The 52864-nt window shown below is 62.9% G+C and carries 55 protein-coding genes; 34 read left to right on the top strand and 21 right to left on the bottom strand.

Translation table 11 applies throughout. The features are described 5' to 3' along the window. Positions 1-180 precede the first annotated feature (180 nt). From HMPREF3145_RS04605 to HMPREF3145_RS04595, 3 genes are all read left to right on the top strand, one after another. Positions 181-1815: an ATP-binding protein gene (locus HMPREF3145_RS04605; RefSeq protein ID WP_246817502.1), complete on the top strand. Its 1635-nt coding sequence runs from the start codon at positions 181-183 to the stop codon at positions 1813-1815. A 213-nt stretch (positions 1816-2028) separates the two neighbouring features. Further along, positions 2029-4863: a leucine--tRNA ligase gene (leuS, locus tag HMPREF3145_RS04600; RefSeq protein WP_070422076.1), complete on the top strand. Its 2835-nt coding sequence runs from the start codon at positions 2029-2031 to the stop codon at positions 4861-4863. A 461-nt stretch (positions 4864-5324) separates the two neighbouring features. Next, positions 5325-6377 (top strand): DUF2189 domain-containing protein, encoded by a 1053-nt coding sequence (locus tag HMPREF3145_RS04595; RefSeq protein WP_070422075.1) that lies wholly within the window; start codon positions 5325-5327, stop codon positions 6375-6377. Here the strand turns inward: HMPREF3145_RS04595 and HMPREF3145_RS04590 are convergent. Continuing rightward, the gene (locus tag HMPREF3145_RS04590; RefSeq protein ID WP_070422074.1) at positions 6367-7302 is read right to left on the bottom strand and encodes an acrylyl-CoA reductase family protein; all 936 of its coding nucleotides are present in this window, start codon (positions 7300-7302) and stop codon (positions 6367-6369) included. The genes HMPREF3145_RS04595 and HMPREF3145_RS04590 overlap by 11 nt on opposite strands. A gap of 35 nt (positions 7303-7337) precedes the next feature. Here HMPREF3145_RS04590 and HMPREF3145_RS04585 point away from each other — a divergent pair, with 35 nt between their 5' ends. The 3 genes from HMPREF3145_RS04585 to HMPREF3145_RS04575 are packed head-to-tail and all read left to right on the top strand — an operon-like array spanning position 7338 to position 8502. After that, a complete protein-coding gene (locus tag HMPREF3145_RS04585) occupies positions 7338-7829 on the top strand; it encodes a VanZ family protein (RefSeq protein WP_070422108.1) in 492 nt (163 codons plus the stop codon). Beyond that, positions 7826-8188 carry a YidH family protein gene (locus tag HMPREF3145_RS04580; RefSeq protein WP_070422073.1) on the top strand — a complete coding sequence of 121 codons (363 nt, stop codon included), beginning with the start codon at positions 7826-7828 and terminating at the stop codon, positions 8186-8188. The genes HMPREF3145_RS04585 and HMPREF3145_RS04580 overlap by 4 nt, the downstream gene beginning before the upstream one ends. Then, positions 8185-8502 (top strand): DUF202 domain-containing protein, encoded by a 318-nt coding sequence (locus tag HMPREF3145_RS04575; protein ID WP_224213344.1) that lies wholly within the window; start codon positions 8185-8187, stop codon positions 8500-8502. The genes HMPREF3145_RS04580 and HMPREF3145_RS04575 overlap by 4 nt, the downstream gene beginning before the upstream one ends. Before the next feature lie 22 nt (positions 8503-8524). Here HMPREF3145_RS04575 and HMPREF3145_RS04570 read toward each other — a convergent pair whose 3' ends face one another. From HMPREF3145_RS04570 to HMPREF3145_RS04550, 5 genes are all read right to left on the bottom strand, one after another. Continuing rightward, positions 8525-9847: an IS1096 element passenger TnpR family protein gene (locus tag HMPREF3145_RS04570; RefSeq protein ID WP_070422072.1), complete on the bottom strand. Its 1323-nt coding sequence runs from the start codon at positions 9845-9847 to the stop codon at positions 8525-8527. A 23-nt stretch (positions 9848-9870) separates the two neighbouring features. Then, the gene (gene dcuC, locus HMPREF3145_RS04565) at positions 9871-11295 is read right to left on the bottom strand and encodes a C4-dicarboxylate transporter DcuC (RefSeq protein WP_070422071.1); all 1425 of its coding nucleotides are present in this window, start codon (positions 11293-11295) and stop codon (positions 9871-9873) included. A 76-nt stretch (positions 11296-11371) separates the two neighbouring features. Further along, positions 11372-11914, bottom strand: coding sequence for a pirin-like C-terminal cupin domain-containing protein (locus HMPREF3145_RS04560; protein WP_070484586.1), 543 nt, complete (start codon positions 11912-11914; stop codon positions 11372-11374). 10 nt (positions 11915-11924) lie between these two features. Then, entirely contained in the window at positions 11925-12527 is a 603-nt protein-coding gene (locus HMPREF3145_RS04555) for a response regulator (protein ID WP_070422069.1), read from the bottom strand. Continuing rightward, complete coding sequence (locus HMPREF3145_RS04550) at positions 12524-13705, bottom strand: sensor histidine kinase (RefSeq protein WP_070422068.1); 1182 nt, start codon at positions 13703-13705, stop codon at positions 12524-12526. Before HMPREF3145_RS04550 ends, HMPREF3145_RS04555 begins: the two co-directional genes overlap by 4 nt. Before the next feature lie 112 nt (positions 13706-13817). Between HMPREF3145_RS04550 and HMPREF3145_RS04545 the strand changes: the two genes are divergently transcribed. Then, the gene (locus tag HMPREF3145_RS04545) at positions 13818-14774 is read left to right on the top strand and encodes an ABC transporter permease (protein ID WP_371325695.1); all 957 of its coding nucleotides are present in this window, start codon (positions 13818-13820) and stop codon (positions 14772-14774) included. Continuing rightward, positions 14774-15421: an ABC transporter ATP-binding protein gene (locus tag HMPREF3145_RS04540; RefSeq protein ID WP_070422067.1), complete on the top strand. Its 648-nt coding sequence runs from the start codon at positions 14774-14776 to the stop codon at positions 15419-15421. The genes HMPREF3145_RS04545 and HMPREF3145_RS04540 overlap by 1 nt, the downstream gene beginning before the upstream one ends. Positions 15422-15473: 52 nt before the next feature. On the opposite strand, the gene HMPREF3145_RS04535 is transcribed toward HMPREF3145_RS04540, so the two are convergent. The 4 genes from HMPREF3145_RS04535 to HMPREF3145_RS04520 form a co-directional block, all read right to left on the bottom strand. After that, positions 15474-16586, bottom strand: coding sequence for an MFS transporter (locus tag HMPREF3145_RS04535; RefSeq protein WP_070422105.1), 1113 nt, complete (start codon positions 16584-16586; stop codon positions 15474-15476). An 81-nt stretch (positions 16587-16667) separates the two neighbouring features. Beyond that, positions 16668-17522, bottom strand: a complete 855-nt coding sequence (locus HMPREF3145_RS04530; RefSeq protein ID WP_070422066.1) for a hypothetical protein — start codon at positions 17520-17522, stop codon at positions 16668-16670. A gap of 357 nt (positions 17523-17879) precedes the next feature. Next, positions 17880-18851: an NAD(P)-binding domain-containing protein gene (locus tag HMPREF3145_RS04525; protein WP_070422104.1), complete on the bottom strand. Its 972-nt coding sequence runs from the start codon at positions 18849-18851 to the stop codon at positions 17880-17882. After that, positions 18844-20424, bottom strand: a complete 1581-nt coding sequence (locus HMPREF3145_RS04520) for an NAD(P)H-hydrate epimerase (RefSeq protein ID WP_070422065.1) — start codon at positions 20422-20424, stop codon at positions 18844-18846. Before HMPREF3145_RS04520 ends, HMPREF3145_RS04525 begins: the two co-directional genes overlap by 8 nt. A gap of 77 nt (positions 20425-20501) precedes the next feature. Here HMPREF3145_RS04520 and HMPREF3145_RS04515 point away from each other — a divergent pair, with 77 nt between their 5' ends. The 3 genes from HMPREF3145_RS04515 (at position 20502) to HMPREF3145_RS04505 (ending at position 23312) form a co-directional block, all read left to right on the top strand. Further along, positions 20502-21995: a DUF1846 domain-containing protein gene (locus tag HMPREF3145_RS04515; RefSeq protein WP_070422064.1), complete on the top strand. Its 1494-nt coding sequence runs from the start codon at positions 20502-20504 to the stop codon at positions 21993-21995. A 65-nt stretch (positions 21996-22060) separates the two neighbouring features. Next, the gene (locus HMPREF3145_RS04510; protein ID WP_210384146.1) at positions 22061-22402 is read left to right on the top strand and encodes a helix-turn-helix domain-containing protein; all 342 of its coding nucleotides are present in this window, start codon (positions 22061-22063) and stop codon (positions 22400-22402) included. Positions 22403-22412: 10 nt separating this feature from the next. Then, positions 22413-23312, top strand: coding sequence for an oxygen-dependent tRNA uridine(34) hydroxylase TrhO (locus HMPREF3145_RS04505; RefSeq protein WP_070422062.1), 900 nt, complete (start codon positions 22413-22415; stop codon positions 23310-23312). Here HMPREF3145_RS04505 and HMPREF3145_RS04500 read toward each other — a convergent pair. Together HMPREF3145_RS04500 and HMPREF3145_RS04495 are read right to left on the bottom strand one after the other, a co-directional pair. Then, positions 23287-23751: a hypothetical protein gene (locus HMPREF3145_RS04500; RefSeq protein ID WP_070422061.1), complete on the bottom strand. Its 465-nt coding sequence runs from the start codon at positions 23749-23751 to the stop codon at positions 23287-23289. The two genes, HMPREF3145_RS04505 and HMPREF3145_RS04500, sit on opposite strands and share 26 nt — an antisense overlap. 10 nt (positions 23752-23761) lie before the next feature. Next, on the bottom strand, positions 23762-24724 hold the full coding sequence (locus HMPREF3145_RS04495; RefSeq protein ID WP_070422060.1) for a universal stress protein: 963 nt from the start codon (positions 24722-24724) through the stop codon (positions 23762-23764). A gap of 101 nt (positions 24725-24825) precedes the next feature. On the opposite strand from HMPREF3145_RS04495, the gene HMPREF3145_RS04490 reads away from it, so the two are divergent. The 14 genes from HMPREF3145_RS04490 to HMPREF3145_RS04425 all read left to right on the top strand — a co-directional run bounded on the left by HMPREF3145_RS04490 (position 24826) and on the right by HMPREF3145_RS04425 (position 35417). Then, complete coding sequence (locus HMPREF3145_RS04490) at positions 24826-25188, top strand: DUF5318 family protein (protein WP_070422103.1); 363 nt, start codon at positions 24826-24828, stop codon at positions 25186-25188. 102 nt (positions 25189-25290) lie between these two features. Then, positions 25291-27516: a transglycosylase domain-containing protein gene (locus tag HMPREF3145_RS04485; protein WP_070422059.1), complete on the top strand. Its 2226-nt coding sequence runs from the start codon at positions 25291-25293 to the stop codon at positions 27514-27516. A 4-nt stretch (positions 27517-27520) separates the two neighbouring features. Continuing rightward, entirely contained in the window at positions 27521-29035 is a 1515-nt protein-coding gene (locus tag HMPREF3145_RS04480; protein ID WP_083279383.1) for a glycosyltransferase family 87 protein, read from the top strand. Next, positions 29032-29220, top strand: a complete 189-nt coding sequence (locus HMPREF3145_RS04475; RefSeq protein WP_070422058.1) for a hypothetical protein — start codon at positions 29032-29034, stop codon at positions 29218-29220. The genes HMPREF3145_RS04480 and HMPREF3145_RS04475 overlap by 4 nt, the downstream gene beginning before the upstream one ends. Before the next feature lie 22 nt (positions 29221-29242). Further along, positions 29243-29620, top strand: coding sequence for a hypothetical protein (locus HMPREF3145_RS04470; RefSeq protein ID WP_070422057.1), 378 nt, complete (start codon positions 29243-29245; stop codon positions 29618-29620). A 101-nt stretch (positions 29621-29721) separates the two neighbouring features. Beyond that, the gene (locus tag HMPREF3145_RS04465) at positions 29722-30696 is read left to right on the top strand and encodes a hypothetical protein (RefSeq protein WP_070422056.1); all 975 of its coding nucleotides are present in this window, start codon (positions 29722-29724) and stop codon (positions 30694-30696) included. Positions 30697-30890: 194 nt separating this feature from the next. Next, complete coding sequence (rpsF, locus tag HMPREF3145_RS04460; protein WP_070422055.1) at positions 30891-31187, top strand: 30S ribosomal protein S6; 297 nt, start codon at positions 30891-30893, stop codon at positions 31185-31187. Between the two features lie 52 nt (positions 31188-31239). Continuing rightward, positions 31240-31866, top strand: coding sequence for a single-stranded DNA-binding protein (locus HMPREF3145_RS04455; protein ID WP_070422054.1), 627 nt, complete (start codon positions 31240-31242; stop codon positions 31864-31866). A 48-nt stretch (positions 31867-31914) separates the two neighbouring features. After that, the gene (rplI, locus tag HMPREF3145_RS04450; RefSeq protein ID WP_070422053.1) at positions 31915-32367 is read left to right on the top strand and encodes a 50S ribosomal protein L9; all 453 of its coding nucleotides are present in this window, start codon (positions 31915-31917) and stop codon (positions 32365-32367) included. A 135-nt stretch (positions 32368-32502) separates the two neighbouring features. Next, positions 32503-33267 carry a chymotrypsin family serine protease gene (locus tag HMPREF3145_RS04445; RefSeq protein ID WP_070422052.1) on the top strand — a complete coding sequence of 255 codons (765 nt, stop codon included), beginning with the start codon at positions 32503-32505 and terminating at the stop codon, positions 33265-33267. A 69-nt stretch (positions 33268-33336) separates the two neighbouring features. Further along, on the top strand, positions 33337-33645 hold the full coding sequence (locus HMPREF3145_RS04440) for an antitoxin (RefSeq protein WP_141739352.1): 309 nt from the start codon (positions 33337-33339) through the stop codon (positions 33643-33645). Beyond that, entirely contained in the window at positions 33642-34052 is a 411-nt protein-coding gene (locus tag HMPREF3145_RS12135) for a type II toxin-antitoxin system VapC family toxin (protein ID WP_083279382.1), read from the top strand. The genes HMPREF3145_RS04440 and HMPREF3145_RS12135 overlap by 4 nt, the downstream gene beginning before the upstream one ends. A gap of 4 nt (positions 34053-34056) precedes the next feature. Continuing rightward, positions 34057-34743 carry an AAA family ATPase gene (locus HMPREF3145_RS04430; protein ID WP_070422050.1) on the top strand — a complete coding sequence of 229 codons (687 nt, stop codon included), beginning with the start codon at positions 34057-34059 and terminating at the stop codon, positions 34741-34743. After that, positions 34740-35417 (top strand): AAA family ATPase, encoded by a 678-nt coding sequence (locus HMPREF3145_RS04425; protein ID WP_083279381.1) that lies wholly within the window; start codon positions 34740-34742, stop codon positions 35415-35417. The genes HMPREF3145_RS04430 and HMPREF3145_RS04425 overlap by 4 nt, the downstream gene beginning before the upstream one ends. On the opposite strand, the gene HMPREF3145_RS12090 is transcribed toward HMPREF3145_RS04425, so the two are convergent. Next, complete coding sequence (locus HMPREF3145_RS12090) at positions 35414-35536, bottom strand: hypothetical protein (RefSeq protein WP_256365573.1); 123 nt, start codon at positions 35534-35536, stop codon at positions 35414-35416. The two genes, HMPREF3145_RS04425 and HMPREF3145_RS12090, sit on opposite strands and share 4 nt — an antisense overlap. 63 nt (positions 35537-35599) lie before the next feature. Here HMPREF3145_RS12090 and HMPREF3145_RS04420 point away from each other — a divergent pair, with 63 nt between their 5' ends. Further along, positions 35600-37660: a RecQ family ATP-dependent DNA helicase gene (locus HMPREF3145_RS04420; protein ID WP_070422049.1), complete on the top strand. Its 2061-nt coding sequence runs from the start codon at positions 35600-35602 to the stop codon at positions 37658-37660. Here the strand turns inward: HMPREF3145_RS04420 and HMPREF3145_RS04415 are convergent. After that, positions 37631-38047: a hypothetical protein gene (locus tag HMPREF3145_RS04415; RefSeq protein WP_070422048.1), complete on the bottom strand. Its 417-nt coding sequence runs from the start codon at positions 38045-38047 to the stop codon at positions 37631-37633. The two genes, HMPREF3145_RS04420 and HMPREF3145_RS04415, sit on opposite strands and share 30 nt — an antisense overlap. 393 nt (positions 38048-38440) lie before the next feature. Here HMPREF3145_RS04415 and dnaB point away from each other — a divergent pair, with 393 nt between their 5' ends. Further along, on the top strand, positions 38441-39967 hold the full coding sequence (dnaB, locus tag HMPREF3145_RS04410) for a replicative DNA helicase (RefSeq protein ID WP_070422047.1): 1527 nt from the start codon (positions 38441-38443) through the stop codon (positions 39965-39967). A gap of 67 nt (positions 39968-40034) precedes the next feature. Continuing rightward, on the top strand, positions 40035-40232 hold the full coding sequence (locus HMPREF3145_RS04405; protein ID WP_070422046.1) for a hypothetical protein: 198 nt from the start codon (positions 40035-40037) through the stop codon (positions 40230-40232). A 4-nt stretch (positions 40233-40236) separates the two neighbouring features. Here the strand turns inward: HMPREF3145_RS04405 and HMPREF3145_RS04400 are convergent, their stop codons facing one another. The 3 genes from HMPREF3145_RS04400 to HMPREF3145_RS04390 all read right to left on the bottom strand — a co-directional run bounded on the left by HMPREF3145_RS04400 (position 40237) and on the right by HMPREF3145_RS04390 (position 42923). Beyond that, the gene (locus HMPREF3145_RS04400) at positions 40237-40803 is read right to left on the bottom strand and encodes a hypothetical protein (protein WP_070422045.1); all 567 of its coding nucleotides are present in this window, start codon (positions 40801-40803) and stop codon (positions 40237-40239) included. After that, positions 40796-42136, bottom strand: a complete 1341-nt coding sequence (locus HMPREF3145_RS04395) for an MFS transporter (RefSeq protein ID WP_070422044.1) — start codon at positions 42134-42136, stop codon at positions 40796-40798. The genes HMPREF3145_RS04400 and HMPREF3145_RS04395 overlap by 8 nt, the downstream gene beginning before the upstream one ends. Before the next feature lie 199 nt (positions 42137-42335). After that, on the bottom strand, positions 42336-42923 hold the full coding sequence (locus tag HMPREF3145_RS04390; protein ID WP_070422043.1) for a TetR/AcrR family transcriptional regulator: 588 nt from the start codon (positions 42921-42923) through the stop codon (positions 42336-42338). A gap of 76 nt (positions 42924-42999) precedes the next feature. On the opposite strand from HMPREF3145_RS04390, the gene HMPREF3145_RS04385 reads away from it, so the two are divergent. Continuing rightward, the gene (locus HMPREF3145_RS04385) at positions 43000-43974 is read left to right on the top strand and encodes an ABC transporter permease (RefSeq protein ID WP_070422042.1); all 975 of its coding nucleotides are present in this window, start codon (positions 43000-43002) and stop codon (positions 43972-43974) included. Between the two features lie 138 nt (positions 43975-44112). On the opposite strand, the gene HMPREF3145_RS04380 is transcribed toward HMPREF3145_RS04385, so the two are convergent. From HMPREF3145_RS04380 to HMPREF3145_RS04370, 3 genes are read right to left on the bottom strand one after another with little or no spacing between them, the layout of a single operon-like run. Beyond that, positions 44113-46314, bottom strand: a complete 2202-nt coding sequence (locus HMPREF3145_RS04380; RefSeq protein WP_070422041.1) for a heavy metal translocating P-type ATPase — start codon at positions 46312-46314, stop codon at positions 44113-44115. Positions 46315-46348: 34 nt separating this feature from the next. Continuing rightward, a complete protein-coding gene (locus HMPREF3145_RS04375; RefSeq protein WP_070422040.1) occupies positions 46349-46549 on the bottom strand; it encodes a heavy-metal-associated domain-containing protein in 201 nt (66 codons plus the stop codon). 28 nt (positions 46550-46577) lie between these two features. Further along, positions 46578-46778, bottom strand: a complete 201-nt coding sequence (locus HMPREF3145_RS04370; RefSeq protein ID WP_070422039.1) for a hypothetical protein — start codon at positions 46776-46778, stop codon at positions 46578-46580. A 116-nt stretch (positions 46779-46894) separates the two neighbouring features. On the opposite strand from HMPREF3145_RS04370, the gene trxA reads away from it, so the two are divergent. After that, positions 46895-47266 carry a thioredoxin gene (gene trxA, locus HMPREF3145_RS04365; RefSeq protein WP_070422038.1) on the top strand — a complete coding sequence of 124 codons (372 nt, stop codon included), beginning with the start codon at positions 46895-46897 and terminating at the stop codon, positions 47264-47266. A 100-nt stretch (positions 47267-47366) separates the two neighbouring features. Beyond that, positions 47367-48323 carry a PspA/IM30 family protein gene (locus HMPREF3145_RS04360; RefSeq protein WP_070422037.1) on the top strand — a complete coding sequence of 319 codons (957 nt, stop codon included), beginning with the start codon at positions 47367-47369 and terminating at the stop codon, positions 48321-48323. Positions 48324-48679: 356 nt separating this feature from the next. On the opposite strand, the gene HMPREF3145_RS04355 is transcribed toward HMPREF3145_RS04360, so the two are convergent. Next, positions 48680-50125 carry an NYN domain-containing protein gene (locus HMPREF3145_RS04355; RefSeq protein WP_070422036.1) on the bottom strand — a complete coding sequence of 482 codons (1446 nt, stop codon included), beginning with the start codon at positions 50123-50125 and terminating at the stop codon, positions 48680-48682. 172 nt (positions 50126-50297) lie between these two features. Between HMPREF3145_RS04355 and HMPREF3145_RS04350 the strand changes: the two genes are divergently transcribed. The 3 genes from HMPREF3145_RS04350 to HMPREF3145_RS04340 are packed head-to-tail and all read left to right on the top strand — an operon-like array spanning position 50298 to position 52425. Beyond that, entirely contained in the window at positions 50298-50672 is a 375-nt protein-coding gene (locus tag HMPREF3145_RS04350; RefSeq protein WP_070422035.1) for a GntR family transcriptional regulator, read from the top strand. Continuing rightward, positions 50669-51427: an ATP-binding cassette domain-containing protein gene (locus HMPREF3145_RS04345; RefSeq protein ID WP_070422034.1), complete on the top strand. Its 759-nt coding sequence runs from the start codon at positions 50669-50671 to the stop codon at positions 51425-51427. Before HMPREF3145_RS04350 ends, HMPREF3145_RS04345 begins: the two co-directional genes overlap by 4 nt. Beyond that, positions 51427-52425 carry a hypothetical protein gene (locus HMPREF3145_RS04340; RefSeq protein WP_070422033.1) on the top strand — a complete coding sequence of 333 codons (999 nt, stop codon included), beginning with the start codon at positions 51427-51429 and terminating at the stop codon, positions 52423-52425. Before HMPREF3145_RS04345 ends, HMPREF3145_RS04340 begins: the two co-directional genes overlap by 1 nt. Positions 52426-52864 lie beyond the last annotated feature (439 nt).

The following is a 52864-nucleotide window of genomic DNA, read 5'->3' as shown; positions in this document are numbered from 1 at the left end:
CGCTATATCTTTTCTATATCTTTCAAATCCCAAAAACGGCCCCGAAAACAATTCCCTGGGGAAATGTACAATCGCACCATGGTTACAGAATCTGCCTGGGATGATCTTCTCCCAAACGTGCGTGATGCGCTTTAGGCGATCAATGACGGGGCAACGGCGGACTCGCAGGAGTCGCTCATCTTGGAGTTCAAGGAGGACCCCGCTGCTCGAGGGGGAGGACAGGCGGAGAGGGAACGGTTCGTCGACAAGTTGGTGGATGAGGCCGTCTGCATGGCGAACGGGGAAGCAGCCATGGGGTACATCGTGGTGGGTGTCACCGACAAGGTTCCCGGGAGGGAAGCGTTTACGGGTACCAAACTGGATGAAGAAAAGATCACTCACCGGATCTTCGTCAAGACCAATCCCAACATGAACGTCCAGGTCACGACGTTGGATGCGTGGGGCGCAAGGCTCGTTGTTATTCACGTCCCTGAAGCGCGGGCGTTGTACACGCGTAGCGACGGCGCCGCGAAGAAGCGCACCGCAGACGGCCAATTTTCCTGCAAGGAGATCACGGAAGAGGAGCGACGCGCTATCGACGCGGCACGTCGCAACCCGGACTACTCAAACGGACCAGCCGATATCTCGATAGACGACTTGCCGTTAGCGGTAGTTGACGAGGCACGCAGGATGCTCCGCCAACACCGCAGGACACGCGGCCTCGATGCTGCCGTCCCTCAGACCACAACGGGACTGTTGCGGGAACTTGGGCTTTTGCGTGACGACGGCAAACTTAAACGTGCCGGCGAAATTCTCCTGGCCAGTCCAGGGCCAACGGACGTGGTTGTGCGCCACCTTTGGCGGACGTTGCCGGGTGAGGAACCCCGGGCGACGTTGATTTCAGACCCGGTCCTGCTGGCACTGCCCCGCCTTCGCCGACTGATCACCGAAAACGGTGACACTGAGATTGAACGGGTCCAGTTTGACGACGGCGAAGAGGTTGCCATCAGCCGTTTTCCCGAGCAGGCCGTTGATGAAGTTGTTGCGAATGCATTCATTCACCGCGACTGGCGACTGCCCGGCCCGGTGGTTGTCGAGCAATCCAATCGAACGCTTAAAGTCACCTCCCCTGGCCCACTCCCGCCAGGTGTGACCCGGGACAAACTCCTATCTACGTCCTCGGTTCCGCGGAACAACCGGCTGATGGCGGCAATGCGCACGCTGGGGTTGGCGGAAGAAAGCTCTCGTGGTTTTGACCGTATGTGGGCGACCATGCTCCGAACCGGACGCAGTGAGCCGGAGGTTATCGCAACCGATGTGAACGTCCAAGTGATTCTGGCTGCACAAAAACCGGACGTGGACTTCATCAAGGGGCTGAGGCGGCTGTCGAAGCGTTACGGGGAGGTTGTCGTCGATAGTGTGGCGTCCTTGATTGTGTTGTGGCACCTCAACTCCGCAGCACTCATCACGGCAACGACCGCAGTGCAGAAAACCCAGCTCACATCGCTTGAGGTCAGGGAGCTCATGGACGACCTCGTGGACCGCGGCCTCCTCGATTCCGTAGCCGACGCAAACGAATGGACACTCAGCGGCGAGGCTCGGAAACTTCTCAACTTGGGCCAGGCTGGCGAACTGGCAACGGTAAGTATTCAGGAATGGATCGAAGCAAAGCTTCTCGACGGCGAAACCCTCCGGTCCGCCGACATCGCCGATCAAACTGGCGTCAGCGTTGCAGAGGCGGGCAGAATCCTGCGGCACCTTCGAAGCCTCGGTAGGGCAAAGATCGATCCGGAAGGTCCCCCTCGTGGCCGCGGCACCCGCTGGATTCGCGCGTAAATCCGCGCAGAAAACAATTCCGAAAGATAGTGAAAGATATCGAAACAATTCGCTGACCTGCGGCAACTGGCAAAACGGCTCGTCCAAACGCCCGCTATATCTTTTCTATATCTTTCAAATCCTAAAAACGGACCAGAAAACAATTCCCTGGGGAAATGGCGTTCGGGGCGGAGGTCGCAGATAAGCAATGCCTGTTCACTACACTGCATAACCATGACTGAGGCGACCCCGCACCGCTATACGGCCGAGCTGGCCAATGAGATCGAGAAGAAGTGGCAGGCGTACTGGCGCGACAACCAGACGTTTTACGCACCCAACCCGGTTGGAGACCTTGCTCCGCAAGACCAGGTCGAACTGCCCAAGGACAAACTCAACGTTCAGGACATGTTCCCCTACCCATCGGGTGCGGGGCTGCACGTCGGCCACCCGCTGAGTTACATTGCCACGGATGTGTACGCGCGCTACAACCGCATGCTGGGCAAGAACGTGCTGCACACACTGGGTTATGACGCGTTTGGTCTGCCGGCAGAGCAGTACGCCATCCAGACCGGTACCCACCCGCGCACGACCACTGAGGCGAACATTGCCAACATGCGCCGCCAGCTGGCCATGCTGGGCCTGGGCCACGACCCGCGCCGCTCCGTTGCCACCACGGACCCGGAGTTTTATCGCTGGACGCAGTGGATCTTCCTGCAGATCTACAACGCCTGGTTCGACGAGGAGCAGCAGAAGGCCCGCCCGATCGAGGACCTCGTGCGCGACCTCATGTCCGGCGCTCGCCAGACCAAGGACGGCCGCAACTTCCGCGACCTGACCACCGAGGAGAAGCACAAGGCTATCGACGAGTTCCGCCTCGTCTACCTCTCCGACTCCATGGTCAACTGGTGCCCGGGCCTGGGCACCGTGCTGGCGAATGAGGAAGTCACCGCCGAGGGCCGTTCCGAGCGCGGCAACTACCCGGTCTTCCGTAAGCGCCTGCGCCAGTGGATGATGCGCATCACGGACTACTCCGACCGTCTGCTCGACGACCTTGACCTGCTCGAATGGCCGGAAAAGGTCAAGAGCATGCAGCGCAACTGGATCGGCCGCTCCCGCGGCGCAGAGGTCGTGTTCGAATCGCCCGCCGGCGACATCACCGTCTTCACCACCCGCCCCGACACCCTGTTCGGCGCGTCCTACGTGGTGCTCGCGCCCGAGCATTCGTTTGTCGACGACCTCGTGGCCGACTCCTACCCCACCGACGTCGACACCCGCTGGACCAACGGCGAAGCCACCCCGCGCGAAGCCGTCGACGCGTACCTGCGCTCCATCGCCGCCAAGTCTGATGTGGAACGCCAGGAAAACAAGGAAAAGACCGGCGTGTTTCTGGGCACCTACGCGGTCAACCCGGTCAACGGCGAGCAGGTCCCGATCTTCATCGCCGACTACGTGCTCACCGGCTACGGCACCGGCGCCATCATGGCGGTCCCGGCCCACGACGAGCGCGACTACGAGTTCGCCACCGTCTTCGGCCTGCCGATTACGCCTGTTCTCGACGGCGACGTCTCCGAAGCCGCCTTCACCGGCGACGCCACCCACATCAACTCCGCCAACGAATCCGGCCTGGACCTCAACGGTATGGGTAAGGTAGAGGCCATTGATAAAGCCATCTCGTGGCTCCGCGACGAAGGAGCGGGCCAGGAGAAAATCCAGTACAAACTACGCGACTGGCTGTTTGCTCGCCAGCGCTACTGGGGCGAGCCATTCCCCATCGTGTACGACGAAAACGGCCAGGCGCACGGCCTGCCGGAAGACATGCTGCCGGTCGAATTGCCGCAGGTAGAGGACTACAACCCCGTCGCCTTCGACCCCGAAGACGCCGACTCCGAACCCGCCCCGCCGTTGGCCAAGGCCACCGACTGGGTCGAAGTCGAACTGGACCTCGGCCACGGCAAGCAGAAGTACTGGCGCGACACCAACGTCATGCCACAATGGGCCGGCTCCTCCTGGTACCAACTGCGCTACATCGACCCGACCAACACGGATGCGCTGGTGGATATCGAGAACGAGCGCTACTGGACCGGCCCGCGCCCCGACGAGCACGGCGCCAACGACCCAGGCGGCGTTGACCTGTACGTCGGCGGCGTCGAACACGCCGTGCTGCACCTGCTGTACGCGCGCTTCTGGCACAAGGTGCTTTACGACCTCGGCTTTGTCACCTCCAAGGAGCCCTACCGCCGCCTGTTCAACCAGGGCTACATCCAGGCCTACGCCTACACCGACTCCCGCGGCGTTTACGTCCCCGCGGCCGAGGTCGAGGAGAAGGACGGCAAGTTCTTCTACCAGGGCGAAGAGGTCAACCGCGAGTACGGCAAGATGGGCAAGTCCCTGAAGAACTCTGTCGCACCCGACGAGGTTGTCGAGGACTACGGCGCTGACACCCTGCGCGTTTACGAAATGTCCATGGGCCCGCTCGACACCTCCCGCCCGTGGGCAACCAAGGACGTCGTCGGCGCGCAGCGCTTCCTGCAGCGACTGTGGCGCCTGGTCGTGGATGAGGCCACCGGTGAGGTCACCGTGGTGGACGCTTCGTTGACGGAAGACGACCTCAAAGCCCTCCACCGCACCATCGCCGGCGTACGCGACGACTACGCCCACCTTCGCGACAACACCGTCGCCGCGAAACTCATCGAGTACGTCAACTACCTGACCAAGACCTACCCGTCCGGCGCCCCTCGCGACGCCGTCGAGCCGCTGGTACAGATGGTCTCGCCGCTGGCCCCGCACATCGCCGAGGAACTCTGGTCCCTGCTCGGCCACCCCGAGACCATCACGTTCGAGCCGTTCCCGGAGTTCGCCGAGCAATGGCTTACCGACGACACCGTCGAGGTCCCCGTCCAAATCAACGGCAAAGTCAAGGCCCGCATCGACGTGGCCACCGACGCCTCTAAGGACGACCTCGAAGCCGCCGCCCTTGCCGACGACCGCGTCGCCGCCTTGGTGGACGGCAAGACCGTAGTCAAGGTGATCGCGATCCCGGGCCGCATGGTCAACCTCGTGGTCAAGTAGGGGTTCTGCTCGGGTTCTGCTGCCCTACCCTTTCTCATACCCTTCCCAAAAAAGTTCCCCGGATTCGGTCGAACCGGGGAACTTTTTTGTGCCCTGCCCGATCTGTCCTGGGCGTAGTGAATTTTCTTAGCCCGCCGGACGAAGAAAGTTCCCCGCCCGGGAACTATTTTGCCGGTGATGCCCAAAATGCCCGGGCTGCCTCACCCCGGGCGCCCCGCCGCCTCACCCCGACCAGCGGGCCCGGCCCCACCGCCCCCACCGCCCCGTCCGGCTGACAGATCACGGCGGAATCTGTCAGGCGTCGGTAAACGTGCAGGTCAGAAAACGTTCCTGACAGATTTTGCAAAGTTTGTCAGGAGGCGGCCCGGGCAGCGCCAACGTTCCGGCCCGGCGTCCCACCGCGCAGGGTTGTTAAACTCGGCTGGGCAAAACTGATACCTATCCGATGAAGGAACACATCAATGTCCACTCCGAACAATGACGGCTTCGAGCCGTATCCGCAGCATCCGCAAGGAAGCCACCCGGAGAACGACGGGGGTTACCCGAGCTACGACAGTTACGCCGACCCCGCCGACGCCGGCAACTACGCCGACCAAGCCGGCAACTACCAAAACGGCTACAGCGACTACAGCGCGTTTGAGGTCAATTCGGCGGCGTCGATGGCGGGCAGCACGGCGTTGCGGTTCCATGGGCAGCAGTTGACGGACAATATTCCGGGTGATGGTGTGAGCCCGCACCCGATTAACGACCCGGCGAATAACGGCTGGTCGCATGTGAAGGGCACTGGCAAGCTGAACATTTTGGAGGCGATCGGCTGGGGCTTCAAGACCGTGTTTGGCAACCCGAAGCTGTGGTTGCCGCTTGGCGTGGTTTACCTGCTGCTGAGTGTGGCGGTGCGGTTTGTGCCGACGGTGGGCACCTGGATTCAGGTGGGCGGCACGACGGTGTTCGGCCCGTGGATGATTGGTGCGGCGTTGCAGGCGACGCTGGCGCGCAACCTGAACTTCGGGGATGTGAAGTCGCCGACGTTTGGTAAGACGCTGGGCATGTCGGTGTTGTTGTCGGTCATCGCCATGCTTGGCATGACGGTGCTGCTGACGGCGCTGGGCATTGGTGCGTTTTCGGCGATCGATCCGACGATGATCCCGGAGAACCCGGAGGCGATCATGGATGACCCGGAGACGTTCTTTGCGGTGATGGGCCCGGTGATGGCGGCATTCGGCATTGGTTTGTTGGTGATGCTGCTGATCAGCCCGCTGTTTATGCTGCAGCCGTGGTTCGCGGGTGACAACAATGGCACGTTTGGCCAGGCGTTCACCGGTGGTTTCAAGGCGGGTGCGCGTAATTATGGCCGTCTGTTGGGCTTCGCGGTGTTGGCTGGTTTGATCAACCTCATTGGTGCGATCCCGTTTGGTCTTGGTTTGATTGTGACCTTGCCGGCGACGATGCTCGCGTTGGCGTACGGCTACCGGCAGATTTCGGCTGGTCCGGTGCCGCAGGAGCCTACAGCTTAACGACGACCCTTCCACCGCCCCGGCCCTCCAACAGGGCCTGGCCGGCTTCGATGACGCCATCCAATCCGATTGTTTCGGTGCGGATGGCGTTTGTGTTGAGGGAGGTGTCGAGGAGTGCCCAGGCTTCGTCGCGAAGGTCGTTGGGGGTGTCGACGGAGTTCACGCCGATGAGTTGGGTACCGCGCAGGATGAACGGCAGGACGGAGGCGGGCAGGTCGTTGCCGGCGGCCATGCCGCATGCGGTGGCGACGCCGCCCCAGCGCAGTTGGGTCAGGGCGTTGGCCAGGATGTCGGAGCCGACGGTGTCGATCACGCCGCCGAGGCGCGCCTTCTGCAGTGGTTTGCCTTGGCTGGTGAAGTCGGCGCGGTCGAGGATTTCGGTGGCGCCGAGTTCGCGCAGCCAGGTGCTGTGTTCGTCGATACGCCCGGTGAGCGCCCAGACTTCGTGGCCGCGCTCGGCGAGCAGCGACACGGCGATGGAACCGACTCCGCCGGTCGCTCCGGTGACCAGGATGGGGCCGTCCACGGAGTAGGAGGCGCGCTCGAACGCCGCGACGGAGAGCGCTGCGGTGTAGCCGGCGGTGCCGATGGCGGCGGCGTCCTCGGCGGTGAAGCGGGATGGGACGCGGGTGATGTGGGTGTCGTCGATACGCACGCGCGGGGTGTAGCCACCGTGACGGCGCTCCCCCAGCCCACGGCCGTTCACCGTGACCAGCGTGCCGTCTTCGAGGGTGCCCACCGCGTCGATGCCGGGGACGCGCGGCAGTTCGCGCAGGACACCGCGGTTGCCGGACAGTGCCATTGCGTCTTTGTAGTTCAGCGACGAGTGCGAGACGTTGATCAGCGTGTCGCCTTCGCCGGCGTATTCATCGCGGGTTTCCACGATCTCGGGGCCATTGTCAGTAACCAGCAAGGTGCTATTCATGGTCGCCAGCCTAACGTGCGTCTACCGTGGGGCGGGTGAATACGACCAGAAGTACACCGGCAACGGTCGCCGCGGCAGTGGTGACTGTCGTTGTCGTGCTTGCGTTTACGGTGGGTAAGGCGTTCGTGTCGATCCCGGGAGTGTGGGCGGCGGAGTCGCACCAGATCAGTCAGATCCGGCTCAATCCGCTGCAGACGTTCACGTATGCGCGGGTGTGGTGGGGTCCGTGGCTGAACTTGTTTGGCAACATTGCGCTGTTCATTCCGGTGGGGTTTGTGGCGTATCGGGGCTCGATCGTGAGGGCGCTCGCGGCAGGCACGCTGTTCAGCCTGGGCATCGAGACGGCGCAGTACCTCGGCGGGTGGGGGTATAGCGATACGGACGATGTCATCTGCAACACGGCGGGTGCGTTGTTGGGGGCGGTGTGGGCGAGGGTGTCGTCGCAAAGAAACACGGTTTTGTGGGTGATCGCTGCGGTTGGGGTGGTTCTCCTGACGGTGTATGCGGCGCTAGGGTTGAGCGCATGAGTGAGCGTGGTTGGTTTACCCGGCGGGTGTTTCCGGATGGCAACGAGCCGGATCCGCGTTTTACCTTGGCCAACGAGCGCACGTTCCTCGCGTGGACGCGTACTGCGCTTGCGTTTTTGGCGGGTGGGATTGCATTGGAGGCGTTTGAGCTTCCGCGTATCGACGACACCGTGCGCTCCATCGCCGCCGCCACCATCATCGTGATCTCAATGGCTATTTCTGCAGGTGCTGCGGTGCGTTGGGTACGGATCGAACGCGCCTTGCGCCACGGCAAACCCATCCCGGCGCCGGCGATCGTGCCGGTGTTGGGCATCGGCGTATTTGTTGCCGCGGTGGTGGTCGGGGTGAGCCTGCTGTGAGCATCGTCGTTGCGGACCCCGGCCTGCAGCCGGAGCGCACCGCGATGAGCTGGACGCGCACCGGGCTGGCGATGCTGGTGTGCGCGGCGACGCTGCTGCGCTGGGCGGACGCTTACCCGGAACTGATCATGTTTGCGGTGTGCGCGTTGTCGCTTGGCGCGGTGGCGATCGGGCTGCTGAACCGCCGGCTGTACAGGCGCGACGCATTTGCTCTTGCCGACGAGCGCAGCGCCCCGAACACCGCCCCCATCGCCATTCTCACCGCGATGATGCTGGGCATTGCCGTGGTGGGGCTCTACCTGGTGCTCGCCTGAGTTAACCGGGCGGGGTCTAGACCTAGCCTTCGTAGTAGGCGCGGTGGAGGTGCATCATGGCGCGGCCTTCGTCGGAAAGCCCGGAGCGGCCCGGTTCGTACTCTTCGACGACGCAGAAGCCGTAAAGCCACGGGATGTAGTCGTCGATGTCGGGGTTGGGTTGGGGCTCGCCGATGAACCAGTCGACGGTGGCGCGCCACAGGTCTGCGCCCATGACGGATTCGAAGAAGCGGCGCAGGTTGTCGGCGTTGGCGGCGACGGCGTCGTCGCTGCTGAGGAAGGTCAGGCCCGCTTTGGTGGGGGTGAGGATTTCGTGGCGTTTCTTTAACAGGCCGGCGTCGAGAAGAAAATCGACGACGGTACCCGGGAACGGCAGCGCTGTGATGTCGCGGATCTCGCGGGATACCTCGGGGGTTAGCTCGCCCACGTTGTAGGGCACGCTGGCGATGAACAGGCTGATCAGGTCGCCGAACACCAAGGTCAGGGAGTTGGGGGCTTCGAGGTCATCGGTGTCGTCGAGAAGCCCTTCGAGCCCTTCGAGCCCTGGCAATCCAGCGAAGCCGGGCAGGCTGGCCAGTTCGGCAAGTTCGGGGAAATCGGTGCCTTCGCCGAGGACGGAGTTGAAGAAGTCGGTCACGGCCGAGATCATCGCCGGGTTGCGCTCCGGGTGGGGGTCCACGTCCAGGATTTCGCGCAGGCCGGGCTGGGAGTTGATGAAGTTGTCAAAGCGCTCCGCCAGGCCTAGACCCTCGGATTCGGCGGCGGCCATTTCGTCGAAAAACTGCTCCTCGGCGACGTTGGCCATGCGGGAGGCGACCGTGACCGGGTCGGCGAAGGTCAGCCGGTCCAGCATGCGCTCCGGCGGCATGACCGGCAGGAAGCTAAACAGCAAGGTGACGGTGTCCACGTCGGGTTCGATACCGGCGGCGAGCAGGCGGGCCTGGCGGCGGAACTCGGTCATCATGGCGGGGCCGTTGCAGGCTTCGATGACGTCGGGGCCGGCGGCGTCGACAAGCATCGGCGTTGGCGCATCGATGTGGGAGGGGCCGAGGACTTCGACGTGGATGGACCAGTCGGCCGCCGCGTCGTAAATGTAGGTCATCGGCTCCATCTCAGCGACCGTGATGGTGTCTTCGTGCTGCTCACCCGCACCGGGGCTTTCGGCGTACACCTCGCGTTGCGTGCCGTGCTTGCCCACGAACAGGTGCGAGGACGCGCCGGAGAACCCGAGGGATGCGTCGATGACCTCGGCGAGCGCGCCGAGCGTCATGTCGGGGTCAACGTTGAAGCAACGTGAGATTTCCGGCGAAGAGTCTTCGACGGTGATCAGCACTGAGACAGTCATACCGGAAACAATACGGACTTTTGCTACACGACGAACAACAGCGCGCACACCACCGACGTGACCATGCCCGCTGCCAACGGCACGAGGGTGCGGCGAACAACGTCAACCGGGTTCACGTTCAGTGCGCCAGCGACGATGAGCACCGCAGCGTTGACCGGGGAAGCCTGGCGCATGGTGTTGGAGGCGGCCCAAATGGAGGTGAGCATCTGCGGGGCGGACACGGCGGAGTCGGCCGCGATGCCCGGCACCATTTCGGAGAACGCGAAGTACGGGGCCACGCCGGAGCCGGTGAGCATTGCCATGACAGAGGTGGCGATGACGAACACCAGCACCATCAGGATCGCAGCACCCGAGGACGCCTGGGCGAGGCTGGTCAGGCCCTCGATAACGCCCATCTGGGTGATGCCTTCCACCAGGATGGCGGCGGCGACGATCAGCGACACCACGCCTGCGGCGCCCTCGCCGAGGCCTTTGAAGAAGTCCTGGAGGGAATCCGCGGCGTAGTTCACGTCGCGCAGGCGGATGGCCTCGATGATCATGGTCAGCATGAGCGACACGACGGTCACGGGGAGAATGCCGGCCTCGAAACCGACGATGTCCAGGCGGTTCAGGATTGCGGAGACGATGATCAGCAGCAGCGGCATCAGCGGCAAGATGGCGTAGAAGCCCGGCAGGCCCTCGGCGCGCTCCATGGCTTCGTGGATGCGGCGGTCGGACTCTTCGTGCTTCGCGGCCTCCAGGTCGGCCTCGCCTGCGGCGGCACCGGCTTTGACCAGGTCCTTCTTGTCGCAGCGGTGCTGCCACCACATGTGCACAAACGCGATGACGATCAGGCCCGGGATGGTGGCCTTAGCCACGTTGCCGAAGGTGAACTCGGTGACCGTCATGCCAGTCAGGTCAGCGGCCTGAATCAGGCCCGCCTCCAGCGGGGACGGGGCAATAGTGGAGGCCGTAGCGACGATCGCACCCACCGTCAGCGGAGTCAGCCCCGCAGCGATCAACGCCGGCATGAGCGTGGCCACGAGCAACAGCGCCAACGCACTGGCAGAGGGCACCACGAACGACAGCAGCGTCGCCACCAAGTAGCCGATGGGTACGAGCCAATAGGAGCCGTTGAAGCGACGCAGCGGGCTAGACAGTGCCACTACGGTCTTTGCGTCGGCGCCGATGTGGCGCATGTAGCCGACGAAACCGAACAGCACCATAATTGCCATGCCGGTGCCGGCGAAACGGGACTTGAACAGGGCCTCGATGATGAGCAACTCGTCGTAGAACGCGTTGCCGGAAGATTCGAACTCGGTTGAGGCGTAGTCGATGCGGCCGGTTGCGGCGGCGATCATGAGCAGCAGCACACCCACCGCGAAGATGGCGGATGCGGCGTGGACTTTTTTGTAAATGAAGTAGCCGACGGCAGCGACGGCCAAGACAGCAATCAGAATATATAGCACTATCCGATTATTGCGCTGTTACCGCATGTCTGCACGGTAAGTGGCCTATATGTGGGCAAGATCTCCCCGGTTCGTGTTACTCGGGAAGACCACCCAACACCAGCACGTGGGTGAAATGCTCGGAACGGTTCTCCAAACCGAGCGTGCGCTCACCCGGACCAATGAGCATGTGGGAGTGAGAGACCACCGAGGAGCGGTTGACCTCGATATCGCCGTCGCAGGCAATGATGGCGTACTCGAAGTCAGGGTTGAGCGTCATCGCAAGTTCAGCGTCCGTGGCAAGCGTCATCTGCGCTGCGACACACGGCGTGAGCGTCTCAATTTCTCCTTTGCGGCCGAACATTTCACCGATGAACACGTACGCCTCGCCGGCGGTTCGAGTGGTCACGGTACGCAGCGGAAACGCCTCAGGTTCGGCGATTTGCTGGCGGGCGGGCAACGCATCTGCCTCGATGAACATCTGCCCTTGAGGGCGGTCCAAATCGTCGCCGGTACGCAGCGAGCCGTTATGGCGCCAGGTCAGGCTGGCCAAGCCAACTGGCGCGTCATGCGGGCCGCTGAGCCCCAGTAAGCAGGTACTGGCGCGCCAGGGCCCAGTATGCAGCTCGATGAAAGTCATACGGGACACACTAGATGATGCGACGCTGCCGAGCTTGCTCTACGGCAGCTGTTCTGTTGTCAACCCCCAACTTTGAATAGATGTGGATCAGGTGGGTTTTCACCGTGGCTTGGGAGATGAAGAGCTGTTCGGCGATCTCCCGGTTCGACGCGCCCGTCTGCAGTGCGCGAAGCAGTTCGATCTCGCGGGCGGACAGAGCCTCGTCGGGGTTGACCAGACGGTCTGCCAGCACATTCGCCACTTGCGGAGAGAGCACGCGCTTGCGTTTCGACGCCTGCACCACCGCGTCATGCAATTCATCCTCCGGCGCGTCTTTGAGCAGGTAGCCCATCGCGCCGGACTCCACCGCCGCAACGACGTCGGCCTGCGTGTCGTAGGTGGTCAGGATGAGCACCGGCGGCCCGCCCGCCTTGACCAAACGGCGGGTCAGGTCGATTCCGGACGCGCCGGGCATCTGAATGTCGGAGACCACCACGTCCACGTCTCCCGGCACCTCAGCATCGCCGTCGGCGGCCTCAGCCACCACTTCCATATCGCCGAACGAGTTGAGAACGGCGCGAAGGCCGGCGCGGACGACCGGGTGGTCGTCGATAAGCATTACGCGCAGCGTCATTGCTCCTCCACAGGCAGTGTCGCGGCGAGGACGTTGCCCTCCACCGAAAGTTCCCCACCGATCTCCTCCACGCGGGCGCGCAGGCCCTTGAGCCCGTAGCCCTCCTTGCCGGAGATGCCGCGGCCGTTGTCAAAGACGTCGATGGTTGCGGTCGCGCCCAGCTTATCCACCGTGATCACCGCCTTAGATGCGCCCGCGTGGCGCACGATGTTGCTTAAGCCCTCGCGCACCATGCGCTCAGCTACCGACGCCGCCGGCTCCGGCAAATCAACCGCGTTGACCTGCACCTCCAGTGGCTCGCCGAGCGCGCGCTGACGGTCCGACGCTGCCCGGGCAAGGCGCTCCAACCGCACCGGCAACGCCACACGCTGGGGTTTGTCTTCGACCGAGACCGTGTCCGCCGAGTTGATTTTGACGAAGCGGCGCGCCTCCGCCAGGTTGTCCGCCGCCGTCGAGCGAATCACGTCCAGGGTCTCGCGCGCCGCGGCGTCGTCGCCGAGCTGCTTATCCAGCGCGCGGCCGAGCAGCACGATCGAACTGAGCCCCTGCGCCATCGTGTCGTGCACCTCGCGCGCCAGGCGCGCTCGCTCCTGTGCCACGCCCGCCGCATGCTCCGCCGCGGCGCGCTCCCGCTGGGCCGAGCGCAGGTCATCGGCCATCTGCTTGTAGTGGTCCGCCTCCGCGCGCAGCGCCCGGTACGCGTGCACGATGAACACCGCGAGCACCGTGCCTATCGACGGCCCCACCACCGCACCGATATTTCCACCAGCACCCGACCCCACACCAGGTCCCACACCCGGCCCTGCCACTGCCCACAGGGACACACACAGCAAGCCGGCCGCGGCCAGCAGCTCCCACCAGCGCGGCAGGATCACACACGCCAACATGACCAGCGGAAACTCCAGCCACACAAAGTCCGCAGAGACCTGCACCAGCCCCACCCACAGCGCGGCCACGACCGCCAGCCACGCGTAGGGTGCCCAGCTCGGATAGGCCCGGCCCTCGTAGTGCCACACCGTGCCCGCCATGTACACAGCAGCGAAGACGGTGGAGAGAACCAGGCCGGGCAGGGGGTCGTCGATACGCAATTGCCCCATAAGACCCACCGCAAGCAACACAGCAACAAGCACGTGCAAGCTCACGCGCAACAAATCCAGAATCCGGGTCGTGGACAACATAGGACTGAGCGTAGATCAACCGATCGGTTGATTGGGATTTCAACCGCCCGCCCGATGTGAAACAGTGCAGGTCAAAGCCATAATCGGTGTCATGTTCGTAGGTTTGAGAGAAATGAAGTCGGCCAAGGGGCGCTTCGGGCTGATCGTGGGCACGGTCACCCTGATCACCCTGCTGGTGGTCGTGCTGACCGGCCTGACCGCAGGCTTGGGCAAGCAGAACACCTCAGCACTTGAAGCGCTCGAGCCGGAATCCGTTGTCTTCCAGGACCCGGAAGACCTGTCGTTTACCACCTCGCGTGTGGAGGCTCGCGACGGCATGACCCCGCTTGGCACCAGCCAAATGCTGCTGACCAAGCAAAACGGCGAAGATGCCGCGGTGGCGATTCTGTCGCTGCCGGAAGGCACCGTGCTGCCGGGCGGGCAGACGCTGGGCAAGGAGGCGGTTGCCGCGCCGGGCCTTGAACTCAAGCAGGGCGAGGAGATCACCGTCGCCGGCAACGCGATCACCGTTGGCGCGATTGGCGATGACCTTGCGTTCTCCCACTCCCCTGTCCTGTGGGTTCCCACGGACTTTTGGAAAGAGATCATGCACACCGACGCCGACGGCACCGTGCTGCTCGCCGACCATGAGGTCGACGGCGGCGTCACCCTGAAGGAGTCCTTCGAGGGCCTGCCCGCGTACTCCTCTGAGCAGGGCTCCCTGAAGCTCATCCAGGGCTTCCTCTACGCCATCGCCGCGCTGGTGATCGTCGCGTTTCTGACCGTGTGGACGATGCAGCGCACCCGCGACCTGGCCATCCTGAAGGCCATCGGCGCATCGAACAAATACCTGCTCAAGGACGCACTTGGCCAGTCCGCGGTGCTGCTGGGTGCAGGTGCGCTGATCGGAGGCGTGGTCGCCTTCGGCCTCGGGCTGGCGATGCAGGGCGCTGCACCGTTCTCCCTGACCGCGCTCACCGCCGTCGCCCCGCCAGTTGCTATCTGGGCGCTCGGCATGGTCGGCGCGCTGATTGCTACCCGCTCCATTACAAAAGTTAACCCGCAGCAGGCCCTTGGAGGTGCCGCATAATGCTTGAACTGAAAAACGTCACCGTCGCCTTCCAGGACGGCCAGGAAATGCGAACCGTGCTGGACAATATGAACTTCACCGCCAAGCCCGGCGAGCTGACCTTCATCGTCGGCGAGTCCGGCTCCGGCAAGTCCACGATGCTTTCTGTCGCCGCGGGCCTGATCACACCGGATTCCGGCACCGCCACCCTCAACGGCGTTGAGGTGAACAACGATGTGCGCCGCGACAAGATCGGCATGATCTTCCAGCAGGCGAACCTGATCGCCGCGCTCAACGTGCGTGACCAACTGTTGGTGACCGACGACATCCGCGGCATCAAGCCGCGCCCCGACCGCGCCGATGAGCTCCTGGCCAAGGTCGGCCTCGAGGGCCTTGGTGATCGCCGTATGGGCGAACTCTCCGGCGGTCAGCGCCAGCGCGTCGGCATCGCCCGCGCGTTGATGGGTGAGCCGGAGCTTTTGCTTGCCGACGAGCCCACCGCCGCCCTCGACCACGACCGCTCCCAAGAGATTGTGAAACTGTTGCGTGACCTGGTTGAAGAGCGCAACATCGCCTGCGGGTTTGTCACACACGACCGCTCGCTGATCCAGCCCCGCGACGAGGTCTTCGAGGTTGGCGTCAACGCGCGTACCCCGGTTTGCGCATAAGACTGCGCTTATATGTCTGGTGCTTGTATGTCTGGTGCTTCAATCGCTGGCGCTAGCGCAGGAGCGTGCGCGACCACAGTGCCAGCACCGCAAACGCCAGGGCGCCAAGCACACCGGTAGAGATCAGGGTGCCGGACAGGTAGCCCGCATCTACCACCGCAGCACCAACCGCAGAGCCGGATGCGATACCGACCTGGAAGGTGACCACGTACACCGAACTTGCCAGGTCCTGGTTGCGCTGGCCTGCGTGCAAGAAGATAGTGGTGGCCACCGTGGGCAGCGCACCGGCGGCCATGCCGAACACAGCGATCACCGCGAACATGCCTAGCCCGCTTCCGGCACCGAGCGCAAGCAAACCTGCGATGGCGGACACCACCATCACCGCAGCGGCCAGGGCATTGAGCCGGATCATGCGGCTATCCACCCTCCGGCCGGCGATCGTGATGCCGACCAAGCCCGCGATGCCGTACAGGGACACGCCGACCGGCACATACGCGTGGCCGGCGGTGCCCTCCACCAGCAGCGCCAGGTACGTAAAGGTGGAGAAGATACCCGTCACCGCAAGCAGCACGTACACCACAAGCGACGGGATGGCCGACTTGGTATTCGTCGCCTTGGCCTGGTTCGCAGGTGCCACCGCGGGCAGGCTTGGCAGGGTGGAGATAAGCATGACGAGTGCGCCGATCGTCGCTACGCCAAGCACCCACGTGGATGCCCGCCAGCCGATCATCGTGCCCAACGCAGTGGTCAGCGGCGAGCCCGCAACCAGCGACAAGGTAGAGCCGATGGACACCGCAGCCACCGCTTTACCTGTCTGCCCGGCGGGAGCGATGCGTGCCGCCATCGGGTTGACCAGCGACCAGAACACGCCGTGTGTAAATGCTGCGGTGACGCGCCCGGCCACCAGCATCCAGTAGTTGCTGGCTGTTGCCTGCAGCACGATCCCGCCGAGGAGAAACACCAGAGTGGCGATAAGCAGCGGACGCCTATTGACGCTGCGTGTGAAGTGGATCAGCGGGATGGTCACCACTGCGACCAAGCCCGCATAGACGCTCATGAGGAGGCCAATTTGGCCTTCGGAGACGCCGAGGTCTCGCGCCATCGGGGAGATGAGCCCCACCGAGAACATCTCGAAGGTGACATAAACAAAGGCGGCGAAACTCATCGCCGCCAGTGGTACGAGGGGGAATTGGCCCGGGGTTTTCTGGGGGGTTTTCGCGGTGTTGGACACCGCGCCAAATTACGCCTATCGCCCGCCCATGACAAATGCTGCCCCAGCGCCACCAATGATTGTCAACAGAGCGACGACGATGCCGATGATCGCACCGACAGGCATCGACGCTTGTGGTTCGTTCTTCTGGCGCTCAACCGAGGTGGAGAAGTCAACGCTGATGTTGGTGGTGGTCTTCGACTCAGTCGGTGTGGACGGCTCTGTGGTCTTGCCAGGCTTGTCCTTGCCGCGCTGTACCGGTGGCACGTCGTACGGAGTGGTCGGCTTGGGAGCGACGGGCAGAGTGACCGAGCCGCCACCATTGGCGCAGGCCTCGCGTGCCTTCTTGAAGGCATCGCGGAACTGTGCCGCATTGACCGAGCCGATGGCTTCCTTGGACGAGGCGTGCGCGTTTACCCACTTTTTGCGCTGGTCTGCCGGCATGTCTGCCAGAGCGCCCTCGAGAAGCCTGTCGCTAATTTCCTGTGGGAAAGCGGGGTAAATGTCGCGTGGGTCAGTGGCGCTGATGGTGCCACTTTCAAGGGCGTCATCCACAACGCGCCAGAACTCAACATGATCCAGCGCCAGTCCGTCTTCACTGGATACCAGCACGCTGTTCATGATTTCGGTGAAGTACCACTTTGCGCCTGCCGGATCTACATTTGCGGCAGTAGCGATGCGGTCTTCCCAACGGGCGGTTTCAGCGTTGCGGTTGGCATGGAACTGCCTGAAGTATGGGCCGTTGAATGCTTCGAGGAATTCTTGTGCGATGGGCGCAGCTTCCGGGAACGCTACCTCGAAGGCGTTGGTCCACTGCTGTTTTTGCTGCGCTTGGGGGCTCCTAAGGTCTCGCGGCAATGCTGCGGCGAAATCCTTTTCTGCAATGCTCATTTGCAATGAGCACACGCCGTTAATGGGCTTGCCTACAGTGGCCGCGTCGGCGGAGGGCACGGCAGTGACAGCCGCTGCTGTAGTAGCTGTCAGGGCAAGCGCTGCGATCCTCCGTTTATTTAACACATAAGTAAGCGTAGCGCAGATGTCCAACTATTCACCCTTCGTGAGTAGGGTGACCTGCGTCTCAAGTACGGGCCAGTCCGTGCTTAATTAACGTACGTGCTGGTTGGGGAAAGCTGAGTTAGTGCTACTCGGGAAACTCTCATGTAACGAAAAGGTGAATGTATCCCTGAAAGGGGCTATTTTTCCACGTCAAGGCCTAAATAACACCTATGTAATTTTGTCGAAGCGTGCTTACCTGCGACGGTGTGCGCCAACAGAATCGGCGATCCGAGCCGCAATATCGCGGGCAAACGGGCTCACCCCTCGAATCGTTCCGGCACCCGGTCCGTTGATGTTGTCAAACCCCAACACGTACAAACCATGCGTGTCCCGGGGCAGCCCGCGGATAGGCCCGAGGGCCGGGCGAAACCCGGTTGCCCAGATGATCACGTCCGCGTCCACCTCGTCGAGCGAACCTACCATCGGACGCGCCTGAAGCAGGCCGGCGTCGCGCGCTCGGCGCACCTCCGGTACGACGACGATCTCTCCGCCGAAGTCCACCCCGCCCGGATCTGGCTCCCCCTTCGCAATCGCAGTGAGGCGCTCACGATTGCGGCGAAACAGCGTGGAACCGTCCACGTCGTCCGGCATGAAACCCGGTGCAGAACGTGTCAGCCACTGCGCCTCCACCCCATTGAGCACGAGGTCTGCTGTGATCTGCGCACCCGAGTTACCGCCACCGACGACCGCGACGCGCTGGCCTGCGAAATCTCCCGGTCGCGTGTAGTGCGCCGAGTGCAACTGCCTGCCCGAGAACTCACCCGGCACAAACGGCACGAACGGCGCCGACCAGATCCCGGTTGCAACCACCACGTTGCGGGCGTGGAGGTTTTGGGGGCGGATGGTGAAGCCGGTGTCGTCGATAAGCACACGCTCCACGCGCTGCCCACGGCGAATGGGAAGGTCGTAGCGGGCCTCGTAGCGCGTTAAATAATCGACGACATGATCACGCGGCGGATACCCATCAAACGAAGGCATCGGCCAACCCGGCAGGTTGGAAAACTCCGCGCGCGAAAACAGCGTCAGCGAGTCCCAGTAGTTCGGCCACGCCCCACCGGGAGCGTCGGCGGCGTCCAGAACCGTGAAGTTCACGCCATATCTGCGCAGGTAGTACGACACGGCAAGGCCAGACTGGCCACCGCCGATCACGACCGCATCAAGCATCATTTCGCATCTTCGCGGTTGCGGGGCGGATGAACTCGGCGATCCGGCTCGCTGGCGCCGTCGCGTCACCGTACTCAGTAGCAGCGGCCAGTTTCGCAGCCAAAGCGTGCACGGCCACCGCGCCGGCGAGTGCGACCTCCTCCCATAGCCGCTTGGCATGCATAAGCGCCAGGTGCGCCCCCGCGATGCCCGCGAGCACATCGCCCGATCCCGGAGTCGCCGCCCAGGAGTGTCCCGCATCGATCGCGTACGCCGTGTGCGGGTCGCCCTCGTGCGCGATCACCGTCACGCGCCCCTTGCGCACGACCGTGCAGCGCAGCGCGCTGGCCAGGGCGATGGTCTCCGCCATGCGATCGCTCTCCCCCACGTCGGCGGCTTCACACAGCCGGGCGAACTCGCCGTCGTGCGGGGTCAGCACCGTCATCTGTTCGCGTTTGGCCACCAGTTTGCGCAGGTTGGGGTGTTGGGTGAGGAGGGTGAGCCCGTCGGCGTCGATAAGCACCGGCACCTCTTGGCCGAGCACCCACCGCAACTCCTCCGCCGCGTGCTCGTCAGTGCCCGCGCCCGGCCCGAACACCCACGCCTGCACCCTGCCAGCATCCTGGAGCGTGTGCGTAGCGACGACCTCCGGATGCGCCCGCACCACCTCCACCGCCTGCGGGCCGGCGTAGCGCACCATCGCCGGTGTGGCGTTCACCGCGCCCGCAGTAGACAGGATCGCTGCGCCGGGATACCCATCGCTGCCTGCGCGGATGCCGACCACGCCGCCGGTGTACTTGTCGTCCGCAGGAGCCGGCGCGACGTCTTGCAGCGGTGGCTGCCACAGGGTCTGTATCCCGTCGGGCCACTTCTGCTCGGACCACTTCTGCTCCGGCAGCACCGCCCGGTTTGCAATCAACAGCGGTGGGCCATCCTCTGCCCACAAGGTGAGTTGGTCGCCGAGCGTTTCGTGCAGGCGCTTGCCCGGCAATCCGATGTCGGCGAGCAACTGCACCCCGCACGCTGGCGACAGCCCGTGGGCGCGGCGCAACCCGCCGAAGGTGACCGTCACATCGGCGTTGACGTGGCACTGCCCTGCCCAGCCGGTGTCGGCCTCCACGCCGGTGGGCACGTCCACGGCCAGCACTTGGGCGTTGAGTGCGTTGGCTAACTCGACTGCGGGGCGAAGGTTCTCGCGTACCTCGCCGGTCGCGCCGATGCCCGTTATCGCATCGATAACCAGGGCATAGTCCTGCCATTGTTCCGGGAGGTCCTCCATCACTACCCCGCCGGCTGCCGTGAACGCCTGCAGGGCACGCTCCTGCGCCGAGCCTGTGGGCAACACCGCATCCACCCGGTGGCCTGCCAGCAACAACTCCGCGCCGGCGTAGAGGCCGTCTCCCCCGTTGCCGCCAGGCCCTGCAAGCACGAGCATCCGGGCGCGTGCCTCAGTACCTTCAGCGAGCATCACGTTGGCTACCTCCGCCACGGCGTGGGCAGCGGATTGCATCAACTGGTCCTCGAACTCCTGCGCCGCAAGCAGGGGTGCTTCCGCAGCTCGGATCTGGTCGGCGGTAAACGTGGAGGAAAACATGCCTGCCACCGTAGCGCTACCACCGTGTGGAGGTAGCGGGGTGCGTGGTGTCGCAGCAAAGCAATAGAATTGCGCGCATGCCGTACACGACCGGTTTTGACCGCGAAAAATACATTGCAATGCAGTCCGAGCACATCCAAGCGCGGAGAGCCGAGGTAGGCGGCAAACTCTACCTGGAGATGGGTGGCAAACTTTTCGACGACAACCACGCCTCCCGTGTTCTCCCCGGATTCACTCCGGACAACAAAATCGCCATGCTTGACCGCATCAAGGACGAAGTGGAAATTGTCATCTGCTTCAACGCTGGCGATGTCATCCGCCAAAAAGTGCGCGCGGACCTGGGTATTACATACGAAGATGACGTGCTGCGTCTTGTGGATGTGTTCCGCGACCGCGGATTCCTCGTCGAAAATGTGGTGTGCACCCAACTCGACGGACACAACCGCACCGTGGAGGCGTTCCTCGAGCGTCTTTCCCGCCTTGGCCTGAAGGTGTCGCGCCACTACATGATCCCTGGCTACCCCAACGACACCGCCAAGGTGGTCAGCGAGGAAGGGTTTGGCCGCAACGACTATGTGGAAACCTCCCGCGACCTGATTGTCATGACCGCGCCGGGACCTGGCTCCGGCAAACTGGCCACCTGCCTGTCGCAGGTCTACCACGAGAACCAGCGAGGCATTGCCGCAGGTTACGCCAAGTTTGAGACGTTCCCCATCTGGAACCTGCCACTCTCCCACCCGGTGAACCTAGCCTACGAGGCGGCCACCGCGGACCTGGACGATATCAACGTGATCGACCAGTACCACCTCGACGCCTACGGGGAGAAGGTCACCTCCTACAACCGCGACATTGAGGTCTTCCCGCTGCTGAAGACGCTGCTGCGTGAGGTTACGGGCACCGAGCCGTACCAGTCCCCGACCGATATGGGTGTCAACATGGCGGGCTATTGCATTTCCGACGACGAGGCCTGCCGCCACGCCGCCCAGCAGGAAATCATTCGCCGTTACTTTGCATCGCGTGTCGATGAACGCCGCATCGGCTCCGACTCCTCCATCTCTGACCGTGTGATGAACGTGATGCGCAAGGCGGATCTCTCTGTGCAGGACCGCGTTGTGGTTGCCCCTGCGCTCGACGTCGCGGAGGCGACCGGCAAGCCGGGTGCGGCACTTGAGTTGCCAGACGGCCGCATTGTCACCGGTAAGACTTCTGACCTGCTCGGACCTTCGGCTGCGGTGCTGCTCAATGCCCTGAAGCAGCTCGCGGGTATCGACGACGATGTGCACCTGCTCTCCCCCGACTCCATCGAGCCGATCCAGTCGCTGAAGACCCGCCATCTGGGTTCGGTCAACCCGCGCCTGCACACCGACGAGGTACTGATTGCCTTGTCCGTGTCGGCGGCGTCGAACCCGGACGCGGCGCTCGCGTTGGATCATCTGAAGTCGCTTCGTGGTTGCGATGCTCACATCACGGCGATCCTTGGTTCTGTGGACGAGGGCATTTTCCGCAATCTTGGCGTGCTTGCAACGTCTGAGCCGCAGTACTGGCGAAAAGGGCTGTACCACAAACGCTAAGAAAATCTTAGATTTCTTCTTTAAAACGGCTCCGCTCGTTGTATTTGTGGTTTATGGTCGCCTGTATGCCTGTACAACAACCGCCGGTGGAGACCGCGTTGGCTCAGCTCAACGACGGCATTGCTGCCGCCCGAGCTGACCAGCGTGAGGATGTCACGCTACCCAAACAGACCGCTGCCTGGATCCGTGATCTGCTCGAGGATCTTGCGGAGGGGCGCCTCATGCGCCCACCCAGCCCCGAAGATGAAATGACCACCCAGCAGGTAGCTGACCTGCTCAACGTGTCTCGTCCATACGTGGTCAAGCTTATCGACGAAGGCACACTGCCCGGCCACAGAGTCGGTACACACCGCCGCGTGTACACGCGCGACGTATACGCCTACAAAGAACGGACCCGCTCGACGTAGACTGCCAGGCATGACCAGCAAAATCCTGCTCTACTACAAGTTCCAGCCCATCGCCGACCCGGACGCGGTGCGTCTGTGGCAACGCGACCTGTGCGAAGGGCTCGGCCTGACCGGCAGGATTATCGTCTCCGAACACGGCATTAACGGCACCGTCGGCGGCGACATCCGCGCCTGCAAAACCTACGCGAAGAAGACCAAAGAGTACTTCAAAGGCATCGAGTTCAAGTGGTCCGAAGGCGGTGCCGAAGACTTTCCGAAACTCAGCGTCAAAGCCCGCGACGAGATCGTGGCGTTTGGCGCACCGGGGGAGCTGAAGGTTGATGAAAACGGTGTGATCGGCGGCGGAAAACACCTCACTCCGCAGCAGGTCAACGAGTTCGTGGAGGCCAACCCGGACGTGGTCTTCTTCGACGGGCGCAACGCCCGCGAGGCCGAGATCGGACGGTTTAAAAACGCGGTGGTGCCAGATGTGGAAACCACTCACGACTTCATCAAAGAGCTCGAGTCCGGCAAGTACGACTGGATGAAGGACAAGCCGGTCATCTCGTACTGCACCGGCGGCATTCGCTGCGAGGTGCTGTCCAGCCTGATGATCAACCGCGGGTTCGAAGAGGTCTACCAAATCGACGGCGGCATCGTCCGCTACGGCGAAGCCTTCGGCAACTCCGGCCTGTGGGAGGGCTCCCTCTACGTGTTCGACGACCGCATGCACACCGAATTCGGTTCCGCGGACGACCCGGACTACGTCCAGCTCGGCCACTGCGTGCACTGCGGGGAGGCGACCAACCAGTTCTACAACTGCGCCAACGAGCCGGAGTGCCGCCAGCAGTACTTAAGCTGCGAGGCCTGCCGGGAGAAGAACCCGTACTGTGCGCAGTGCGCAACTACATCGTTGCCAGCATCCCAATAGTCAGAATCAGCCACGCCATGGTGAACGGCACGAGCGGGATCCAGAACACGCCCATCCACGGGATCCAGCGCTCGTAGCGGTTGAGTTTGCGCACCATGATCACCGCGCAGCCAATCAGGCCGGCGATCGGTGGGAGAGAGGTGACTACAGCCCAGGTGGTGCGCCAGGTTGGGGTGCACAGCCAGGTGGCGTCGCCGTCGCTGCACAGCGGCCCGCCCTGCAGGCGGGCGACCAGGCCTAACACAAACGCCAACAGGAACGTCACCCCAACGGTGCCCAGCGCCCACGTGATCGCCTGACGGGTGGAGCGCTTATTGCGCCGGTCTACCTCCAGCGGATCCGGGGCATCCGCCAACTCATCAAAGGAACGGGGCTCCGGGCGAACGCGGGAGAAGCGGTCGGCGGGGGAGTGCAGGTCGTTTTCAGGATGGTCGCGCATACGCCCTAACCTACTTCGCTGCCTCCGGACAGACGATGACGGGCACAGGCGCGTAGCGGATGAACTCGCCTTCGAGCGTGCCCAAAAACACCGTGCGCAGATTCGGCGACGGCTGCGAACCCAGGCACATGATGTCGCCCTTGCGCCACTTCACCGAGTCAATTGAGCGCTTCCAGCTCTTGCCGGTGGACACGGAGCTGGTCACGTCGAAATGGTCGAGGCGGTCGGGGGAGAGTTCGCATGCGTACTCCCAGGCTCGGTCGCGGGCGTGGTCAAGCATGCCAAGGGTGCGTTCGTACCATTTCGGGCCGTGCTCGTCGTAACTCGTCGGAGAGAACGCGATGATGCGCAGCGGCAGGTGCAGCGCGCACGCGAGGGCGGTGGCGTAGTCCAGGCCGTAAAACTCGGGCTCTTTCTTCCCGTCGGTGTCCACCACGGCGTAGGTCACGCGCGTGATGCCCTTCTTAGACAGCTTCACTCCGCGCGGTGCCAGCCCGAGGGGGATGGGGGAGGAGTAGAGCATTTCGTCCGTAACGCTGGACGGGCGTAGTCGGCCCTTGGGTGATTTTGCGCGGGAGCCCATGACGATGAGGTCAGCGTTGAACTCTAAGGCGTTGTCGAGAAGCGAGCGGACGGTATCTTTGCCGTCCTTGAGCGTGGCTACCTCTTTGGACCACTGCGCTTTCGGGATCTGCCCGTCGAGTTCATCGACCACGCGTTTGTGGAACTCTTCGCGCATCTTCTTCAGCTGCTTCTTGCGGCTCTTCGCCGAGGTTGTCAGCGCCTGGATCGGCGGCAGTTGCGCAGATGCCATGACCTGCACCTTCATCGGCAGGGAGCGGCCGAGCCAGGCGGCAAACTCGACGGCTTCGCCGCTTGTGGTGTCCCAGCCAACCGCAACGCGGAGAGGAGCATCCGAATCGACAGTGTTCGGTAGGCGTGCAGACTCGGGGGATACAGCGTGGTGGCTCACGTCGTGGCTCCTCGAAGTGGCAGTGTCGCTAGCAAACGTTTGAACATCAACATCATATGTGGCGTCGGCGACGCACCGAAAACGGCGTTACCATTGCGCAGATGTTTGTGTATGAGGGTGAGGTGTCGCACGAGTGGCGTCGTCGCCACGCATTGCGCGAGCTCAACGCAGGGCGCATGCGTATCGACGACGCCTGCGACGCCGACTTCATCCTCCGCGCCGCCGCCGAACACCACGGCACCGCATCCCCACGGCCCTGCCCCATCTGTGGCGCCGAACTGCGGGAGATTACCTGGGTGTACAGCGAAAAACTCGGCCGACGCACCGGCACCGCCCGCAGCGCAGAAGAAATCGACCGCATGGTGCACGAGGTCGGCCCCATCACCGTCCACTTCGTGGAGGTTTGCCGCGACTGCAAGTGGAACCATCTGTTAAAGGAAGTCACTGCAGTACCAGTAGTGTGATTTCGCGTTGGCCGGGTAGGGTGTGCATAGAAAACGAGTAGGTAGCTCGCGGTTTCGCCCTCCCCGCGGGGGCCGCGAGTCAAATTGCGCAGGGAAAAACGAGTGTCAGATAAAGACAACGGCGGCGACACGACCGCCAAAAAGAAAAGCAACGGCTCAACGACCGTCACAACCAAGAAACGGTCGCGCGCATGGCAGTGGTTTATCGCGTTCTTGCTGTTCTTGGCCATGATTGCGGCGATCCCGCTGGCGTGGTTCTTCTGGAGCTACGCACGCGCCGAGGTGCCCGAGCCGGGCAAAATTGAAACGGCGCAGATCTCCAACATCTTCTACCGCGACGGCGACAAGGAACTCGCCCGCATCGTCCCGCCGGAAGGCAACCGTAAGCAGATCCCGCTTGACCAGGTGCCCGAAGACGTCCAAAACGCGGTGCTTGCGGCAGAAGACCGTGACTTCTGGACCAACTCCGGCTTCTCCCCGACAGGCTTCGCTCGCGCCGCCATCGGGCAGCTCACCGGCAACGCATCCGCAGGTGGCGGCTCCACCATCACCCAGCAGTACGTGAAGAACGCACTGGTGGGCAACGAGCACTCCTACGAGCGTAAAGCTAAAGAGCTCGTCTACTCGGTGAAGATGACCAACCAGTGGGAAAAGGCCGACATTCTGCGCGCCTACCTGAACACGGTCTACTTCGGCCGCAACGCCTACGGCATCGAAGCCGCAGCGCACGCCTACTTCAACAAACCAGCCTCCCAGCTCACACTGGAGGAGGGCGCAGTCCTGGCCGCGTCGATCCAGCTGCCGAGCCAGCTTGACCCGTGGACCAACCGCGAAGCCGCGGAAGGCCGCTGGAACTACGTCATGGACGGCATGGTGGAAACCGGCGCCATCACCCAGGAGCGTCGCGCAGCCGCCCACTACCCGGAGACCCGTGACCCGGCCACCTACTCGGCCTACACGGAAGCAACCGGCGCAAACGGCCTGATTAAGAACCAGGTTGTGGCGGAGTTGGCCACCATTGGCATCACCGAGGACGACCTGACCAACCGTGGCCTGCAGATCACCACCACGATCGATGCCGGCACCCAGCAAAACGTCGAAGAGATCACCCGTCAGCGCCTGTCCTACCTACAGGATGACGCCCGCTCCGGCGTCGTTGCCATCGAGCCGAGTACCGGTGCCGTGCGCGCCTACTACGGCGGCGACGACCCGTCTGGCTGGGACTACGCCAACGCGGGCCTGCAAACGGGTTCGACGTTCAAAATCTTCGCGCTCGCGGCAGCCCTGCAGCAGGGCATCCCGCTGACGTCCATGTTCGATTCTTCCCCGGTGACCCTGCCGGGCAACCACGTCGTGACCAACTGGGACGGCGGCGGAGGCGGCATGCTGTCCATGAAGGAAGCCACCCGCACCTCCTCCAACACCGCGTACCTGCGCATCCAGGACGAATTGGATAACACCACCCAGGACACCGCCGACATGGCGCATGCCCTCGGCGTGGCCAAGTCCATCCCGGGCATCCCTGTAACGCTGCGTGAAAACGGCGGCCAGCCCTACGAAGGCATCGTGCTGGGCCAGTACCAGTCGCGCGTGCTGGACATGGCTACCGCAGTGGCAACCCTGACCAACCGCGGCGCCATGCACCCGACCCACTTCGTGGAAAAGGTTGTGGACGCCAACGGTGAGGTCCTCTACGAGGTGGACCGCAACTACACCGAACGTCGCGTCTCCGAGCAGGTGGCGGACAACGTCCTCGAAGCAATGCAGACCGTGCCGGCGTACTCCAACGCGGTGCTCGCTGGCGGCCGCCCGTCCGCGGCAAAGACCGGCACCGCCCAAATGGGCGACACCGGCAACAACAAGGACGCCTGGATGGTCGGCTCCACCCCGCAGCTCGCCGTGGCCGTGTGGGTGGGCACCGCCGACAACACCTCGCCAATCTTTAACGAGTGGGGCGGCATCATGTACGGCTCCAACACCCCGTCCCAAATCTGGAAGCAGTTCCTGGACACTGAGCTGGCGGATCAAGACTTTGAGTACTTCGAGCCGGCAAGCCCGGTGTACTGGGGCGTGAACGCCTACAAGGGTGGCGTTGGCCTGGGTGGTTACTACTCCACTCCGGCAACCCAAAACTCGGCTACCGGGACTGCGCCGACGGAATCCGAGTCGGCTGCATCTTCCGCTCCGAGCGAAGCACCTGCTCCGGCACCAGCACCGGCTCCCGCGCCAGCACCGGCACCTGCACCTGCTCCCGCACCGGCGCCTGCGCCGGACTTGCGTGATGCTGTCAACGAGGTGATCGGCCAAGTTCAGGAGGCGTTCCAGTAACAGCATGTCTCAGACTGATCAAACAACCGTCACATGGCCGGACCCGGCCGACCGCGTCCAGCCCGGCAAAACCGAACCGGTGGCACGCGGCTGGGTGAACTACCTCGGCGGACCAATGGGCCGCTTCGCCCAGATCGGCCGCGCCCGGTTCTGGACGCCGCTGCGCGCCATCATCGCCGTCGCATACATCTTCTTGTCCTTCGGCGCACTACAGAAGTCGCGCTGCGCTGGCGGCAAACTGGACGACAACGGCATCATGCAGCTCAACTGGGACGGCAACCGCCAGTTCGTCGCTGCCTGCTACAACGACATCATCCCGCTCTACGGAGCACGCGGTCTGGACCAGCCGGGCTTTGTCTACGCCTACTCGTGGGTAGAAGACGACCTGACCCGCTACATGGAATACCCGGTGCTCGCTGGCCTGTTCCAGCAGCTCAGCGCCTGGATCGCGCGCGGTACCTACTTCCTGACTGATAGCTTCCTGCCGGAATCCGGCTGGTACTTCTACGTCACCGCACTGCTGATGTCCATCATCTGGGTGATCACCATCCGCATGGTCGCGGAACTTGCCGGCAACCGCATCTGGGACACGCTGCTCGTCGCCGGTTCGCCGCTGCTGATCGTCCACGCGTTTACCAACTGGGACATCCCCTCGATCTTCTTCGCCGTCGCAGCGATGCTCGCGGCGCGCAACCGCAAGTGGTGGCTGGCCGGTGTGCTCGTCGGTTTGGGCACCGCGTTCAAACTGTGGCCGCTGTTCATCCTCGGCGCGTACCTCACTGTGGCGATCCGCAAGCGTGACCTCGTGCCGTTCTTCAAGATGGTCGGCGCCACCGCCATCACCTGGATCGCCGTCAACGCGCCGGTGTACCTGCGTTACCCAGACGCATGGAGCGAGTTCAACCGCCTCAACACCGACCGCGGCTGGGAGTGGACCACCATCTACGCGGTGCTCTCCCGCGAGTTCGGGTGGGCCGGCTTCGACTCCGGTGAGGGCGCCCCGGTGATCCTCAACGCCGTCACCCTGATCCTGTTCCTGCTCGGCTGCCTGTTCGTCCTCATCCTCGGCCTGCGTGCGCCGCAAACCCCGCGCATTGCGGAACTGATCGTGCTCATCGTCGGCTTCTTCCTGCTGTTTAACAAGGTATGGAGCCCGCAGTACTCTCTGTGGTTCGTGGTTCCCGCGGTCCTCGCACTGCCGTACTGGCGTCTGCTGCTGTCCTGGATGGTGGCGGACATGATGGTTTGGCCGGTGCTGATGTGGCACATGATGGGCGACGACAACATGGGTGTGCCGGGTTGGTTCCTGGACATCTTCATCCTGGCGCGCGATGCGTTTATCGTGGCGGTGATGGTGCTCGTCGTCAAGCAAATGCTCGGCAAGCGCCCGGACAAGGTCCGCGACGCGCACAACGGCCACGACCCGCTGATGTCGCTGCCTGCGCAGTGGAAAGAGCCTGTGCTTATCGACGAGCCCACGCCCGAGCCTGAGGTGGAGGCGGTGAGTACGCAACCATGACCACCGCAACGGTCCTCGGCATCGTCTCTATCCTGATCGCGTTTGCCCTGTTCGGCGCGTCGTTCTACATGGCAACGAAGGGCCGCAAGAAAGAGTCGATCATCTACGGCGCGGTTGCGTTTGTGTTCATGACGATCATCCCGGTGTCGCTCGCACTTTTCGTCGCGGTGCCAAACCCGACCTGATCTTCGTCGTTACAGTGGGGCCATGCTTACGAAGAAGATGGTTGCCCTGACAGTCGCCGCCACAGCAGGACTTGCCGTGGCGGCGTGTTCTGATTCTGGCGAGACTGCGCCCGAAACAGTCACTGAAACCGTCGCGCCCGAAACGGTGACGGAAACGTCGAACGCTGGAGTCGCTGTGTCCGAGGATCTCCCAGCCGCTGTGACCGGCTACTCGGACGAGGCGCGCAAGGATCTTGTCGACGAAAACGTGACCGAAGCCGAAGTCCAAGACGTCTTAAAGGCCGCCCAGGATGGCAAGGCCAAAGTGGAGTGGGACGATGACGGCTACTTCGAGGTGGAGTTCGGCGAAATCGACATTGATATCGATAAGGACGGCCTCGTTTTAGACGTCGACCGCTAAGACCGAAGATTTTCGCGTTTTGCTGCGGGTTCTGCTCGGTGAAAATATCCTGAAAGCACCGTGTCCGATACCGGACTGCTGTTGCTAAAAAGGAGCCCGCGTTGAACCGTCGAATTATTACCCTGCCGCTCGCCGCATCGCTGGTCGCGGGTGGCCTTGCCCCGGCGGCAGTCGCCGCCACTGTCGGGCCGAATGAAGGGCCCATGGTGTTGGCGGCGAACGGGATCTGCACGTTAAAGCTGAACGACCGGGAAGCGGCAACCTACAGCGCTTGGGCCAACGTCAGCACACAAGAGGTGTACGCCAACGCTGCGGTGAAAGCATTTGAGGTGCTGTACCCCGGAACAGAGAACATCGTTCGGGAGTTCCGGGCAGAACCCTCGCTTGCAGAGCTTGTGGAGGCACAGAAGAATCTCGCGAGCAGGCTCGCAGACGCCAAAGAGGCTCAAAAGCGCACTGAGCAGCGGTACACGGAACGCCTCCAGCAGGTAGGTATGGAGCATGTGCTGGCACAACACCTCACCGAGGAACTTACAAAGGTCGAGGTGTGGGCGGTAAAGCCGAGCATCAAACAGGGCAGCATCTCGGAGCGGCCGGTCAGCGCACTTGGTGTTGAGGAGGCGAACCGTGTGCGGGGCAAGCGCGTGAACCGGCAGGACTTTGAAGACGTTGCCTGGAAGAGCTTCGTTGTGCAGGGCAACCTGTCCCAGTCCGATCTGAAGACTTTCCGGAAAACGTTCTTGGCCGCCGACGATGTCCAACTCGCCATCGGGGGAACGACGGCGTACCTCGAAGTGGATATGAACGCGCGGGTTGCCTGCGCAGACGGCGGCAACCGAGAGGTGAAGTACCCGACCAGCATTGACGAGGTTCGTAATTGGAACATCGACTCGTTGCGCGGTGAGGCGGGCTTGAGCAGTTTGAGTTCTCAGGGTGAGGTTGAGGTATCCCCGCTCGCGATCGTGGGCCTTGTGGTCGGAGTTCTCGCAGCTTTGGGTATTGCGGTTGCGGCGGTCGGGCCGTCGTTGGGCATCCCGCTGCCGGCTCTGCCGAAGTTGCCGGGGTTGCCGTTCTAACGCCAGCCGTTGGTGCCTGCCAACGATTGGTTGCCGGCCAATTGTCCGCAATGCGGAGTCTTTCATGTCATCCCCGCGGCCAGGGTTTTGAGCAGTGCAAACCGTGGGGTAGTCTATTCAGGTTGCTTGACGCAACGACCCTCCTGCCATGACCACAAGGGTTATGGCCGAACAGACTAAGACCATAGGAGGTGATGAGGTCCGTGCGTCACTACGAAGTAATGATCATCCTCGATCCGCAGCAGGATGAGCGCACCGTTGCCCCGTCCCTGGATAAGTTCCTGGAGACTGTCCGCAAGGACAACGGCAAGGTGGAGAACGTTGATGTGTGGGGCAAGAAGCGTCTTGCTTACCCGATCAACAAGAAGGAAGAGGGCATCTACGCCGTTGTGAACCTCGACTGCGAGGCTGACACGGTCAAGGAGCTCGACCGTCTGCTGAACCTGAACGACAACGTTCTTCGTACCAAGGTTCTGCGTACCGATAAGTAAGACCGGTAGGCTCTACAACCACACGATCAGCAGGTAGGAAGGTTCACGAAACATGGCTCAAGGCGATACCCCGATTACCGTTGTCGGCAACTTGGTTGCTGACCCGGAACTGCGTTTCATCCCGAGCGGTGCCGCGGTTGCGAACTTCCGCATCGCGTCCACCCCACGTACGTATAACCGGGAGACGAACCAGTTCGAGGACGGCGAAGCACTGTTTCTGACCTGTAACTGCTGGCGCCAGATGGCCGAGAACGTCGCAGAGTCCCTGACCAAGGGCATGCGCGTTGTGGTCACCGGCAAGCTCAAGCAGCGTTCCTACCAAACTAAAGAGGGCGAAAACCGCACTGTGTTCGAGGTCGAGGTCGATGAGGTCGGCCCGTCCCTGAAGTACGCCACGGCTAACGTCAACCGCAACCCGCGTGAGGGCGGGCAGGGCGGCTACGGCGGCGGCCAGGGCAACCAGGGTGGCGGCTTCGGCGGCCAGAACCAGCAGCAGGGCGGCTTTAACCAGGGCGGTTTCGGCGGCGGCCAAGGTAACCAGGGTGGCGGCTTCGGCGGCCAAACCCAGGGCCAGGGCCAAGGCGGCCAGAACCAGCCCCAGCAGCCTGCACATGATCCGTGGGGTTCCGCACCCGAGGCCGGTGGCTTCGGTGGCGCGGGCGATGAGCCACCGTTCTAAACGACAACCACACATCAAGCATTTTTCACCATAAGGAAGGTTAGGATTATGAAGCTGATCCTCACCGCTGCCGTCGAGAAGCTTGGCGAACCTGGCGAGGTCGTCGAGGTCAAGAACGGTTACGGACGCAACTTCCTGCTCCCGCGCGGCCTGGCTATCCCGGCTACCCGCGGCGCAGAGAAGCAGATTGAAGACATTAAGCGTGCTCAGGCTGAGCGCCAGGTCCGCGACCTGGATCACGCCAAGGAGCTGCGCGACCAGCTCGACCAGCTCACCGGCGTCAAGGTTGCCGTTCGCACTGCGAACAACGGCAAGCTCTTCGGCTCCGTGAAGGCTGCCGACATCGCCGACGCCGTCAAGGCTGCCGGCGGCCCGAACCTGGACAAGCGCCGCATCACCGTGCCTAAGGGCCTGGTGACCAAGACCGGTGGCTACCAGGTCAAGGTTAACCTCCACGACGACGTGGAGGGCAAGGTGAACTTCGAGGTCGTAAGCGCATAAGCACCGCTTGACGACGACTGCGCGTCAGAACAGCACGCAGCAGTCCAACGACAACAGCACTTGTAGCGCGGGACCCACTTGTGAGGAGTGGGGCCCGCGCTTTTTGCATACCCAAAGTGTGGAAGAATCTTCGCCATGATCTCTTCCCGCCTGCGCCGGGTGCGCAACACCGTTTTGTCCCTCACTGTCGCAGCAGCGGGCGTGCTTGGCATGGCAGCCACCCCAGCCCAAGCGCTGGCCATGTATGCGGGCGACAGCATCCGTATCGAATACAGCGATGGGGAGAAGTATGGCTGCACGTTGAACTCCATCGCGTACCGGGGCGGCGCGATGTACGGCGTGACCGCCGGTCACTGCCTCGCGCCGATCGGTGGGGCGCACGCGGTGCGGGTGCTGGCTGCTGATGCGCGCACCCCGATCGCGAGCAATCTGCAGGATTCGGGTTTTGAGCTCGAGGGCGACAACACGCTCGGCGGCGAGTTGAAGGACGTTGCCTGGTTCCGCATGGACCGCCATGTCACCGATGCCCACGCGATGCGCGGCGGCTTCATCGATATTCCGTTCATCGGTGCGCTACATGGTCTGAGCCAGTTCGCGCAGTTCGTCAACCCCACGCGGCGTGTGGCGGGGCGCGCGCCGGTGACGTCGGGACGCGAAGGCCAGATTGTGTGCAAGGACGGCGCACGCACGTCCCGTACCTGCGGCCCGGTGCTCAACGTGAACCCGCGCACCGGAGAGATCGCGGTGATGATCCTGTCGCTGCAGGGCGATTCGGGCTCCCCGCTGTACACCGTGAATCCGGACGGCAGCACCAACATCGTCGGGATTATCTCCGGCGCGGCCTACGGGATCCTCGTCGCGGCGGATGCTGCAACGCCACTGCCAGCAGGTCTGCGGTAAAAGAGGGTCTTGCTGGACACCGCGAATCTGTATATCGTTGCGGATATACATCGATCTGTGGAGGGTGTCATGGCAGAACCTATTCGAGAGGAACCGAATGTGAGCGGTCCGATCCGTACGACTGTTTTTAAATCTGGGAACAGCCAGGCAGTGCGAATCCCTGCAGCACTACGCATTGCATCTGGGGCTGTGTCCATTGAAGCCGTGCCGGAAGGGCTTCTTCTGAGGCCGGAGGAAGAGGATTTCGGACTTGTCGTCGCCAGGCTTCGTGAATTCCAGAAGGAACACAACCTCGAGCAGGGACTAATTGAGGAAATTGAAGACCTCCCACTCGACGAAGTGCCGAACCTCGATCATTCCCCTGATCACGGAGGATGAACGATTCGATGGGATATCTTCTTGACACGAATGTCTGGATCGACATTGAACGGGGAACTCAACCCCGGGTTGTCCAACGAGTAACTGAATGTGCGAGCTCAAAGCTATGGCTCTCTACTGTTGTTCTCGGTGAGATTGAAGCGGGTGTTCAGCGGTCGGTAAATCCAGAGATCCTGCACCGGACGTACAGGGTACTGCTACACGGTAGACGCATATTGGGAGTCGATGAGGAATGTGCATCGATTTACGGACGGCTTCGGGCAGATCTTCTAGATAGAGGGCTACCGATTGGGGCTAACGATCTATGGATTGCGGCCCAAGCGATCCGACAAGACTTAGTCCTAGTCACCGCCAACGAGAAAGAGTTTTCACGGGTTGGCGGCTTGAAGATTGAGAACTGGCGGTAGCCCCATGTTTCTTACCCGTGTGCGCATTGATGCTCCTGTCCAGGGCTACGCGCGTGATCTGTCGGTGGTGCACTCCCTCCAGCAAACGCCGCTCGAGTTAGGCCAGGTCACGCTGTTGACCGGCGATAACGGTTCCGGAAAATCCACGCTCGTCGAGGCGATCGCCGTGGCCATGGGCGCCAACGCTGCTGGCGGTTCGCGCCACGCGCGCTTTACCGCCGCAGACCATTCGGCCCTGCACCGCTCGCTCACGCTGACGCGCCGCGAAAACCCCCGCGACGTCTACTTCCTGCGCGGCGAAACATACCTTGACCTTGCGGAATACCACGAGAGCCTGGGGCCCGCCGACCCGCTTGTAGGCCTCACCAGACGCAGCCACGGCCAGGGCATCATGGATCTGGTGCGCACCCGTTTCGGCTCGGACTCGCTGATTCTTCTCGACGAGCCCGAGGACGGCCTCTCCATCTTCTCCCAACTCGAACTCCTCGGCCTGCTGACGGTGTTGGCGCGGCGTGGGGCACAGGTGGTCGTCGCAACGCATTCGCCTGTGCTCCTTGCCATCCCAGACGCCCGCATTCTGCATGTTCCCGACCTTGAGCCCATGCTTTACGACGACTGCGAGCCCGTCACCGCCACCCGCGAATTCATCAACGACCCGGCCGGCACCGCCCGCTACCTGGTGGGGCCATGATGTTCATCCAACGCGTCGACGTCGACGCCCAAGCCGCACCGCCGTGGGCTGTGGAGACCCCGGCCATCGCGCACGTCGCCGAGTTCGGGTTTGCCTTTAGGCGGCCAATCACGGTGATTACCGGCGGCAACGGGGTGGGCAAGTCCACGCTGCTGGAGGGAATGGCGCGGGCCTGGGGGTTCACGTTGGAAGGCGGCACGTGGGGTGTAGAAAAGGCCGGCGCCCACGACCCGCTGTACGGCGCACTCACCCTGACCACCGGCCCGCGGGCGAAAGTCGGCTACTTCCTGCGCGGCGAAACCCATACGCGCATCACCGAATTCGGCGGGCGCTCCCACGGCGAATCGGTCCTCGAACTGACATCGCGGCTGATCCCCAACGCGCTGTATCTTCTCGACGAGCCCGAGTCTGGTCTGTCCGCCGTCGCCCAAATGGCCCTGCTGGCGCAGTTGCATGCGTTGGGTGAGGTGGGGGCGCAGGTAGTCGTCGTTACGCATTCGCCCATTCTGGCGGGCATCCCGGGGGCGGAGATCGTCGAGATCAGCGACGACGGCGTGGAGCGCAACCTCGCCGTGGAGGACACGCTGGCGTTTCGGGCGACGCGCGACTTCCTCGCGGACCCGCACGGCATCGCCGAGTTCATGGCGGACTGGGCAGAAGGGGAGTTTGGTTAAGCGTCCTTGAGTCGCGCCATGAGGTTAGCGCGCTCGTTGAAAATACGATCGAGCTCAGCGTGCGTAAGTCGCCGTGTTTCCTCGTAGCTCGCGACTTCCGACTCGTCGAATGATTCCATGACGCTGATACTACTGTAGCTGCAGGCCAGGGCCGTGTCGTGGCGGTGTTATAGGGTTGCGCCATGACAGCGACGCGCACACAAGCAGACGAACTTCTCAAAGGCATTGCGGGGCCCGGGGCCACGCTTCGCGACGACCAGTGGACCGCCATCGACGCGTTAGTCAATCAACGCAGACGCATGCTTGTCGTGCAACGCACCGGTTGGGGTAAGTCGGCGGTGTACTTCATTGCGGCGAAGTTGCTGCGTGAGGCGGGGGCGGGGCCGTCGATTATTGTGTCGCCGCTGTTGGCGTTGATGCGTAACCAGGTGGAGTCGGCGGCGCGCGCAGGGATTCGCGCGGCGACGATCAACTCGGCGAACATGACTGAGTGGGACGAGATCCAGGCGCGCCTGAACGACTATGACCTGCTGCTGATCAGCCCGGAGCGCCTCAACGCGCCGGACTTTAGAGAGCAGGTGCTGCCGCAACTCGCGCGCTCTGCAGGGATGTTGGTGGTGGACGAGGCGCACTGTATTTCGGACTGGGGCCACGACTTCCGCCCCGATTATCGCCGTATTGCGGTGCTAATCGACGACCTCCCGGAGGCCACCCCGGTCCTTGCCACGACAGCGACCGCGAACGACCGTGTGGTCGCGGACGTTGTGGCTCAACTCGGCGAGAACACCGGTGTGCTGCGCGGCGGGCTGGACCGCGAGTCGCTCGCACTCAACGTGGTGCAGTTACCGGACCCGACGCAGCGCGCGGCGTGGATCGCGCAGTACCTCGCCTATGCCAACGGCTCCGGCATCATTTACTGTCTGACCGTCGCCGCTGCGCACGACCTCGCCGAGGCACTCGAAAACGCTGGCTGGAACGTCGCCGCGTACACCGGCCGCACCGAGGCGGAGGAACGCGAACGCCTCGAGCACGCCCTGATTGACAACGAACTCAAAGCGCTCGTGGCTACGTCCGCGCTGGGCATGGGCTTCGACAAACCCGACCTGGGGTTTGTTGTGCATCTGGGGGCGCCGTCGTCGCCAGTGAGTTACTACCAGCAGATCGGCCGCGCCGGGCGTGCCACCGACCACGCTGAGGTCGTGCTGCTGCCCGGCCCTGAGGACGAACGCGTGTGGGACTACTTTGCGTCCGTGTCCATGCCGGAGGAACACGTGGTGCATCAACTGCTGGGTGCGCTGAGCGAGGAGCCGTTCTCCACACCTCGGCTGGAGAACTTCGTGGACCTCTCCCGTACCCGCATTGATCAGGCGTTGAAAGTCCTCGACGTCGACGGTGCCGTGCGTCGCGTGAAGGGCGGCTGGGTGTCCACCGGTGCTGCCTGGGCATATGACCACGAGCGCTACGGTGGGCTCGCCGAAGCGCGTAAGCGCGAGCAGGACCTGATGCTGGCTTACGAAGCCACGGACGGGTGCCGCATGGCGTTTCTACGTCGTGAACTCGACGACCCCACTCTCGCGCCCGATGAGCGTTGCGGGCGCTGCGACAACTGCACCGGCAATCACCTGCCAGTGGACGTGGACGCTGCGTTGGCGCAGCGTATGGACGAACAACTGCGCACCCCCGGCGTCCAAATCACCCAACGCAAAATGTGGCCGACCGGCTCCGCGCGCCGCGGCAAGATCAAGGGCGTGCTGCAAGGCAAGGCGTTGGGACGTCTCAACGACGTCGCCCGCGGTCCCGCCCTGGCAGAGCTGCTGCGGGCGAACACCTACCGGCCGCTGAGCAACTGGCGCGAGGACGCCTGGCTGGGACGGTTCGTGGCGGTGCTCGCGGACTGGGCCTGGGAGGAACGCCCGACCACTGTGGTCTCACTCGGCGATGCTGACCCGGCACGAAACGAGATGATCGTGGCTACCGCAGAAGTGCTGGCAAGGGTGGGGCAGATGCGGTTTGGTGGGGTCGTCGATACGCCATCGCGCGAGGTAGAAGCACGAAACTCGGCGTTTCGCGTCAACGGGCTTGACCGGTACTACGACTACACAGGCCTCGAGGTGGAGACAGGCCCCGTGCTGCTGCTGACCGGGGAGGTGGATTCCGGTTGGTCGGTCACGGTTGCGGCAGCCGACCTTGCGGAACGGTACGGGGTGGAGGTGCTACCGCTGGCGTTTGCTTCGCGCGCGTGATGCGGACTCGGCGATGGCGGCGGCGAAGACAAGCACCGTGCCGACTGGGATGAGGAGCATGAACAAGTTGATGATCGGCAACGCCATGTCGGCCTGGTACTCCTCCCAATGCGCAACGGCCATCGAGCCCCAGCCGACGACGAGGCAGGCGGTTGCGAGCCACACCGTGACCAGTGCGCCTATTTTCTTGCGACCGCGCGCCGCGGCGGTGAACCACGTGGCACCACCCAGCGCGAGCAATGTGGTCGCGGCCTCGAAGGTGCCGAAGAGCGCCGTGGCAGTCCGAAACTCCCAGCCGCCGCCGATCAGGCGCAACAGGCTTATCCACGCCGCAGGGAACACCACCATTGCGATGGCGTAGATCCAAAGAATGCCTCGTGTTTCCATGTATGCACTGTAACTGCGGAACAGTTGTCATGGCGTGTGATTGATGTGGATAAGTGTGGATCCAAAGTGCCTGGGCACGTGGCTGCAGGGGCCAAAAAAGGGGTCCGAAACTGTTGAAATGTGCTTTGTCAAACCCCGTGGTGAGAAGTTATCCCCCGGCTACACCCGGAGCGTGGGGTTTGGATGAATAGCGTTTGACCTGCGCGTTTGGGATAAGTTCCTGCGGGTTTGGTGTCGCTGTACACAAGTTCTCCACAAGCTGGGTGGATGACTTGTGAATAACTACCCGCACAATGTCGAAAGATTTCACAGCCCCTGTGGATAACTCGTTTAGTGGGTCTAGAAAATGTCGGGGGAGAGGGTAGTGTCATAGCCACAGTGAAAGGGGAAAACATGGGTGCGAACGACAGCTTCGACGACTACGTACCACCACCGGAGCCGGTAGCGGACTACGGCGACTTTGGGGACTTCGCCGACTTCGAACAAAACACTGGCGGCTCCAACCGCTTCGCCGGCGGCGATAACTTCGGTGGCAACGGCAAGGGTGGCCAGAAGCGCTACAACAAGTACGGCAACAACCGTGGTGACGTCCAGCAGGAGTACCGCACCCCGCCCCACGACGAGCGCGCGGAGCGTTCCGTCCTCGGCGCAATGCTGCTCAACCCGGACGTGATCCTGGACGTGGCCGACGGGCTGCGGCCGGATGACTTTTACCACCCGGCGCACCAGCTTATCTACCAGGCGATTCTGGACCTGTTCTCCCAGGGAAGCTCCGTCGACGTGCTCATTGTCGCGGCACGCTTGGACCGTCTCAACGAACTGGAGCGCGTCGGTGGCGCCCCGTATCTGCACACGCTGATCTCTGAGGTGCCGACGTCGGCGAACGCCGGCTACTACGCGGAGATCGTCGAAGAGAAGTCGATCCTGCGCCAGCTGGTTAACGCCGGCACCCAGGTGGTCCAGTTGGGCTACGAGGGCGAAGAGGGCATGGAGATCGAAGCGCTCGTCGACCATGCGCAGCAGAAGGTGTTCTCCATTTCCCGCAATAACGTGGGCGAGGATTACCGTCCGCTCTCGGAATTGCTCAAGCCAACTATCGACGAGCTGACCATGATCGCATCCGGCGGCGCCCTCGAAGCCGGTGTGCCGACCGGGTTTATCGACCTGGACAAGCTCACCAACGGCCTCCACGCCGGCCAGATGATCATCATTGCGGCGCGACCCGGTGTGGGTAAGTCCACCCTCGCGCTGGACTTCATGCGTTCGTGCTCGATCCACCAGGGCAAGACGTCCGTCATCTTCTCGCTGGAAATGAGCGCGTCCGAGATCATCATGCGCATGCTCTCGGCTGAAACAGAGATCAAACTCTCGGCCATGCGCGCCGGAACGATGGAGGAGCGCGACTGGGAGAAACTCACCACCCGTCTCACGGAGATCCAGGACGCACCGCTGTTTATCGACGATTCCCCGAACCTCACCATGATGGAAATCCGCTCCAAGGCCCGCCGCCTGAAGCAGCAGCACGGCCTGGACCTGGTGGTGGTGGACTACCTGCAGCTGATGAGCTCCGGCAAGCGCGTCGAATCCCGTCAGCAAGAGGTCTCCGAGTTCTCCCGCCACCTGAAGCTGCTGGCGAAGGAGCTCGAGGTGCCCGTGATCGCCATCTCCCAGCTCAACCGTGGGCCTGAGTCCCGCACCGACAAGAAGCCTCAGTTGGCCGACCTGCGCGAGTCCGGTTCGCTGGAGCAGGACGCTGACATGGTGTTCCTGCTCTACCGCCCTGACTCCCAGGACCGCGACGACGAGCGCGCCGGCGAGGCCGACATCATCGTGGCGAAGCACCGCGGCGGCCCCATCGACACCATCCCGGTGGCGCACCAGCTGCACTACTCCCGCTTCGTCAACATGGCCCACGGGTAGGTTTACCTATCTGAGGGTTGGCTTTCCAACGGTGACACGCTGGTCAAACGCGGTTATTCTCTACCGCATGACTGTGCGATCCATCAACGCTTCCGCCGCGTGCGCAGGCACGGTGGCAAAGCTCGACCCCAGCATCACCGTTGCCAAGACCGGCCAATCCACGATGCTTCTGAACCTGCCCCGCGACATCCGCGAAATCGACGAGGCCACCGACACCGGCTCCTTCGCAGCCGTCCGCCGCCGCGTGGGCCAGCTGTTTAACTAACCGTCTAGACGATATTCAGGCGGTTCCACCACTCGCGGTTCGGATCCTCGAAACTGATCACGGGGTCGTTGTCCGAATCCATGCAGCTCAAGCTGAGCCCGTCCGAGCCGACCGAACAGGTGAGATCGTACGATTGGCCGGTCGCCGGGCTGGGAACTCCGCTAAGGTCCGCCGCCAACATCGTATTGCCCGTGCCGTGCAATCTTGTGGAGTATGTGGCCACGCTGGCACGGTTCCATACCTCCGCAGCGAACGCGCACGAAGTGTTGCTACCAGCTCGAATCGAGAACCCCTCCGGCGTCACGCCGCAGTCGCCGCCCACCTGATCCGCGTAGGCTGGGTCGATCTGGAATCCGCCAGCGGCAGGGGCCTGAGCTTCAGGCTGTGCAGGCTCCGGTTGGCCAGCGGCACCAGCTTCGCCAGCACCACCAGCCGGAGCCTCCACGAACGACGTCACGGTGACGTGGGTGGTTTCGCGCCCGCCGGTGCCGCCCGCGCAACCGGTCAGCGCCAGCAGGGACAGGGCGACGGTGGTGGCGACGATTGGTTTGAAGGACACGTCGTCAAGCAAGCGCAACTCCTTTTTGCTCAGGCAGCGTGAACGCTGCGATGCAGGCGATCGCGAACGCGGCCGCAAACACGCTGAACACGGCGACGGGGCCGCCGAACGCGATGACGGGCGGGACGATCAGCGGCGCGAGGATCGAGCCGATGCGGCCGAACGACGCACCCGCGCCCGTGCCGGTGCCGCGGATGGCGGTGGGGTAGAGCTCCGGGCCGATGGCATACAGCGCGCCCCACGCGCCGAGGTTGAAGAAGGAAAGCAGGCAGCCCGCGGCGATGATCTGCCACTCCGCGCTGGCCATGCCGTACAGCAGCGCGGCAACGGCCGAGCCGCCGAGGAAGACCGACAAGGTCATGCGGCGGCCCCAGATTTCGATGAGCCACGCGGCGACGAAGTAACCCGGCAGCTGGGCGATGGTGATGATCAGGGTGAAGCTGAAGGAGCGGACGAGGGAGAAGCCTTGCTCCACAAGCAGCGACGGGATCCAGGTGAACGCGCCGTAGTAGGAAAGCGACACGCAGAACCAGACCGTCCAGAACGCGGCGGTGCGGCGGCGCAGGTCAGGGCCCCAAATACCGCCACGGACGGGCTCTTCCTTTGGCGCCTCGGTGGTGTCGTAATCGGCGGGGTTGGCGTCGGCCTCGAACTCGCGCACGATCTGCTCCGCCTCCGCGTGGCGGCCCTTGGATTCGAGGAAGCGCACCGACTCCGGCAGACCCATGCGCACGTAGATCGCGTACAGCGCCGGCACCGCGCCGAAGGCGAAGCCCCAGCGCCACCCGTTCTCGCCCTGGGAGACCACGAAGGTGCCGATGATCGCCGCCAGGATCCAGCCGACCGCCCAGAATGCCTCGAGCAGCACCACCATTCGTCCGCGCGACTTCCTCGGGGAGAACTCGCTGACCAGCGTCGACGCCACCGGCAGCTCAGCGCCGAGGCCGAGGCCCACGAGGAAGCGGAACACCATCAGCGACGCCACCGACCATGCCAGCGCCGACGCGCCGGTGGCCAGGCCGTAGATCAAAAGCGTGGTGGCGAACACTTGGCGCCGCCCGATCTTGTCGGCGAGCAGCCCGCCTAACGACGCCCCGATAGCCATCCCAATGAACCCAATCGACGCAATCCACGATGTCGTCGACTTGTCCAGCTCCCAGTGGACGGCCAGCGCCGCAATGATGAAGGACACCAGGCCGATGTCCATCGCGTCCAATGCCCAGCCGATACCGGAGCCGACGAGGAGGCGCTTGTGCTTGCCGGTGACCGGGAGACGATCGAGCCGCTCGGTGCGGGTGAGCTGGGCGGGTTGCTGGTGTGCGGGCGGCTGTGTGGGCGCTGTCATGCAGGGGGATTGTAGACCCGTTCGCGGGAGGTGCGACCTATTACTTTCGGTTTGCTTTCGGTGGGCGGGGGTGTCGGGTTCGACATCCGGTTGTAACGATTAACAGGGGGTGTATCCCATGGTCCTCATTTCTGCTGGTAGAGAGCTTTTGTTGGATTGTCAACTGGGCAGTCGTGTCGATTGTTACAGCCGCCTCGGCCTATTTCACTCGTGCCTCCAGGCCGTCGAGCATGACGTCGACGAGGTTTCGCGCGAGCTGGGTGGCGCCCACAATCTTTGGTGTTCCAGCCGGCAGCGGGCGTGTGACGACGCCCAGGCTCAGGTGGAACTCCAAAGGGTCAAGATCGGTGGGGCAGAGGTTTGCCTCCTTGGCGCGGCGGAATAACCGGTCGTAGTGTGTCCGCGTCTCCGCCGTTCGCTTCTCGACGATGTCTTGGCGGTGTTGCATCACCTCGGGGTCCTGCATCGTCTCGGCAAATATCGCCTGTGCGAGTGCCGCCAGCTGCAGCTCACCGATGGCGTGGACGGTTGTGCGCCACGCTGTTCGCGGGTCTGTGTCGAAGCGATCGAGGTGCTCCTCGATCACTGCGGCGATGTCCCCGACCGCCTGTGCGCTGACGGCCTCGAGCAGGTCGATTCGTTCCGGGAAGTGGCGGGTGGCCGTTGCGACGCCGACTGATGCGGTCTTGGCGATGGTGCGCATGGACACACCGGGGCCTTCGGTGACGAGCAATTGCCTGGTGGCGGCGACGATTGCGTCGCGGTTGTTGGCTGCGTCTTGTCTCATGCTTGACACCCTAGCAAATGAAACACTATGTTCTACTTACGTAAGTGAAACACAATGTTCCATATGGGAGGTTTTGGTGAGTACTGCAACCACCGCAACCCGTACACGTCCCCGCCCCTCGGCTACAGCCAAAGCGCTGGGCGCAATTTTCGGCATCCCGATCGTCATCGGTCTGGTGCTGTTCGCGTTCCTGGCGCCCACCTTCGCGTCCGGTCCCGCCGGAGTTCCCATTGCCATTGCGGCACCGGAACCTGTGGTCGCTCAGCTTGAGCAGGCGATGGGGGAGGACGGTCCGGAGATCACCGTTTACGAATCTGACGCTGAGGTGCGCGATGCCATCGAGCACCGCGAAGCCGTCGGCGGCGTCGTCATCGCCCCGCAGGGCGCGACCGCATACACGGCGTCGGGTAACGGCGCGCCCTACACGCAGATGATCGAGGGCATGGCGACAAAACTTCAGGCCCAGGGCACGGAGGTGACCCGTGAAGATCTCGCGCCGACCTCTGAGGACGACCCCCAGGCGACTGGTATTGCGTTGCTCGGTCTGCCTTTGGCGTTCGGCGGCATCATCTCCGCGGTTATCGCCACCTTCGGCTTCCGCGGCAACAAGTGGATGAAGCTCGCAGTACTGGTTGGCATTGCAGCCCTCGGGTCCCTGGTAGCGACGTGGATGCTGCACTCCGTGTACGGCACCCTGATCGGTAGCTTCGGCATGGAGTGGCTCGGCATCGCCTCCGGCATCCTGGCGACCTCGCTGCTCACGGCAGGTTTGGCCGCGATCATCGGCGTGCCCGGTGTGGCCATCGGCGCGATCCTGACCATCTTCTTGGCCAACCCGCTGTCCGGCCTGGCCACCGGCCCATGGCTGCTACCCGCCGGCTGGTCCACGTTTGGGCAGTGGATGCCGATCGGCGCGACCGGCCACCTCGTCCGTTCGCTGTCCTTCTTCGACGGCCTCGGTGCCACGCAGAGCTGGTGGGTGCTCGCCATCTGGATCGCTGCTGGTTTCGTGCTGCTGATGCTGGACCGCTCCAAGAGGCAGGACGCTTAGTCCCGCAACACCTTGCGGGTGGGTTGTAACAATCGACCCCACCCGCGTTTGCGTTTTCTAAAGGTGCAGGTCACGGGCCTGCGGCTTGAGCAGACGTGTCGACTGTTACAGCGGAACCCGCCAGCCGAACCCCCAGTCCTACCCTGCCAACGGCTGGAACCCGCGCAACCTCAACGAGTTCGACACCACGAACACCGAGCTGAACGCCATCGCGATGCCGGCCAGCATCGGGTTCAAGAATCCGAGGGCCGCCACCGGGATCAGCACCACGTTGTAGGCGAACGCCCAGAACAGGTTGCCCTTGATGGTCTTCAACGTTTTGCGCGACAGGCGGATGGCGTCCACGGCGGAACGTAGCGACGAATGCATCAACGTAATGTCCGACGCCTCAATGGCCACGTCGGTGCCAGCTCCCATCGCCATACCAAGGTCTGCCTGGGCGAGGGCGGCGGCGTCGTTGACACCGTCGCCGATCATGGCCACCCGGTGGCCCGACTCCTGCAGCCGCTTGACCACGTTGACCTTGTCCTCCGGTAGCACGCCGGAGGTGACGTTGGCGGGGTCGATCCCAACCTCAGCCGCTACAGCCTCCGCCGCGCCCTGGTTGTCGCCGGTGAGCAGGTGCGGGGTCATCCCCAGGTCTCGCAGGCGTGCGACGGCATCGCGCGAGTCCTCCTTTACGGTGTCTCGCACAGCAATCACACCGGCCACAACCCCGTCGACCTCCACGGCAACGGCGGTCGCGCCACGCTGCTCGGCCTCAGTGAACGCATCCGCCAGGGCACCAAGGTCCCCGGTGGGGCGGCCGACGCGGACGAGCGCGTCGTCGATACGCGCGGAAGCCCCCTGACCCGGAAGGTTCTCAAAGCTGGTCGCCTCAGGCACCTCATCGGCGGCCTCCACAATCGCCTGTGCGATCGGGTGCTCTGAACCCGCCTCCACACCGGCGGCCAGGCGCAGCACCTCGTCAGCCTCGTAGCCGGGACCAGGCAGTACATCAGACACGCCCATTTGTCCGCTGGTCACCGTGCCGGTCTTATCCATCACCACCGTGTCCACCTGGCGGGTGGATTCCAACACCTCCGGGCCCTTAATCAACAACCCCATCTGGGCGCCACGGCCGGTGCCCACCAGAATCGCCGTCGGCGTAGCCAGGCCCAACGCGCACGGGCAGGCGATGATCAACACCGCAACCGCCGCCGTAAACGCGTCCTCCACCGCATGGCCCACCAGCAGGTGGCCCACCAGCGTGATCAGGGAAACCACAACAACCGTCGGTACAAACACCTGGGAGATCCGGTCCACCAGACGCTCCACCGGCGCCTTGCCAGCCTGCGCGTCCTTGACCAGCTGCCCCATCTGCGCCAGCGTCGTCTCCGACCCAACGCGGGTGGCCTCCACCACCAGTCGCCCCGACGTGTTCAGGGTCGCGCCGGTGACCATCGAGCCCTCGCTGACCTCCACCGGGACGGACTCGCCGGTCAGCATGGATTCGTCGATAGCTGAATGCCCCGAAATCACACGCCCATCCGTAGCCACCTTCTCACCAGGGCGAACCACAAAACGATCGCCCACAACCACCTGCGAGATCGGCACACGGACCTCTTTGTCCCCGCGGATCACCGCCGCGTCCTTGGCGCCCATGCTCAGCAGTTCGCGCAGCGCCTCCGAGGACTGCCCCTTCGCACGCGTCTCAAACCAGCGTCCAAGCAGCAGGAATGTGATCACCACGCACGCGGTCTCCAGGTAAATCGGTTCGCCTGGGCCACCAACAAACAGTGCCCAAATCGACCACAAATACGCCGCCGACGTACCCAGCGTGATCAGCGTGTCCATGGTCATCGCGCCGTGCTTCAGATTCACCCACGTCGCACGGTGGAACACACTGCCCGCGGCGAAAAACACCAGCGTCGTAGCCGCCAGCGCCGCAAACTCCCAATTCGGGAACTGCAGCCCGTGAATCATGCTGACCAGCATCACCGGCAGCGACACCAGCGCCGACCAAATCGTCGTACGCTTCAACTGCTCCGCTTCATTGTGGCGCGCCTCATCGAGAGCATTACTTGTCGACGACCCCCCGTCCCCACCAGGTTCCCCACCGTTTTCGTCACCCATTTCAAAGGCGTCGTAGCCGGCGGCGCGGACTTCGTCGATAAGCAACTGCGTCGACGTCGACGACGGGTCAAACGAAACAGTCGCAGTCTCCGTGGAGTAATTTACCGACGCATCAACGCCGTCGAGCTTGTTCAACTTGCGCTGAATACGCGAAGAGCACGACGAACAGGTCATCCCTGTTACGCCGAGCTCGATCTGTTGCAGTGCCACAGGAGGTTGAGTCATGGCCCCACTATATACCCGTGACGAAATCCCCCAATTAGGCCAGCTTGTAGCCCGCTTCCTCAACAGCAGCAGCAATATCCGCGTCGGAGTAGCCCTCGCCCTCCACAACAACATTGCCGGACTTGTGATCAGCCTTTACGCCGGTGACGCCAGCGATCTCGCCGACCTCCTCCTGCACGCTCAATTCACAATGCCCGCAGGTCATGCCATCAACCTGGAACGTACGCTCAGCCATCACAGCCTCCTCATGCAGTTTCAAACGGTTACAAATGTAAATCGTAGCCCGCGTTCACCGCCGCCAACCGGACATCCTCATCGGTGAACAAGAACCCGACAACCGTCAGGACCCCATCCTCCATATTGATGTCCACCTCATGCGCGCCCTCCACCATCGAAAGTTCATCTGCAAGTGAAGCAACAGCAACTTCATCATCAGGACCAGAAATCTTGTAGGTCTTGGTCATGACTGGTGAGCGCCTCCTTAAAGCGGCCCAACACGGGTTGGAATACGACAAAACTCATCGCGTTGTACTTTGCACAACGTCCAAGAGGATAACCTAACGCAATAAGGAGCGAAACGTTGAGCACCGTTGATGTAACTGAAGACACGTTTGAGCAAACCGTCACAAAGGACGGCATCGTCTTTGTCGACGCGTGGGCATCCTGGTGCGGCCCCTGCCGCCAGTTCGCCCCCACCTTTGAAAAGGCATCGGAGACTCACACCGACGTAACCTTTGCCAAACTCGACACCGAGGCGAATCAGCAGCTCGCCGCCGCCCTGGAAATCCAGGCAATCCCGACGCTTATGGCTTTCCGCGACGGCATCATGATCTGGCAGCAGGCAGGCGCCCTTCCGCCAGCCGCCTTCGAGGACGTGATTAGCCAGGTCAAGGCCCTCGATATGGACGAGGTTCGCCGCCAGATCGCAGCGCAAAACCCTGAGGAAAACTAAGCCTCATCGCCTAAGCGCCCGCCTGCCGGGCGCTTTTTTCATGCGTACACTTGCCTAACGACGACGCACCCAAACCGACAAACACCGAAAGGACCCAACCATGGCGAACCCGTTTACCAAAGGCTGGAAGTACCTTATGCAGTCTTTCGACACCAAGATCGACGAGAATGCCGACCCGAAGGTGCAAATCCAACAGGCCATCGCAGCCGCGAAGAAGCAGCACCAAGACATCACCCAGCAGGCCGCCAACATCATCGGCAACCGCAACCAGCTGCAGATGAAACTCGACCGCCTGATTAAGTCCCAGGAGGACCTGCAGGCCAAGGCCCGCACCGCCCTCCAAGCAGCCGACAAGGCCACCGCCGCCGGCGACACCGAAAAGGCCCAACAGTTCAACTCCACCGCCGAGGTCATCGCCACCCAACTGGTGTCCGTCGAGCAGGAACTTGAGCAAACCAAGCAGTCCTACGCCTCCGCCGACCACGCCGCCAAGGAAGCACAGCAAAAACAGAAGCAGTCCGAGGCCCGCCTGCAGGAGCAACTGGCCCAGGTTTCCCAACTCGAGTCCCAGCTCAACCAGGCCAAGATGCAGGAGCACACGGCCCGCACCATGGACACGATGAACCAGTTCAATACTGACGACGTGCCCACCCTCGACGGCGTACGCGACAAAATCGAACGGCGCTACGCCAACGCACTTGGCCAGCAGGAGTTGATGAAGGACTCCATGAACGATCGCATCGCCGAAATCGAGTCCGGCTCTTCCGATGCGGCCGCCTCCAACCGTCTCGCCGAGATCCGTGCCTCCATGGGCGGCGAGCTCGAGGCCGGTTCGGGTGCTTCTGCTTCCGCAGCCGACCGCCAGCTCGAAGCCGGCTCCGAGGGGGACGCTGCCGATTCTGCCGAGACTGCCGACACTGGCGTTGCCGAAGCGGCGGGCGCTGCCGACGACACCATCGCCGACGCCGAGGCCTACCTCCGCGACGCCGAGTCGGATGCTGACGCTAAGGCTGATGCCGACACTGACGCCGAGACCGACTCTGGCGCCGAGCGCTAGGCCTTTCCTGACACATTCCGCCGGAATCTGTCAGCCGTCGGCATCGCGCCTGGTCAGAAATCGCCCCTGACAGATTTCTCAAAATCTGTCAGGGGCGGCTGCGTAGCCGCAAAAAAGTTCCCAGGTTCACGCTGAATCCGGGAACTATTTTGTCCGACCACGGGTGTCTAGAACTGCCGACCTGGGGAAATGTCGCGGCAAAGGTGCCGGAAACCGAAGAAAGTTCCCGCGCGGGGAACTATTTCGAGAAAGGGGGGCAGACGGGGAGGCGCCGGAAGCAGAAGAGAAGCGCAGGGCAACCAACACAAAAACGGGGCCGCAAGGTGGTTGGCGGCCCCGGTGTCGTCGTAAAGCGACTAGTTGCGACGGATGTTGATCAGGACACCGCGGATGCCGGAGTGGAACCCGTCGCGAAGATTGACGCGCTGGGTTTCGCTCAGCGTGTACTCGTGGAGGGTTTCGCAGGCGAACTGCAGCAGTGGCCTGTCGATCTCCGGTGGCAGACCGCCACCCGACAGCAGATGTGCGCTGTCGCGCTGCTCCATGGTGGCGGCGTTTTCAAACCACCATGACGCGTACTGTTGTCCCACGTCGTAGGGGGTTTGGAAGCCGGCGGACGTCCACACCTCCTCCGGGAGCGGGACGTAGCGGGAGCGAAGCTTGCGGCGCGGCGCCATCATCGACGGCTTCGGTGCCGGCTTCGGGCCCTGCTGCGGCGCGGAATCCTCCGCCTTGGTTGAGTCGGCGGACGAGTCGGTATCCGAAGGGCTTGTCTTCGCGGCCGGCGTCGGCGCCGGAGTGGCAGCCGGGCGTTGTTCGCTGGAGACCTGCTTGTTGCCGGGTTTGTTGGACTCGTTGTTGGCCTCGACCTGTGCCTCGGAAGGCTCGTCGAGTTCCGGCTCGTCGGGTTCGTGCGTGCGCTGCTGGGCAACCGGAGCACCGACAATGTCGGAAGGCTTCGGCGCTGCAGGTGCAGCAGACGAGGCGGGTGCAGCAGGCTTGGCTTCGGTGGCCTCGGCCTCAGAGGTCTTGGAGCCCTCCGCCGAACCCTGCGACGCATCAGCACCGGCATCAGCACCGGCACCCGAACCATCGCCAGCACCCGTCTTCTCTTCCTGTTTCTCTGCTTCGGCGTTGGCGCATTCGGCGCTGAGCGGCTCGGGGCCAAGGCCTGGGACGGAGGTCGGGCCGTCGGCTTCGTCGAGGGGTGCGGCGTCGTTAAGCGGGCGCTCCCGGATGGTCGGCGGCAGGGGGCCTTCGAGGACTTGCAGGCGCATGGCGTTGGAGAAGTCTTCGCGTGGGTCGAGGATTGTGGTGCTGTCGCATGCGTGGCGTAGGGCGGAGGACATGGAGTCCCACCCGAATCCGTAGAGGTGTACGCGGGTGCCGGTGCGGGTGACCTCTTCGACGCCGGGGATCATGTCCGCGTCGCCGGAAACGAGGACGAAGTCGGTGAATTTTTCGCTCAGGCCGTTGACCACGAGGTCGGCGACGAGGCGGGTGTCAACGCCTTTTTGGGTGCGTCGTTCGCCCCATTCGATGAGTTGGCCGGTGCGGAGTTGCACGCCGTCGCAGGTGCGCAGTGCGCGTTGGTAGCGGTGGGGCCCGGAGTCGGGGATGCCGTCGTACCAGAGTTGCCTATGGATGGGTTGGTTGAGTTGGTCGGTGATCATGTTCCCGAGGGTGTTGACTACCTCGGGGAGGTCGATTTCTAGTTGGGCTCGTGCGCCGATTTCCCACGAATTGTAAAAGCTCGCGAGCAGGTAAGACGTGTCGACGAACACCAGTGTGCGTTCAAGCATGGCTCCTAAATTCCGATTCTTTTCGTTGCTAAGTTGATTTTCACGGCCCATCTTGCCTGATTTTGCGCGGGTTCTCCATGTTCTTTTTCTGTTTTTTGGTTGCACTCCACCTGAACCCGTGTTAGTTAGTTGGTTACTCGAGTAACTAACCAATGAGGCGAATGGAGGCGTCGTGAATACTGATGCGGAGCCGTTATTCGTGCAGATCGCCAGTTTTGTGGAGGACCTCATCGTCGACGGTTCCCTGAAACCCGGCGATCAGGCCCCATCGACGAATCAGTTGGCGCAGTTCCACGAAATCAACCCCGCTACAGCGCGCAAGGGGCTGACGCTGCTTGTGAGCGACAACGTGTTGGAAAAGCGCCGCGGCCTCGGCATGTTCGTCACCGACGGCGCCCGCGAGCGCATCCTGGCCACTCGCCGCGAGGCGTTTGCGGGCCAGTACATCGCACCGCTTATCGACGAAGCCGTCCACCTCGGCTACTCCCGCGCCGACCTCCACGACCTCATCGACCGCGTCGCAGAAAGTAGAGGACTGTACCGATGACAATCCACACCGCTGGCCTCACGCATCGCTTCGGCAGCACGCACGTGCTCAACGGCGTCGACCTGGACCTCGGCCCCGGTATCCACGGCTTGCTCGGCCGCAACGGCGTGGGCAAATCCACCCTGCTGCGCATCCTCGCCGGCCAACTCAAACCCACCGGCGGCACCGTTGAGGTCTTCGGGCAGCGCCCCTTCGACAACGCCCGGGTGATGGACAACACGTGCCTGACCGGCGTCGATACCGCCTACCCCGGCTGGTGGTCCGCCGCCGACGTGATCAAGGGCGCGCGCCTGCGCTTCCGCACGTGGAACCAAACCGTCGCAGATCAACTCATCGCCGACTTCGCTCTCGACCCCGCCCTGGGCACCCGTTACGAGAAACTCTCTCGCGGGCAGCGCGCCATGGTTTCCATCGTCATCGGGTTAGCCTCCAACACCGAGCTTTTGCTTCTCGACGAGCCCTACGTCGGCCTCGACACCCACAACACCGACGTGTTCTACCGCCACCTGTTGGCGCAGGCGGACTCGAAGCGTACGATCGTCATGGCCACACACCACATCGAAGACGCCGCGAAAGTGCTGGACAGTGCGGTGATTCTGGGGCGTGATGGGGTCGTCGCAAAGCAATGTGTTCCGGAGGATGCGGACGCGTTCGCTGTTGCTGGCCCCGAGCTTATTCCTCTCGACGACGCCCCGCGCCATGCCCGCGCCGCCAAGTTCGACGACCTCATCGAGCACGTGTTGGAGGTGTCGTAATGAACACCACGCTTCTCGGATTCTTTCGCCACCAGTTTGTCGCCTCGCCGCTGAAGCGGCTGCTGTGGATGGTGCCGTTGATCGCCGTCATGGCGTTTGGACCGTTTGTTGTGGATAGTGCGCTTTCTGCCGCATTCCTCCCCAGCATGGTCACGGTGCTTGTACTTGTCGCGTTGCAGCAGGAGGAGACTGCCTATACCGCGTTCGGTGTGCCGCGCTCGCGCGCTGTGAAACTTGCGGCCTTTGGGGTGGTGCCGGCGGTGTTGTGCGGGGTTGGCGTGGCGCTGGCGGCGCGGCCCGACTGGGTTGGGCTGCTCGGCGCGCTCTTTGCGGTGGTCGCTGGCCTGCTGATAGGCACGCGCTACGTCGAGGCGACCAACGACGAGGATCGGCGCGCGGTGCGTGGCCGAATCGGCCGGGGAGGGTTCATCTTCGAGGTGATTTTCAAGCCACAACTGTTGTGGGCAGCAGGTATCGCGGTTGCGCATAGCCTTTTGCTCTACCTTGCCGGAGTGGTGAGCAGCGAGCCTCTCGCCCAGTTCCTCGTGAGCCTGCCAATCCTCGTCTGGGCCATGGTCTATTGCAGCAACGGCACAGGCATCCTCGGCGCAACGGCAATGACGAGTTTCGGCGTTCCCCGGCGCCGCTGGCTGGTCCTGTATTGGGGTGCCGCCCTGGCATCGGTTGCGCTCTATATGGCGGTGTTGCTGCTGGTCGCGCCAATCGGTCTGAGGGCGATTCTTGCTCTGGGGGCAGCGGGCCTCGCCAGTGCTGTGCTCGGCGCACCGCTGAAGGTGTGGCGCACAGACGTTGGTCTCATCCCTGCGATGCTCCTGTTCTTCGCGGTCAAAGACACATTGCTTATCGACGATCCCCACCCCGCCCAAGTCGCATACGCGCTGGCCATCGCGGGTTTGATGTTCTTGATCGGCCTGGTTTTGCAGGCGTTGTTCGTTTTTGGCGTGATTAACCCAAAACAAGGATTTAAAGACGCTTAGAAAACACGCTCTACGCTGGCGATTTGTGTTGTTGTTTGGGTGTGTGTAACTTAATCCCAGTCAGCGAGACCGACAACGCCCCGCTGGAGAGCGATCAAGGTTCTCTGGTTTGTGTGGCGGGCAGGAAAACAATCGCGGACCAATATCATTTCAAGTCACTTGAAACGTATCCATTGTTGTGTGGGAGGGTTTGAGTGTGCTGGTGTTGTTTGAGAACTCGATAGTGTGCCAATGCATTTTTTGTTGTTGTGTGCTTGGTGTTGTGTGCCATGGTGTGCATGCCTTGTGTGGTGTGTGCCGGTGGTGGTTGGGTGAACCATTGATTGCCTGATCATCTGTGTGGTGTGCTTCATTTTTGTGAGTGCATGATGCATGTTGCCAACCTCTTTATTTTTGCCCCGTCAGGGTTTGGGGGTTGGTTGGAAGTTTTTGGCTTCCG

Source organism: Corynebacterium sp. HMSC05C01, from assembly GCF_001807155.1.
In the GTDB taxonomy this organism is placed as follows: domain Bacteria; phylum Actinomycetota; class Actinomycetes; order Mycobacteriales; family Mycobacteriaceae; genus Corynebacterium; species Corynebacterium coyleae.
The sequence above is the reverse complement of the archived record's forward strand: the minus strand, read 5'-3'. Positions and strand labels throughout refer to the sequence as shown.

What these genes read in the sequence shown, in the direction of transcription:
- HMPREF3145_RS04390 (WP_070422043.1), bottom strand. Translation starts at nt 42,923, where the DNA reads ATGAGACAAGACGCAGCCAACAACCGCGACGCAATCGTCGCCGCCACC.
- HMPREF3145_RS04340 (WP_070422033.1), top strand. Translation starts at nt 51,427, where the DNA reads ATGAACACCACGCTTCTCGGATTCTTTCGCCACCAGTTTGTCGCCTCG.
- HMPREF3145_RS04440 (WP_141739352.1), top strand. Translation starts at nt 33,337, where the DNA reads ATGGCAGAACCTATTCGAGAGGAACCGAATGTGAGCGGTCCGATCCGT.
- HMPREF3145_RS04415 (WP_070422048.1), bottom strand. Translation starts at nt 38,047, where the DNA reads ATGGAAACACGAGGCATTCTTTGGATCTACGCCATCGCAATGGTGGTG.
- HMPREF3145_RS04570 (WP_070422072.1), bottom strand. Translation starts at nt 9,847, where the DNA reads ATGACTGTCTCAGTGCTGATCACCGTCGAAGACTCTTCGCCGGAAATC.
- HMPREF3145_RS04510 (WP_210384146.1), top strand. Translation starts at nt 22,061, where the DNA reads ATGCCTGTACAACAACCGCCGGTGGAGACCGCGTTGGCTCAGCTCAAC.
- HMPREF3145_RS04355 (WP_070422036.1), bottom strand. Translation starts at nt 50,125, where the DNA reads ATGCTTGAACGCACACTGGTGTTCGTCGACACGTCTTACCTGCTCGCG.
- HMPREF3145_RS12135 (WP_083279382.1), top strand. Translation starts at nt 33,642, where the DNA reads ATGAACGATTCGATGGGATATCTTCTTGACACGAATGTCTGGATCGAC.
- rplI (WP_070422053.1), top strand. Translation starts at nt 31,915, where the DNA reads ATGAAGCTGATCCTCACCGCTGCCGTCGAGAAGCTTGGCGAACCTGGC.
- HMPREF3145_RS04590 (WP_070422074.1), bottom strand. Translation starts at nt 7,302, where the DNA reads ATGAATAGCACCTTGCTGGTTACTGACAATGGCCCCGAGATCGTGGAA.
- HMPREF3145_RS04395 (WP_070422044.1), bottom strand. Translation starts at nt 42,136, where the DNA reads ATGACAGCGCCCACACAGCCGCCCGCACACCAGCAACCCGCCCAGCTC.
- HMPREF3145_RS04420 (WP_070422049.1), top strand. Translation starts at nt 35,600, where the DNA reads ATGACAGCGACGCGCACACAAGCAGACGAACTTCTCAAAGGCATTGCG.
- HMPREF3145_RS12090 (WP_256365573.1), bottom strand. Translation starts at nt 35,536, where the DNA reads ATGGAATCATTCGACGAGTCGGAAGTCGCGAGCTACGAGGAAACACGG.
- HMPREF3145_RS04375 (WP_070422040.1), bottom strand. Translation starts at nt 46,549, where the DNA reads ATGGCTGAGCGTACGTTCCAGGTTGATGGCATGACCTGCGGGCATTGT.
- HMPREF3145_RS04530 (WP_070422066.1), bottom strand. Translation starts at nt 17,522, where the DNA reads ATGAGCATTGCAGAAAAGGATTTCGCCGCAGCATTGCCGCGAGACCTT.
- rpsF (WP_070422055.1), top strand. Translation starts at nt 30,891, where the DNA reads ATGAGGTCCGTGCGTCACTACGAAGTAATGATCATCCTCGATCCGCAG.
- HMPREF3145_RS04490 (WP_070422103.1), top strand. Translation starts at nt 24,826, where the DNA reads ATGTTTGTGTATGAGGGTGAGGTGTCGCACGAGTGGCGTCGTCGCCAC.
- HMPREF3145_RS04500 (WP_070422061.1), bottom strand. Translation starts at nt 23,751, where the DNA reads ATGCGCGACCATCCTGAAAACGACCTGCACTCCCCCGCCGACCGCTTC.
- HMPREF3145_RS04555 (WP_070422069.1), bottom strand. Translation starts at nt 12,527, where the DNA reads ATGACGCTGCGCGTAATGCTTATCGACGACCACCCGGTCGTCCGCGCC.
- HMPREF3145_RS04545 (WP_371325695.1), top strand. Translation starts at nt 13,818, where the DNA reads ATGAAGTCGGCCAAGGGGCGCTTCGGGCTGATCGTGGGCACGGTCACC.
- HMPREF3145_RS04515 (WP_070422064.1), top strand. Translation starts at nt 20,502, where the DNA reads ATGCCGTACACGACCGGTTTTGACCGCGAAAAATACATTGCAATGCAG.
- HMPREF3145_RS04525 (WP_070422104.1), bottom strand. Translation starts at nt 18,851, where the DNA reads ATGCTTGATGCGGTCGTGATCGGCGGTGGCCAGTCTGGCCTTGCCGTG.
- HMPREF3145_RS04595 (WP_070422075.1), top strand. Translation starts at nt 5,325, where the DNA reads ATGTCCACTCCGAACAATGACGGCTTCGAGCCGTATCCGCAGCATCCG.
- leuS (WP_070422076.1), top strand. Translation starts at nt 2,029, where the DNA reads ATGACTGAGGCGACCCCGCACCGCTATACGGCCGAGCTGGCCAATGAG.
- HMPREF3145_RS04535 (WP_070422105.1), bottom strand. Translation starts at nt 16,586, where the DNA reads ATGAGTTTCGCCGCCTTTGTTTATGTCACCTTCGAGATGTTCTCGGTG.
- HMPREF3145_RS04430 (WP_070422050.1), top strand. Translation starts at nt 34,057, where the DNA reads ATGTTTCTTACCCGTGTGCGCATTGATGCTCCTGTCCAGGGCTACGCG.
- HMPREF3145_RS04345 (WP_070422034.1), top strand. Translation starts at nt 50,669, where the DNA reads ATGACAATCCACACCGCTGGCCTCACGCATCGCTTCGGCAGCACGCAC.
- HMPREF3145_RS04425 (WP_083279381.1), top strand. Translation starts at nt 34,740, where the DNA reads ATGATGTTCATCCAACGCGTCGACGTCGACGCCCAAGCCGCACCGCCG.
- HMPREF3145_RS04370 (WP_070422039.1), bottom strand. Translation starts at nt 46,778, where the DNA reads ATGACCAAGACCTACAAGATTTCTGGTCCTGATGATGAAGTTGCTGTT.
- HMPREF3145_RS04540 (WP_070422067.1), top strand. Translation starts at nt 14,774, where the DNA reads ATGCTTGAACTGAAAAACGTCACCGTCGCCTTCCAGGACGGCCAGGAA.
- dnaB (WP_070422047.1), top strand. Translation starts at nt 38,441, where the DNA reads ATGGGTGCGAACGACAGCTTCGACGACTACGTACCACCACCGGAGCCG.
- HMPREF3145_RS04470 (WP_070422057.1), top strand. Translation starts at nt 29,243, where the DNA reads ATGCTTACGAAGAAGATGGTTGCCCTGACAGTCGCCGCCACAGCAGGA.
- HMPREF3145_RS04580 (WP_070422073.1), top strand. Translation starts at nt 7,826, where the DNA reads ATGAGTGAGCGTGGTTGGTTTACCCGGCGGGTGTTTCCGGATGGCAAC.
- HMPREF3145_RS04475 (WP_070422058.1), top strand. Translation starts at nt 29,032, where the DNA reads ATGACCACCGCAACGGTCCTCGGCATCGTCTCTATCCTGATCGCGTTT.
- HMPREF3145_RS04505 (WP_070422062.1), top strand. Translation starts at nt 22,413, where the DNA reads ATGACCAGCAAAATCCTGCTCTACTACAAGTTCCAGCCCATCGCCGAC.
- HMPREF3145_RS04445 (WP_070422052.1), top strand. Translation starts at nt 32,503, where the DNA reads ATGATCTCTTCCCGCCTGCGCCGGGTGCGCAACACCGTTTTGTCCCTC.
- HMPREF3145_RS04455 (WP_070422054.1), top strand. Translation starts at nt 31,240, where the DNA reads ATGGCTCAAGGCGATACCCCGATTACCGTTGTCGGCAACTTGGTTGCT.
- HMPREF3145_RS04520 (WP_070422065.1), bottom strand. Translation starts at nt 20,424, where the DNA reads ATGTTTTCCTCCACGTTTACCGCCGACCAGATCCGAGCTGCGGAAGCA.
- HMPREF3145_RS04550 (WP_070422068.1), bottom strand. Translation starts at nt 13,705, where the DNA reads ATGTTGTCCACGACCCGGATTCTGGATTTGTTGCGCGTGAGCTTGCAC.
- HMPREF3145_RS04480 (WP_083279383.1), top strand. Translation starts at nt 27,521, where the DNA reads ATGTCTCAGACTGATCAAACAACCGTCACATGGCCGGACCCGGCCGAC.
- HMPREF3145_RS04560 (WP_070484586.1), bottom strand. Translation starts at nt 11,914, where the DNA reads ATGACTTTCATCGAGCTGCATACTGGGCCCTGGCGCGCCAGTACCTGC.
- HMPREF3145_RS04360 (WP_070422037.1), top strand. Translation starts at nt 47,367, where the DNA reads ATGGCGAACCCGTTTACCAAAGGCTGGAAGTACCTTATGCAGTCTTTC.
- HMPREF3145_RS04405 (WP_070422046.1), top strand. Translation starts at nt 40,035, where the DNA reads ATGACTGTGCGATCCATCAACGCTTCCGCCGCGTGCGCAGGCACGGTG.
- HMPREF3145_RS04380 (WP_070422041.1), bottom strand. Translation starts at nt 46,314, where the DNA reads ATGACTCAACCTCCTGTGGCACTGCAACAGATCGAGCTCGGCGTAACA.